The organism is Rubinisphaera margarita (assembly GCF_022267515.1).
GTDB lineage: Bacteria > Planctomycetota > Planctomycetia > Planctomycetales > Planctomycetaceae > Rubinisphaera > Rubinisphaera margarita.
In genome coordinates, this window is record NZ_JAKFGB010000014.1 from 57,672 (window position 1) to 115,342 (window position 57,671).

The 57,671-nt window shown below is 58.3% G+C and carries 49 protein-coding genes and 3 tRNA genes (2 of these 52 cut by a window edge); 26 read left to right on the forward strand and 26 right to left on the reverse strand.

Annotation, left to right across the window (positions count from 1 at the left end):
* The 4 genes from L1A08_RS13065 to L1A08_RS13080 form a co-directional block, all read right to left on the reverse strand.
* Window positions 1-47 (reverse strand) — tRNA-Thr (locus tag L1A08_RS13065); it reaches 25 nt to the left of the window's first position.
* 324 nt (window positions 48-371) lie between these two features.
* Window positions 372-1,400, reverse strand: coding sequence for a tetratricopeptide repeat protein (locus L1A08_RS13070; protein ID WP_238756864.1), 1,029 nt, complete (start codon window positions 1,398-1,400; stop codon window positions 372-374).
* A gap of 192 nt (window positions 1,401-1,592) precedes the next feature.
* Window positions 1,593-2,633, reverse strand: a complete 1,041-nt coding sequence (locus L1A08_RS13075) for a hypothetical protein (protein ID WP_238756865.1) — start codon at window positions 2,631-2,633, stop codon at window positions 1,593-1,595.
* A gap of 13 nt (window positions 2,634-2,646) precedes the next feature.
* Complete coding sequence (locus tag L1A08_RS13080; protein WP_238756866.1) at window positions 2,647-4,077, reverse strand: MBOAT family O-acyltransferase; 1,431 nt, start codon at window positions 4,075-4,077, stop codon at window positions 2,647-2,649.
* A gap of 343 nt (window positions 4,078-4,420) precedes the next feature.
* Between L1A08_RS13080 and L1A08_RS13085 the strand changes: the two genes are divergently transcribed.
* Entirely contained in the window at window positions 4,421-4,768 is a 348-nt protein-coding gene (locus tag L1A08_RS13085) for a hypothetical protein (protein ID WP_238756867.1), read from the forward strand.
* A gap of 37 nt (window positions 4,769-4,805) precedes the next feature.
* On the opposite strand, the gene L1A08_RS13090 is transcribed toward L1A08_RS13085, so the two are convergent.
* The gene (locus tag L1A08_RS13090) at window positions 4,806-5,072 is read right to left on the reverse strand and encodes a hypothetical protein (protein ID WP_238756868.1); all 267 of its coding nucleotides are present in this window, start codon (window positions 5,070-5,072) and stop codon (window positions 4,806-4,808) included.
* 123 nt (window positions 5,073-5,195) lie between these two features.
* On the opposite strand from L1A08_RS13090, the gene L1A08_RS13095 reads away from it, so the two are divergent.
* Complete coding sequence (locus L1A08_RS13095) at window positions 5,196-5,969, forward strand: metal ABC transporter ATP-binding protein (protein ID WP_238756870.1); 774 nt, start codon at window positions 5,196-5,198, stop codon at window positions 5,967-5,969.
* Here L1A08_RS13095 and L1A08_RS13100 read toward each other — a convergent pair.
* From L1A08_RS13100 to L1A08_RS13140, 10 genes are all read right to left on the reverse strand, one after another.
* Window positions 5,951-6,739: a tetratricopeptide repeat protein gene (locus L1A08_RS13100; protein WP_238756871.1), complete on the reverse strand. Its 789-nt coding sequence runs from the start codon at window positions 6,737-6,739 to the stop codon at window positions 5,951-5,953. The two genes, L1A08_RS13095 and L1A08_RS13100, sit on opposite strands and share 19 nt — an antisense overlap.
* A gap of 104 nt (window positions 6,740-6,843) precedes the next feature.
* On the reverse strand, window positions 6,844-7,866 hold the full coding sequence (locus tag L1A08_RS13105; RefSeq protein ID WP_238756872.1) for a prolyl oligopeptidase family serine peptidase: 1,023 nt from the start codon (window positions 7,864-7,866) through the stop codon (window positions 6,844-6,846).
* Window positions 7,863-9,701: a C45 family autoproteolytic acyltransferase/hydolase gene (locus L1A08_RS13110; protein WP_238756873.1), complete on the reverse strand. Its 1,839-nt coding sequence runs from the start codon at window positions 9,699-9,701 to the stop codon at window positions 7,863-7,865. Before L1A08_RS13110 ends, L1A08_RS13105 begins: the two co-directional genes overlap by 4 nt.
* 67 nt (window positions 9,702-9,768) lie before the next feature.
* Window positions 9,769-10,509, reverse strand: a complete 741-nt coding sequence (locus tag L1A08_RS13115) for a hypothetical protein (protein ID WP_238756875.1) — start codon at window positions 10,507-10,509, stop codon at window positions 9,769-9,771.
* 376 nt (window positions 10,510-10,885) lie between these two features.
* Window positions 10,886-11,293: a hypothetical protein gene (locus L1A08_RS13120; protein WP_238756876.1), complete on the reverse strand. Its 408-nt coding sequence runs from the start codon at window positions 11,291-11,293 to the stop codon at window positions 10,886-10,888.
* 96 nt (window positions 11,294-11,389) lie between these two features.
* Window positions 11,390-11,824, reverse strand: coding sequence for a hypothetical protein (locus L1A08_RS13125; RefSeq protein ID WP_238756877.1), 435 nt, complete (start codon window positions 11,822-11,824; stop codon window positions 11,390-11,392).
* A 288-nt stretch (window positions 11,825-12,112) separates the two neighbouring features.
* Window positions 12,113-13,414 carry a hypothetical protein gene (locus L1A08_RS13130; protein WP_238756879.1) on the reverse strand — a complete coding sequence of 434 codons (1,302 nt, stop codon included), beginning with the start codon at window positions 13,412-13,414 and terminating at the stop codon, window positions 12,113-12,115.
* Window positions 13,415-13,618: 204 nt separating this feature from the next.
* On the reverse strand, window positions 13,619-14,011 hold the full coding sequence (locus L1A08_RS22990; protein ID WP_390896880.1) for a helix-turn-helix domain-containing protein: 393 nt from the start codon (window positions 14,009-14,011) through the stop codon (window positions 13,619-13,621).
* On the reverse strand, window positions 14,008-14,442 hold the full coding sequence (locus tag L1A08_RS13135) for a type II toxin-antitoxin system RelE/ParE family toxin (protein ID WP_238756880.1): 435 nt from the start codon (window positions 14,440-14,442) through the stop codon (window positions 14,008-14,010). The genes L1A08_RS22990 and L1A08_RS13135 overlap by 4 nt, the downstream gene beginning before the upstream one ends.
* Window positions 14,443-14,510: 68 nt before the next feature.
* Entirely contained in the window at window positions 14,511-15,065 is a 555-nt protein-coding gene (locus tag L1A08_RS13140) for an RNA polymerase sigma factor (protein WP_238756881.1), read from the reverse strand.
* 483 nt (window positions 15,066-15,548) lie between these two features.
* Here L1A08_RS13140 and L1A08_RS13145 point away from each other — a divergent pair, with 483 nt between their 5' ends.
* The 3 genes from L1A08_RS13145 to L1A08_RS13155 all read left to right on the forward strand — a co-directional run bounded on the left by L1A08_RS13145 (window position 15,549) and on the right by L1A08_RS13155 (window position 19,774).
* A complete protein-coding gene (locus L1A08_RS13145) occupies window positions 15,549-16,127 on the forward strand; it encodes a hypothetical protein (protein WP_238756882.1) in 579 nt (192 codons plus the stop codon).
* A gap of 77 nt (window positions 16,128-16,204) precedes the next feature.
* A complete protein-coding gene (locus L1A08_RS13150) occupies window positions 16,205-19,123 on the forward strand; it encodes an efflux RND transporter permease subunit (RefSeq protein WP_238756884.1) in 2,919 nt (972 codons plus the stop codon).
* A gap of 288 nt (window positions 19,124-19,411) precedes the next feature.
* A complete protein-coding gene (locus L1A08_RS13155) occupies window positions 19,412-19,774 on the forward strand; it encodes a co-chaperone GroES (RefSeq protein ID WP_238756885.1) in 363 nt (120 codons plus the stop codon).
* A gap of 15 nt (window positions 19,775-19,789) precedes the next feature.
* Here the strand turns inward: L1A08_RS13155 and L1A08_RS13160 are convergent, their stop codons facing one another.
* Entirely contained in the window at window positions 19,790-20,077 is a 288-nt protein-coding gene (locus tag L1A08_RS13160; protein ID WP_238756887.1) for a hypothetical protein, read from the reverse strand.
* 405 nt (window positions 20,078-20,482) lie between these two features.
* On the opposite strand from L1A08_RS13160, the gene L1A08_RS13165 reads away from it, so the two are divergent.
* Both L1A08_RS13165 and L1A08_RS13170 read left to right on the forward strand, forming a co-directional pair.
* Window positions 20,483-20,716: a hypothetical protein gene (locus tag L1A08_RS13165; protein WP_238756889.1), complete on the forward strand. Its 234-nt coding sequence runs from the start codon at window positions 20,483-20,485 to the stop codon at window positions 20,714-20,716.
* 79 nt (window positions 20,717-20,795) lie between these two features.
* A tRNA-Ser gene (locus L1A08_RS13170) sits at window positions 20,796-20,882 on the forward strand.
* Between the two features lie 163 nt (window positions 20,883-21,045).
* Here the strand turns inward: L1A08_RS13170 and L1A08_RS13175 are convergent.
* The 3 genes from L1A08_RS13175 to L1A08_RS13185 form a co-directional block, all read right to left on the reverse strand.
* Window positions 21,046-23,613 (reverse strand): CARDB domain-containing protein, encoded by a 2,568-nt coding sequence (locus L1A08_RS13175; protein ID WP_238756890.1) that lies wholly within the window; start codon window positions 23,611-23,613, stop codon window positions 21,046-21,048.
* 104 nt (window positions 23,614-23,717) lie between these two features.
* Window positions 23,718-24,425 carry a family 16 glycoside hydrolase gene (locus L1A08_RS13180; RefSeq protein ID WP_238756891.1) on the reverse strand — a complete coding sequence of 236 codons (708 nt, stop codon included), beginning with the start codon at window positions 24,423-24,425 and terminating at the stop codon, window positions 23,718-23,720.
* 33 nt (window positions 24,426-24,458) lie between these two features.
* The gene (locus tag L1A08_RS13185; RefSeq protein ID WP_238756892.1) at window positions 24,459-26,177 is read right to left on the reverse strand and encodes an ATP-binding protein; all 1,719 of its coding nucleotides are present in this window, start codon (window positions 26,175-26,177) and stop codon (window positions 24,459-24,461) included.
* 280 nt (window positions 26,178-26,457) lie between these two features.
* On the opposite strand from L1A08_RS13185, the gene L1A08_RS13190 reads away from it, so the two are divergent.
* The 12 genes from L1A08_RS13190 to L1A08_RS13245 all read left to right on the forward strand — a co-directional run bounded on the left by L1A08_RS13190 (window position 26,458) and on the right by L1A08_RS13245 (window position 38,822).
* Entirely contained in the window at window positions 26,458-27,102 is a 645-nt protein-coding gene (locus L1A08_RS13190) for a bifunctional 4-hydroxy-2-oxoglutarate aldolase/2-dehydro-3-deoxy-phosphogluconate aldolase (RefSeq protein ID WP_238756893.1), read from the forward strand.
* A gap of 32 nt (window positions 27,103-27,134) precedes the next feature.
* Complete coding sequence (locus tag L1A08_RS13195; RefSeq protein WP_238756895.1) at window positions 27,135-27,986, forward strand: purine-nucleoside phosphorylase; 852 nt, start codon at window positions 27,135-27,137, stop codon at window positions 27,984-27,986.
* A 233-nt stretch (window positions 27,987-28,219) separates the two neighbouring features.
* A complete protein-coding gene (locus L1A08_RS13200; protein WP_261362875.1) occupies window positions 28,220-28,645 on the forward strand; it encodes a thiol-disulfide oxidoreductase DCC family protein in 426 nt (141 codons plus the stop codon).
* Window positions 28,646-28,706: 61 nt separating this feature from the next.
* A complete protein-coding gene (locus L1A08_RS13205) occupies window positions 28,707-30,095 on the forward strand; it encodes a sulfatase family protein (protein ID WP_238756898.1) in 1,389 nt (462 codons plus the stop codon).
* A gap of 456 nt (window positions 30,096-30,551) precedes the next feature.
* On the forward strand, window positions 30,552-31,058 hold the full coding sequence (gene rplM / locus L1A08_RS13210) for a 50S ribosomal protein L13 (RefSeq protein ID WP_238756900.1): 507 nt from the start codon (window positions 30,552-30,554) through the stop codon (window positions 31,056-31,058).
* Window positions 31,059-31,149: 91 nt separating this feature from the next.
* Window positions 31,150-31,854, forward strand: coding sequence for a 30S ribosomal protein S9 (gene rpsI / locus L1A08_RS22995; protein ID WP_390896883.1), 705 nt, complete (start codon window positions 31,150-31,152; stop codon window positions 31,852-31,854).
* Window positions 31,855-32,063: 209 nt separating this feature from the next.
* Entirely contained in the window at window positions 32,064-33,422 is a 1,359-nt protein-coding gene (mgtE, locus tag L1A08_RS13220) for a magnesium transporter (protein WP_238756902.1), read from the forward strand.
* A 148-nt stretch (window positions 33,423-33,570) separates the two neighbouring features.
* Entirely contained in the window at window positions 33,571-35,418 is a 1,848-nt protein-coding gene (locus L1A08_RS13225; protein ID WP_238756903.1) for a HAMP domain-containing sensor histidine kinase, read from the forward strand.
* Window positions 35,419-35,422: 4 nt separating this feature from the next.
* The gene (locus tag L1A08_RS13230) at window positions 35,423-36,544 is read left to right on the forward strand and encodes a glycosyltransferase family 4 protein (protein WP_238756905.1); all 1,122 of its coding nucleotides are present in this window, start codon (window positions 35,423-35,425) and stop codon (window positions 36,542-36,544) included.
* Between the two features lie 19 nt (window positions 36,545-36,563).
* Window positions 36,564-37,616 (forward strand): ABC transporter substrate-binding protein, encoded by a 1,053-nt coding sequence (locus L1A08_RS13235; protein ID WP_238756906.1) that lies wholly within the window; start codon window positions 36,564-36,566, stop codon window positions 37,614-37,616.
* 305 nt (window positions 37,617-37,921) lie between these two features.
* Window positions 37,922-38,689 (forward strand): SDR family NAD(P)-dependent oxidoreductase, encoded by a 768-nt coding sequence (locus L1A08_RS13240; protein ID WP_238756908.1) that lies wholly within the window; start codon window positions 37,922-37,924, stop codon window positions 38,687-38,689.
* Between the two features lie 59 nt (window positions 38,690-38,748).
* Window positions 38,749-38,822, forward strand: a tRNA-Val gene (locus L1A08_RS13245).
* Between the two features lie 49 nt (window positions 38,823-38,871).
* Here L1A08_RS13245 and L1A08_RS13250 read toward each other — a convergent pair.
* Entirely contained in the window at window positions 38,872-39,627 is a 756-nt protein-coding gene (locus tag L1A08_RS13250) for a hypothetical protein (RefSeq protein WP_238756910.1), read from the reverse strand.
* Between the two features lie 283 nt (window positions 39,628-39,910).
* On the opposite strand from L1A08_RS13250, the gene L1A08_RS13255 reads away from it, so the two are divergent.
* A complete protein-coding gene (locus L1A08_RS13255) occupies window positions 39,911-41,059 on the forward strand; it encodes a 1-deoxy-D-xylulose-5-phosphate reductoisomerase (protein WP_238756911.1) in 1,149 nt (382 codons plus the stop codon).
* Window positions 41,047-43,053 (forward strand): M50 family metallopeptidase, encoded by a 2,007-nt coding sequence (locus tag L1A08_RS13260; protein ID WP_238756913.1) that lies wholly within the window; start codon window positions 41,047-41,049, stop codon window positions 43,051-43,053. The genes L1A08_RS13255 and L1A08_RS13260 overlap by 13 nt, the downstream gene beginning before the upstream one ends.
* Window positions 43,054-43,305: 252 nt before the next feature.
* Here L1A08_RS13260 and L1A08_RS13265 read toward each other — a convergent pair whose 3' ends face one another.
* The gene (locus L1A08_RS13265) at window positions 43,306-44,190 is read right to left on the reverse strand and encodes an ATP-grasp domain-containing protein (protein ID WP_238756914.1); all 885 of its coding nucleotides are present in this window, start codon (window positions 44,188-44,190) and stop codon (window positions 43,306-43,308) included.
* Between the two features lie 3 nt (window positions 44,191-44,193).
* Window positions 44,194-46,011 carry a vWA domain-containing protein gene (locus tag L1A08_RS13270; RefSeq protein ID WP_238756916.1) on the reverse strand — a complete coding sequence of 606 codons (1,818 nt, stop codon included), beginning with the start codon at window positions 46,009-46,011 and terminating at the stop codon, window positions 44,194-44,196.
* A gap of 177 nt (window positions 46,012-46,188) precedes the next feature.
* Between L1A08_RS13270 and L1A08_RS13275 the strand changes: the two genes are divergently transcribed.
* The gene (locus L1A08_RS13275; RefSeq protein WP_238756918.1) at window positions 46,189-47,157 is read left to right on the forward strand and encodes a GNAT family N-acetyltransferase; all 969 of its coding nucleotides are present in this window, start codon (window positions 46,189-46,191) and stop codon (window positions 47,155-47,157) included.
* Window positions 47,158-47,744: 587 nt separating this feature from the next.
* A complete protein-coding gene (gene dnaA, locus L1A08_RS13280) occupies window positions 47,745-49,250 on the forward strand; it encodes a chromosomal replication initiator protein DnaA (protein ID WP_238756919.1) in 1,506 nt (501 codons plus the stop codon).
* Between the two features lie 17 nt (window positions 49,251-49,267).
* Here the strand turns inward: dnaA and L1A08_RS13285 are convergent, their stop codons facing one another.
* Window positions 49,268-50,614, reverse strand: a complete 1,347-nt coding sequence (locus L1A08_RS13285; protein WP_238756921.1) for an MFS transporter — start codon at window positions 50,612-50,614, stop codon at window positions 49,268-49,270.
* Window positions 50,615-50,821: 207 nt separating this feature from the next.
* Here L1A08_RS13285 and L1A08_RS13290 point away from each other — a divergent pair, with 207 nt between their 5' ends.
* Both L1A08_RS13290 and L1A08_RS22740 read left to right on the forward strand, forming a co-directional pair.
* Window positions 50,822-52,216 (forward strand): MBL fold metallo-hydrolase, encoded by a 1,395-nt coding sequence (locus tag L1A08_RS13290; protein WP_238756923.1) that lies wholly within the window; start codon window positions 50,822-50,824, stop codon window positions 52,214-52,216.
* Window positions 52,217-52,386: 170 nt separating this feature from the next.
* On the forward strand, window positions 52,387-52,509 hold the full coding sequence (locus L1A08_RS22740; RefSeq protein WP_261362876.1) for a hypothetical protein: 123 nt from the start codon (window positions 52,387-52,389) through the stop codon (window positions 52,507-52,509).
* Between the two features lie 20 nt (window positions 52,510-52,529).
* On the opposite strand, the gene L1A08_RS13295 is transcribed toward L1A08_RS22740, so the two are convergent.
* Window positions 52,530-54,146: a hypothetical protein gene (locus L1A08_RS13295; RefSeq protein WP_238756925.1), complete on the reverse strand. Its 1,617-nt coding sequence runs from the start codon at window positions 54,144-54,146 to the stop codon at window positions 52,530-52,532.
* Window positions 54,147-54,227: 81 nt separating this feature from the next.
* On the opposite strand from L1A08_RS13295, the gene L1A08_RS13300 reads away from it, so the two are divergent.
* A complete protein-coding gene (locus tag L1A08_RS13300; RefSeq protein ID WP_238756927.1) occupies window positions 54,228-55,049 on the forward strand; it encodes a sugar phosphate isomerase/epimerase family protein in 822 nt (273 codons plus the stop codon).
* 138 nt (window positions 55,050-55,187) lie between these two features.
* Here the strand turns inward: L1A08_RS13300 and L1A08_RS13305 are convergent, their stop codons facing one another.
* Window positions 55,188-56,699: a sugar ABC transporter ATP-binding protein gene (locus L1A08_RS13305; protein ID WP_238756929.1), complete on the reverse strand. Its 1,512-nt coding sequence runs from the start codon at window positions 56,697-56,699 to the stop codon at window positions 55,188-55,190.
* Window positions 56,696-57,671 carry the 3' portion of a substrate-binding domain-containing protein gene (locus L1A08_RS13310; protein ID WP_238756930.1) on the reverse strand. 131 nt of this gene lie beyond the right edge of the window, so only the last 976 of its 1,107 coding nucleotides appear in the window; its start codon lies beyond the right edge, outside the window — the gene reads right to left on this strand; the stop codon is at window positions 56,696-56,698. The genes L1A08_RS13305 and L1A08_RS13310 overlap by 4 nt, the downstream gene beginning before the upstream one ends.

Genomic DNA, 57,671 nt, shown 5'->3' on the forward strand with positions numbered 1-57,671 from the left:
AACCACCGGTTTACAAAACCGGAGCTCTGCCGTTGAGCTACGCTAGCGAGTTTCTGTGCCGGAAGTTTCGATCCCGTTCAGGCGGTCATCGAAACAGCACCAGATCCGACGCGTGCACGAACAGTCTCCTTCCGCAAGCCGCGAACTATAACGTACTGGCCGGGGCTTGCAAGTCAAAAAACAGAACCACGCGGAAGGAGGCGATCGGAACCCCTCGCCGAGTCGGGGCGCTGGACCTGAGGAAGTCGAACGCCGGCGTTTTGTTTTTCTTCTGAACCTGCAACGTTCAGTTGTGTGAAGTTTTGACACGACTGTCAAGATGAGGTTCCGCCGGACCTGATAATTCTCGACCGGTTTGTCTCACATCTTGATCAGAAATCGCCGGGTGCCGAACTCCATTCCGGAGGAACGATGTCGACTTCGGTCTGTTCAATGGCCTGGAGCAACCGATCGGCCGCGAAGACCGGGTTCATTTCCACGTCATCAATGAAGCTCCGCACTGATCCGTGCTGCCCTTTTTCATGCGAGACGGACACGACCGGATCGACATACGCGGTTTGCGGAATGGTCCCTGTAATCGTGGCGTAAAGGCGCTCGGCCCGGTCGTCCCACTGATGAGCGTCGGCCAGATTCAGCAGAATTTCCAGAGACTGCTGCGACGTGCCCGCTTTGTAGTAAGCGTAGGCGAGCCGGTAACGGTCCCGCGGAGACGAGGTTTCCATCAATGACTCGGCCAGTTCGAGATGTTCGACCGCATCATCCCAGCGGCCGGCCTGACCATAGGCAATTCCGAGATTCACCTGCGTTCGGGCTTCGTCTTCGAGGGAGAGATTCGACCTGGCGAGTGACCGCAGAATCGTGGCGGCCCGCGTCGGCTCCGATCGAGCCAGCATCATCTCAGCCAGTTCCAGCGTCGCTTCGGGATGGTTCGGCTGCACCTGCAAAACGTGGTAGTAGTCGGCCATGGCCTGCTGATGATCGGCCTGCTTCCGTGCCAGTCGAGCCGACAGAATGATCGCCTCGATGTTGTTCGGAATTCGGCGCGTCGTCTCCTTCAGAGTCTCCTGGGCCTCGTCGTAATCGCCTTGCAAATAATACAACTGAGCCAGTCGCAGATAGCCATGCGGATCGTGAGGCTGCAGTTCGACATACTTTTTCTGTTCGTCAATCGCCTGCGGGAAGTTGTCCTGGTGAATCGATAACTCAGCCAGGTTCCACCAGGTCTCAGCATGTTTCGGCTCGAGTTGAACGGCATCATTCAGGAGGTTTCGAGCTTCGTCGAGTTCTCCCGACTGCTGCGCGGAGAACGACTGCTCGATGAATGTCCGGCAGATTTCCTCGTTTTTCCCCTGATTTCGCTGCACCCAGCAGCAGCCTGGCAGCAAGAGCAGGGCGCACAACGATCTCCACAGTGCGGCTCGGAGGCTGAGCGCAGCGGAAGTGTCTGCAGGGGATGATGGGCCCGGTCGTGGCATGACCAGAGTGGAATCTCGGAAGGAAGGGAGAGGGGAATACTCAGGAGATGAGCCGTAATATACCACCCAGCCGCTTTGCAGGTCGAGATGGCTCCCGCCTGCAAGTCCCTTCGGCAGTCAGGGCAAAGTGGCGATGCCAGGAAATTTGGCGCCAGGCTTTACCGGCAGCTGACAGAGATACGGCTCCGATTTGCCTACCAGGGCAGTCGTGTAGAGTCGGGCGGCGTCTTCGTCCATGTGCAGTCCGTCGAAGAACATGGTGACTTTGAGGCCGGGAACTTCGCGGCAATCGACCAGTTCCGCCGAGGTGCTGTGGACCACGTCGAGCATTGCCTGATCGAATTCGTAATACTCCGGCACCGGCATCGCAGCGAGGATCACCTGCACCTGATTTCGTTCCGCCATGGCGACGAACTTCAACAGTCGCTCATAAGAGGGCTCCTGTTCGACGACTTTCCCGGCATCCGCGGCCATTCGAAGATTCAGTTCATCCATCCCCGATCGATACGAAGGAATGACCATGTCGAGCACCCGGCGTTGAATCCGATCTCGATTCGCGAACGCAGCGGACATGCTGCAAAGCGTGAAATACGCTCGCTCTTCAAACGTCTTCAGATCGAACTGGCCCAGCTCGGCTGGCTGTCTTCCGCGGCAGTAGTAATACGCGAGGCGATCGGGATGATGCGACGGAGCGTCCCGCAGATGCCCGCCCTCAAAGCCGATCACAACGACATCGGGAACACGCTCGGGTTTGTCGAAATAGCTCTGATAGGCGTAGTACCAGTCGGCCAGAGCCGTGTTGTCGGGGTTCACCTTGACGGCCCGGAGGGGCTTTTCGGTGTTTTCGCCAGTCAGTTCAACGAACAACTTCTGATCCACGCCATAGCGAGTGAGCGAGTTCCCCAGGAAAAGGACGCGCAGCTCGTCTTCAGGGCCTGCAGCCAGTTCGCGGGAAAGACGGTCGAACGACTGCAGATGCGAGATGTCTTTCGAGAGGACATCGCCGCGAATGCGAAAGCCGAACTCGAGCATCAGGAAGCAGAGAATCACGACGCCAAGCACACGCCACTCGGTCCGCAGCGGCCGCTTCCGGCCCGGAAGTGCTTCGGAGGGCGGTTTCTGTAACTCAGGTTCAGGGGATGTCAGAACGGCGGTCATGGCTTTGCCTGAATCAGAACTGGAAGTAGATGAACGTCGCGGCGGCCGGCGGCGGGAAACAGAGGCACATCATCAGGGCATACGTGCAGGCCAGTCCGCGCCAACTCCAGTGGACGGCTGGAACGTCATCGACTCGCGACTGCCACTCTTCCCAACACTCGAACAGCATCAGCGGTCCAGCACAGAAAACGAGCATGCCGAAGGTCATCGATGCCAGCGGCGACCAGTCGAGATTCGTGGCCAGAACGGACAACATCCCGGCAGCCTGCCCGATCGACTCAGCTCGGAACAACAGCCAGGTGAGACAGACGAAGTGGAACATGAGCACAATCTGAGCTGTACGGGTCAACAACCCGAGTGGAGTCCACTGCGCTGGTGTCACCGCTTTCGCATTCTCTCCGGCGAAGTAGCGGTATCCGCAGAGCATGGCGCCATGCACGGCTCCCCAGGCGATGAAGGTCCAGTTCGCTCCGTGCCACAATCCGCCGAGAAGCATGGTCAGCATCAGGTTGCGGTAGGTCATCAGCGAACCACCGCGATTGCCGCCCAGCGGAATATACAGGTAGTCCCGCAGCCACTGGGACAGACTGATGTGCCAGCGTCGCCAGAAGTCACTCGGGTCGACGGCGAAATACGGTCTACGGAAGTTGACCATCAGATCGAAGCCGAGCCATCGCGAGATTCCCCGGGCAATTGCCGAGTACCCGGAAAAGTCGCCGTAGATCTGGAAGGCAAAGGCATACACGCCGACGAGAACTTCCATTCCGGTCAGTTCGGAAGTCGGCGTCTGGAAAATGGCGTTGACCAGCACGGCCATGTTGTCGGCCACGACGATCTTCTTGAACAGACCGAGGACGACCAGATACAGCCCTTCTCCAAACGCGTTCCGATCCCACTGGCGAGGTTGAATCACCTGCGGCAGGAAATGCGAGGCCCGTTCGATCGGCCCGGCGACAAGTTGCGGGAAGAACGAAACATACACCGAAAAGTCGAGCAGACTCCGCGTCGGCTGGCAGTGGCCCCGGTAGACGTCGATGGAGTAGCTCATCGTCTGGAACGTATAGAACGAGATCCCGACGGGCAGAATGATATTCAAAGTCGGCAGCAACAGCGGCACGCCCACGGAATCCCCGAGGGTGGCGAGTTCCCCGGCGAAGAAGTTGAAGTACTTGAAAAACGCGAGGATGCCCAGGTTCGTCCCGAGCGAAATGGCGAGCAGCGTCTTCCGTTTCCACGAGACCTGGCAGTCGTGAATCCGCAGGGCCAGCGTATAATCAACGAGCGTTGAGATGGCGATCAGGCTGAGAAACCGCCAGTCCCAGCAGCCGTAGAAATAGTAACTGGCAAGCAGCAGAAGAACATTCTGTCCGCGATGTTTCAGCCGGTAATACAGCAGAAACACAACAGCGTAGAAGAGCCAGAATGCAAAACTGTTGAACAGCATGGGGATTTTCGACAACGCGGTGAATCGTGGCACGCAGTGATGTCGGAATTCGACAACACTTGCTGATGAAGCCTAGTTCAGCATTGCGGGAATGCGGGAAAAACCGTCAGACCGGCCCCTTGGGACGACTCGCCCGCTGTCGACTGGCATCGATTTTGCAGGTTAGTCTGAAACCGCGGATTGTTAGAAAATTTCCCTTTTCGCGGATTGCAGCAATAATTCCCCTCACGACCGATTTCCGGTTTGAAATCCAACCGCGGTCGTGCAGGCTGAATGTTGGGGAATCGAGCGGAAAGCGACCAGAATGAAACCAGGTCGCATAGACAGATTCAGGAGTCAGATCATGAAAGCCATATTTGCGATTCTCGCCAGCGGACTGCTCTGCTTCGCCGTTACCGATACGGCTGAAGCCGATCGCTACAGCTGGCGTCCGAGCTGGAGCCGCGACTACAACAGCGGCATTTACGACAGTGGCTACGGCAACAATTATCGCGTGCCGAGCTACAACTACTACAACCCGTACGGCGGCGGCTACAACTACAACTACAATTACAGCCCGTATTCGTCGTATTACGGCCCGCGGAACACCCCGTATTCCACCTTCTACGGACCGCGGAACTACCAGTACCAATACCAGTATCAGACGTTCCCTTACCCGAGCTATCAGTATCAGTACCACTACAACTACTGATGCTGATTGCGGAGCGACCACGCTGGGTCGGGCGATCTCAGCCCGGCCCGACAGTGTGGAACACGTCGACGACCCACCACTCAATGTACGGGCCCAGGACGTAGTCCATCAGGGGTTCCGGACACCACAGAAATAACGGGGCATACAGATAGAAGACGGAATAGAATTCGTCGTATCCCGTCGACTCGCGCAGCCAGAATGCGAGTCCGAACAGCGGCCCGCTCGCCAGTACGTAGACGAGCGGCAAGCAGGCAATGGCCAGCCAGATCCGGTGGCTTCCCGATCCTTTCTCCGCGTCGCTCATCGCCGCCACTTTCTCTGGAATGGCTTCAGATCCGGTTCCTCTCCCTGTAGGATGACGCAACAGCGGCAATAATGCTGCCCTGCTTTTTCGTTCCACAACGATTTCTCAAGAACCGGCACGCTCGTGAACACCACGCCCGCCATCCTCGACGTCCACGATCTCACGGTCGCTTACCGGCATCGTCCGGTGCTCTGGAACGTCGACTTCGAGATCCACGAGCCGCAACTGCTGGGCATCGTGGGGCCCAACGGAGCTGGCAAAAGCACGCTGCTCAAATCCATTCTCGAACTGGTTCCCTCCGTCTCGGGAAATGTCTCGCTCTTCGGCCAGTCGGTCTCCGACGTTCGAACCCGGATCGGCTACGTGCCGCAACGCGAAAGTGTCGATTGGGACTTCCCGATCACCGTCCGCGAGACCGTGCTCATGGGAACCTACGCCAAGCTCGGCTGGTTCCGTCGCCCGGGAGCCAAACAACGCGAGCTCGCCGAGCAATGCCTGGCCGATGTCGGCATGGAAGCGTTCGCAAACCGGCAGATCGGACGCCTCTCCGGCGGTCAGCAGCAGCGCGTCTTTCTGGCCCGGGCCCTCGCTCAGGATGCCGACGTTTATTTTCTCGACGAACCTTTTGCCGGCGTCGATGCTGCGACTGAAGACATTGTTCTTGGCGTTCTCCGCCGGCTCCGGGATCGCGGCAAACTGCTCATCGTTGTGCATCACGATCTGCTGACTGTCCAACGATCGTTCGATTCCGTGCTTCTGCTTAATGGCCGCCTCATTGCCTGGGGCCCGGTCGAAGAAACACTCACTTCAGAAAACCTGAAACGCACCTACGGCGGTCACCTGCCGATTCTCGACCACCTCGGCGTCGCCGTGGCCGATCAGTCCCGCTCGGGCTGAGCCTTCTCGTTCTGCCACTTCGCATGCACGCGAGCCACGTGCCACATGTACCGGCTGATCCGGTCGTTCTCCGTGTGATTCTTCCACGCGCGTTGAATGTGTTCTTTCGCCAGCGCTGGATTCCCATGAGCTTCATGGTAGAGCCCCAGATACAGGTCGGCGTAGAACATCCGGAAGGCCCGTTCTTCCGCGTCCGGCTCTCCAGCGTTCGCGACTTCGAGCACCTTCTCCGGCGTCGACTTTCCCTGGAACAGAGCATAGACCTCCATCAGCGGCACGCGGGGATCATTCCGAATCGGCAGCATCTCCTTCCGAGCCGCTTCGAGATCCTGATCGCGAGCCATGCAGATGTAACGCCAGACGGAATTCTCGACGTCGTTGTCGTGGTAAGTCTGATACAAGGCGAACTGCTCAGCCCCTTCCTTGAACATCCCGGCGTAGTAGTGAGAAATTCCCCGCTCCCACAACCGCCGCTCGCCTGCCGGGTTCAGTTCCACGTACTTGTCGAAATCACTGACCGACTCTTTGAAGTTTCCGAGCCGAAACTGGTACACACCTCGCAGATACCACGCCTGCGGATTCTCGGCATTCAGCTCGATCAATTCCGTCAATCCATCGACAACGGCCTGATTCTCCTCGGCCTTCATCGCAGCCGAAATCCGCTGCTGAATCTCCGCCGGATCGACGGCCTTCTCTTCGGCAGCGTAAATGCCGAATGCAGACACCAAAAGACCGAAAGCAACGGCCACGAAAAGCGATCGAGTCATCATCCAGCATTCCTGTCTCAAATGTAGGCGGGGATAGCCGCAGGCGGATCCCAGCAAATCCGCAGTCCGATTCATTCTCGTAGCGGCGGGTGAACCAAGTCTTCCTCTCAATCGGCTCTTTCCTCGTGAATTCGCTCGATCTCGTCATGAATATGCGTGAACACCAGCGGCAGATACACAACGCCGGAGTAGTGATTGGCCATCATGCGGATATGGTGCGAGCCCGGCAGCTGCATCGTCTCGGCAAGGAGAATCGAATTCCGCTGCGGCACCACTTTGTCATACACACCCGAGTAGAGCCACGTCCGCTTCGGGTCGACGCGATGAGCGATCCGTGTTGGCTCGACCAGCTGAATCACTTCCTTCAACTTGTCATCGACCAGCCCGTACTCGGCCAGTTTCTCTCGGACCTTCGCCGCGTCTTTCTTGCCATTCATAACAATGTCGTGCAGGTCGCCGCCGGCCAGCATCAGGAAGACGGCGTCATAACGCGTATCCAGACTGGCCGCACTGGCCGAAACGAATCCGCCGAGACTCGTTCCCTGGAGAGCGATTGTCCGCTCATCGACATAAGGCAGCACTGAAACCGCATCCCGGGCCCGCCGAACATCCGCAATCGCCTGCCGCATCGCCGTCACCTGATGGGCTCCCCGCTCCTGCTCCGGATAGCGACGATGCCCGTAATACGGCAGATGAATCAGAAAGGTGTGAAACCCCATCTTCCGCAGACTGACCGCGAACAGCCGCCCGACATGCATCCCGCTCCCCGATTCGTGCACGACCACAATCGCGGGAGCCTCAACGGGCTCACCGGCTTCATCGCGGGCCTGGTACCACTCGAGCGAAACGACATCGTTGATCCGGTCACTCGATGAAACAGGAGAAGGAAACTGAACGAGCCGATCGCCATGGTCGGACAGCGGATCCCGCTCGATCACCTCGAACGTCCCCGGCTGCCAGCAGAGTCCATTCAGGCAGTCGTTGGCATCATCCGACGCATCGGCTGCGATCTGAAGGCTGTCCGTCACCGTGCGCGCGACCGGTTCGCGATCGATCGTCGCGGGCTCGGCTGCTTCCCCAACCGAGAGCATTGCCAGCAACAGCGTGAGAGAACGGAGGGATCGGTTCATCGAACCTCCTCCGTCGCGGGAGTCGACTCCGGCTGCATCGATTCGAGGAGTTCGTTCAGATCGAGGCGCACATACGGACGCTTAGCCGCCGGGGCCTTGTGGCTCGCGTTGGCCACGAACACAATTCCCTTCGCCGGCACGAACAGAGCGTTGTGCAGATTCGATTCCATGGCTACCGGTCTGCTCATCAGCCAGATCGCCGTTTCTTCATCGATACGCCCGTGCCGCTCTTTCACCCGGCTTCGCAGCGTCTCCAGCCGACTCCCGGCGGAGAGCACCACGGCATCTTTAATGCCCGGCCCGAGTCGCTCGTGGGCCTGTCCGGGATGCACGAACTCGATCGCCTCCGGCGTCGCCGCCACGCCAACCGCTTTGTTCGTTTTGCCATCGGCGAACACGTAGTAATACTCACACGTTCGCGGACTCGTTTCCCACAGCGTCATCACTTCCTGCAGTGACGTACATTCTTCGAGAGCCCGCCGCATCAGCGTCGCCATCGGCACGCCATCCCACTCCCCTTCGCCGCGACCGCCCATCTCGCCGAGCGAAATCCCGGCTGCGTTCATGCCTGTCACGCTGCCGATGAACCCGGCGTAGCCAACATTCACGAACGGCTGCTTGCCATCGATCGCGACCACAAACGTCGTCGCTCCGTCCTGCAGGCCGATCGTGGTCATGTAATCGAGGACGCGCCCGTGATACAGCGTTCCGTCGGCCGTCGCACTGTCGAAGACCGCGAAGCCCGAGCAGTGAAACAACTCGGGGAAGACGTTCAACGCCTGGGCCAGTTCGATGTCGATTCCAAGCGTCTCAGCCATCGCGGCTGTTTCCCGTTTGTGATCGTCCGGAATATGCGGCGACAGCCGGGCATACGCATCGCTCAGATCATCTTTGAACCACCGCCCCGTGCGGATCGTGTTGACGGTCCCGAACGCATAAAGCACCGAATCGATCGTCTTCATCGCTTCGCGGCGGAGCAGCCGGGCATGAGCGACGCCGACTTCTTCCGGCGTGCCCGAAAGCAGCACGACGCGCTGACCGTTCATCCAGCGCAGTTCCCCGTTCTCAATCACCGCCGGCTTCTCACGCGGGCTCTTCAATCGCTCCGACGGAGCCAGAATCTCCAGCGTCCGTCGCATTCCCCGGCTCAGATGCCGCTCGAGTTCTTCGCGTTCGATCTCAACCACTTCAAACCCGTCCGGCACGGTCCACTCCGGTGCATTCGGCTCCTCACTGGAAACGCCGAACTCGACACGAACATCGCCGACGGCGACAACACCCGATCCACCCGGGTTGAATCCCAGCGTGACTTGATCATCGAAGTTCCAGGCGTTCTCCGCGGCGATATACTTTGGCTTGAGCTGGGCGGACAACACACTCAGCAGGTTGTCGGCTCCCAGCATCCACAACGGAAAGTACGTGCTGACAGACGTATCGGCCGTGAGCATCCGCGTCAAAATCTCGGACGCGGCCAGGTGATCTTTCGTGTGCGTTTCGCCCGAACCAAGATAGGCCACCTGATGATGCGGCAGAGCAAACGTCGTGGTCTCAGCCGTCCGGTTCAGCAGAAACGAATAGTCCGCATGTGTGGCCGCGAGATGATAATCGCCGTTGCCGTGAAGCCGCAGCAGCACATCAATCTTCTGGGGCTTGCCATCAATCGGGGCCTCGATCTCAGCGGTGAACGTAAAGGCTTTGCACTCGCCTGTCACGCACTGAAGCAGCGGACGGAGCCCATCGGCCAGCTTCACCGAGCCGGCTTCCTCAGCTCGACCAGCACCTGCCGTCGCGAGCAGCAGTAACGTCATCAATAACAGCGAACGAACACAAATCATCCCCGGAGTTCCCCTGTCCAAAACACAAATCGGTCGGGCATACTACTGCCCCGACAGTGTACTGGTTTCACCAATCCCGGGGGAACTCTGGAACGGATCTGGGCGACCGGTCGAAGCTCAGTCTGCAGTGCATTCGAACAAGATCCAGGAGCGGCTCCAGTTGACCATTCATCGATCGAGCCGTGAAGTGGCCGGTCAGGGCGACCGTTGTTTTCCGCCACTGGCCCACTCGAAAAGGCCCCTGCTCACCGACGACCATTCCGGGAAACAACTCGCAATAGTCCGGCCAGAACTGCTTCCCATACCCAACCACCAGTCGCGGTTCGTGTTGTTCCATCAACTCTCGCAGCAACTGAACCCGATCTGGTTTGACGGTGCGATAGTAGTCCTCCCGCGATGCGAACTGCGGCAGTAGTTCCTCATAGTCCCAGCGACCAATCCGTGGCTTCGGGATCGGCATTAGTTCCACGAGCAGCGAGTCGCCTTCGAACCGGCCGAGCTCCTGAGCCTGGTACGCACGAATCGCCTCGCGATCAGCCGGCCGATTTTGCAGCCGCAGCATGAGATACGACATCGCCCGCCATGTCCGCTGAATGACCGGCCGACCGGCATGAAACTTCGTCACCCCCAGCAACCGATGCGCTCTCTCCAGATCCTCCACCGGCTCAAACTGCAGACGCACCCGCAAATTCGCCTCACCTCCGCCCCCTTCCTCCATGCCAAGAAACCAGATCGAGGCGGAGAGGGAGCCGTAGCCGATGAAGTTGAGGAGATGGTTGAGGTGGGCCTCTGTGATGGGACGCGGCATCAGGGTTGCATTGACCTTCTTGATGAAGAGATACTCAATCGATTCTTTATTGAGACGTCAAATGGATTCTGCCAGTGCCAGTTAATTGCACGATCGATGACATCGTCACGGAAGTGGGTCGGTCAGAGTACCAAGTTCAGTTGACGATCGGGGATCGTCCTCGGCAACTTATGGTCAAAATCATTCCCGGCGTGATTCGGAGCTACGAATCACCCGATTCAATCTTCCGCGGTCCCGAAGCCAATCGCTGTATACTTCGTCGAGACATAATCAGAGCGATCGCAGCGTTGGAGAACAGCCAACAGATTCAGTTCCCAAGAGACGTGGAGCTGCAGGATGACATGGTACCGTGACGAACAAGAAATCGTGTCTGTTTCTACCAACGCTCCCATGCCCCAGTGCGACTTGTCGACGACCTCAGCACCCGAAATCGCGGCCACTTTCCGCTCGTGTCGATATCGCCTGTCACATGCAATTGTGCCGGAAGATTCCGTCGCCAGTTTTCCGCGAAGTGAGCCTGAATCGAAAAGCGATGCCGTTCCGGATTGAGGGTCCGTTGAAACCGCAGTCGCACATCGACATCCTCTTCGATGTCGAACTCGTCCCGTCCCGCGGACGTAATCGAGAACTTCGGAATCTCCTGCTGCCGCACCCAAACTGCGATTCTTGCCACGAACTGCTCTGACGTTTGCGCGAAGATCCGCTTCAATTCTGACTCAAGAATCTCCTCGACGAGACATTCCACAACCGACCAGTGGGGCTCGAATTGATCAACGGCGATCATTGGGAATCATCGCGTGAAAGGTCCGCAAGAAGTCTCGCGTCGAACGGTAATCGCCAAAAGGTTGAAGTTCTCTAACCCTACACCACTCCGGTCGAGCTACTCCCAATTCTCCACGTTCGGATTCGGCGTCTGCTGTTCAATCTTGCCGATCACGTCGTACGCGTGCAGAACTCGATACGTTCCGCCTCCTGCCATCTCGGTCTCAACCGCAATATAGTTTTCGTAGATCTTCATCGTCGAATTCCCGTCCCCCGGCACCAATCCTCCCAGAGAGCCGTCGGGATTAGGGGGATGACCGGGGCCTGTGAAGTGGACCCAAACCACATCCGTGAAAAGCAGATCGCCCAGGGCGGCGTCTCGAGGGGCAGGTGTCGAAGGCCGCCGCGAGGCGACCGTTTGCGGGACGAATTGCACCTCATCGGTCGAGTAGAACTGCGAAGGCTGTGTCTGCCCATCGCCGTGGAGCAATCGCGGTCCGGCGATCAGTGCTCCCAGAATCAAGACCGCGGCGAGCTTAACGGACGTCTGCATCAGAGGACTCCTTTCAGTCGGACACGAACACGAACAGACCGCACAACAGCAGTTCGGCATCGAGCTCTCAATTCCCGAAATCATACACAGAAACGTGTACACGGGAATCGCAAAGTGTCCTGACGAGCAGCAGCTCGATCTTCTCCCACTTCGCAAATCGGCAGGCAGCAGCCGATGCGGGGCCGGTGAATTGCAACCGGATGGAGTACAGCGACCAGGATCTCAGAAGACGCGTCCAACCGTTATTCCGATGGAGGAATTGGTGCCCCAGCCGCGTTCAGCACGGAGTCAATCTTGTTTTCGCAGCGTGAATGTGCCCTGGTTTTTGCTGCCTCGCCACGTAAAGTCGATTCGAGTTCCCCGGTCATCTGTGACAATCGTTCCTTCGTTATCGCCCCCCGCGCTGCCCTTAACCACTCGAACGTCTTTGACTTTCCAGCTCACTGCACTGCCGCTTGCGGCGCCCGACACTTCACGCACCCAGCCTTTACTCTCAAACCTCGCTTTGAACCGATCTCCGCTGCGCTCGAGCACTGTGAGTTCAAAGTCTGCGAACTTGGATTCTCCTTTCCAAACGGAGCCAGTACGGAATGGATCCTCGGCTGTCGCGTCTTCGACCATGGTCCGCGTAACCGCAGGCACTTCATACGGGCCGACCGACGGAATCTGCCGCCGAAACACATCCATCACGGCCTTGTAGATGTAGGGATTATTTTCGTCCGCTCGCTGATTCTTTTCGGACCAGCTTTCGTAATTCAATTCCTCAAAGGCAACATCATCCAGTTTGCCGAGTTCGATCACGATGTCGCGCATGATCTCGGCTCCCAGCAGCGACCGATCTCGGAGCACGGGGGTTCCATCGGAATATCGGAGCCGAGAAAGTTTCTGCCCCAACAGCTTGTCTGTCAGCACGAGACCACGGTCCGTTCGACGCGCGATCGGATTCCACAGGACGTGCTCCGCGTCGTACCTCATTGTCGACAAATGCTGTAGATTCTGGAGTTTTTGCGGCCAGGGGCCGCGCGGCGAGTATTTGACTTCCCCGAGACCTTCCTCCGCGAGCGCATGCTCAGCCCAGCGGGCCATCCCTTCCAGATACCACGAATTCTTGAAGTACGTCGTCCCATACTGCACCAGATGGAAGGTTTCGTGCGCAGGCGTAATGTTCTTGATTGGGTCGAGCTTGCAGTTGATCGCCATCACGATGGCCCGGTCCGTCGCGTTGCCTTCGGGAATCAGCCGCGCACGCTGCGATTCATCGAACGCCAATCCGTTTCCGCCCCCCAGATCCCGGAGGCTGACCTGAATGCAGGTCACGTTCTTGTAGCGTTCGCCTCCCAGCGGATTGGGAAAACCGAGCACCTCGCAAAACAGATGATGAGCGGCCCAAATCTGCTTCGCGATGTCTTCCACGCGATCCGGCACCCCCGAGCGATCGATGTCATCAAGTGGTACGGCATCCTTTCCTTCTTTGCAGTAAAAGACACGCACCGGGTCGAGGACATAGTGTTCGTCCAGGACCGTTTGTTCCTGGGCCGTTGCGGTGGCCCCGGAGACGAGGACAGCGAGGAGGACTGTGGCTGAAATCATGAACCGTCGCACCCGACGTTGAGTTCGTTGCATTGCAGTAACCCCGACTGAGAGTCCCATCGAACCAGTTCTGACAGCGGGGCACCCCGCTTGATTCAACCGGGATGGCGCAGCCACAAGAGGTTTCACATTAACATTGCCCTCACCCGAATGCGACCTCCTGCCGACTCCGTCGGCCGCGGTAGCGGAGCAACCGGAGGCGGCTCAATTACGAACCACGATTTGACGACTTCCCGACGGCTGCTTCCGAATTTCGACTCCTTTGAGTGTGATCTCGGGAATACCGACAGTTCGACAAAGGATCTCCGGATGCTGGCTGAAGACCTCAATGAGCCGAAGGCTTGATTCCGATGGTTTCCGACTTCCCTGCTCCCAACTTTGAATCGTCTTCGTCGATACGCTGAAGAGTTTGGCGAACATCGCCTGGGACATTCGAGTTTGCAGCCGAATAGCAGATAGTGTCTGTGGAGCAATTTCAGGAGGAGCTTCTGGCACCTCCGTTGTTCGAAGTTCTCGTTCCCCCTTCGCGTGCTCGATTCCCTCCTCCAGGCCTCGGGCGAGACGTTCAAATAACGGTGATCGCTTCTTCTTAGTCATTTCTTCGGTCCCTGATGTCTGCCTGAAGCAGCTCGAGCTTCGCGTTTGAGTTGATCCGCAAGATTTGAAAGCAGCTTTCGTTCCGCAGAGGAGAGATCATCCTGCTCGTCTTTGCCGTAACCATCGAGCATGTAGAACCATTTCGCCTCCGGAATGTAGAGGTAGATGATCCTGAACCCGCTTCGTTTTCCTTTACCTCGCCGAGAATCTCTGTAGCGAACTTTTCTCAGCCCCCCGCAACCCTTCATCACGTCGCCCGCTTGGGGATTGGCCATCAGCAGTTCCTGCAATTGCGAATAATCTTCATCTGACAACTCCTCGGTAATCCATTCTGTGAACTCGGTTGTCTCAACAAAGATTGCTTTCATGTGATGAATACTATCCCACTGAGTGGGACCCTGGCAACTGGATTTCCTGCGCTCATGGCGCACAAAAAACAGCTCCGGCGGGCACTTGCCCGCCGGAGCTTCTCACTCAGCGTAAAGGGTTACGAAATCATTCAGGCCGGCTGCATGTCGGCCAGTTGTTCCCGGAGTCGGTGCCGGGCGGTGTGGAGACGTCGCTTGATCGTTCCCACCGGGCTCGAGAAATGATCGCTCATTTCCTGCAGCGACTGACCCTGGAAGTAGAACGCCATCAGCGTTTCCCGGTCGAGCGGCCGCAGCTTGTCGATGCCTTCCCGCAGCTGGACGGCCTGTTCGCTGGCGATCAGACCTTCCCACGGTTCGCTGCCCCGGGTTTCCCCGACGCCGGCGAACATTTCCGGCGACTGAGCCGATTCCGGCGGTCGTCGCACGGCGTGGTTGATCGACAGGCGGACCGCGATCCGGTGCAACCAGCCGACGAACCGTTCCGGCTCCCGCAGCTGATCGATCTTCCGCATGGCTCGCAGGAAGATTTCCTGGGTCACTTCAGCGGCTTCGGCGCTGTTCCGCAGACGCTTCATGACGACGGCGAAGACCGATCCTTCGAATTCCCGGACCAGTTCTCCGAAAGCAGCCCGGCTGCCAGCCTGAGCTTCCTGAACAAGTTGAATCAAACGCAGTTCTTCCATGGCTCTTGCCTTTCCTGACAAGAAACGCCATTACCCGCGTGCAGAAAGTGCCCCGCCTTTCCGGGGACGTACGGCTCTGCAGTTCTTCCGGAAGACGCAACAGCTGCAGGGAAGCAGCGGAATTCCGGTGCGAGGAAATGGTGTTGTTGATGAAGCGCACCACCGCAAACTCAGGTCAGATCGCTTTCAGGCGATCCACTGGTCTGCGGGCCGAACAACGGCAGGCGCGGAAGGGTCTTTCCCGGTTAGGAAAGAGATCCGCTTAATGCCGGGACAAACTGTCCTGACATGCCGCTGCGGGGCAGACTCGACGGACGACATAGAACGGAACAACACAGTCGCATCATTGACATGCGTCCGGGCTGGGGCCGGCGATTTCTGCCGTTATCCCCCGAGCCGTTCCAATATCGATCGGAGTCCTCGCTAAAGAGCCATTGCTCCAGACAATGCCGATGGACGCCGACGATACCACGGACGCATACGATGGCCGTTGCTTTCACAGCGACTGCTGCGGTTGCTTTTACGGTTGCGTCAATTTTCGTGGTGATAGTCAGCATCGTCACACCCTCCTGCGGCCTGGCCGCAGTGTCTGGAAAGAAAGAAATGTTTGTTTCGCTAGAGTTCCTCTGGAATTCCCGGCCAGGCGATGGGAACGTCCACATCGTGAGCCCGGGAAAGAAAATCAGTGAAACCGCCCGCCTCCGTGGGGAGACCTTCCCCGTCGCGGAGCAAAGCAGCTTCACGTACCGTGTTGACAATAATAACGTCCCGACGGTTCGCGTCATTTCGGAATTTGTTCGACTTTCGAGAAAAAAGCCGGATAAAACCCCTGTTTCGTGTCGGAATACTGGTTTCTGGCCGGGCAAACGCCAATTCTCCCTCCGGATTACGGCGTGTCTGGTGAAGGTTTTGCGAAGCTTGCCTGAAGGACGAAAATGCAGCCGGAACGGCGGAATGATCAGAATTCCTGCTGGAAAAGAGTCTCCGGACATGCATAAAAGTTGTTTGATAAGGCGGGTCGGGAATGGACTCGCGATTTGCTTAACAGTTGGAATCGACTAAACTTGCGGGCAAATACCGGGGTCCGTCAGTTCATGGGAACCGGTTGGGGCTCCAGGCATGAGCTTCTGAGGAGCAACGTGGCTCTGCCTGAGTTGACACTCTTCAAGCACGATCTTGGTGAAAACCACATGCTGAACTTTTTCCGTAAAAAAGACCCATGGGGCAACGGATTGTCGGTCTGGGTCCTGGCGGCCCTGCTGTTCATTTCCCCGTTCATTGTGTCGACTCTTCAAAAAGTCGAGATGAAGAACGAAGTGGAGGCCTGGTTGCCCGAACGGGATCCTCAGGCCGTCCTGCTCGAGTGGTATGGTCAGAACTTCCCGATGAAGGACCATCTGTTCCTGTCGTGGGAAACGAGCACGCTTAACGACCCTCGCAATGAAGTGGTCGCCGCCAAGCTGGAAGGTTATGTCGACGCCAAAGGGGTCGAACGTCGCGGCAGCCCGTTTGTGGAAAGCGTGCTGACGCCTCGTGAATCGCTGAAACAGATCATCGATCAGAATGTCGATGATGAGCAGGCTCTGAAAACGCTGAATGGCCTGCTGATTGGCGATGGCCCGCTCAAGGTTCAATTGACCGATCTGGGACGCGAGAAGCTCGAGCAGGTTCAACGGGAAATCGTCGAACGAGCCGAAGCTGAACTTGGCCTGAAAGTATCAATGCTGCCGCCCGCTCAGAAATGGCAGCCTCCCGTCGCCTTCGAACAGTTTGCTGAAGTGAAGCAGCGGCCGCCGGAGGACGCTGGCGAAGTCTACGAAGAAGATATCGAGCGGCTCGACAACATCGTCGAGATTCCGCCCCACGATTTTCAGATCAGCTGGCATCTGATGAAGCCGGGCTCGGAGCGTTCTGATGCCATGCAGAAGCTGGTCGCTTCGATCACGTCTCACCCGAGCCAGGAGTATCCGGAAGGGGAGCCGCTGATCGATGACTCGTTCTTCTCGATCGGAGCCCCGGTGGCGCTGGTTGTCACGCTGACCGACGCCGGACAGGCTGACCGCTCGGCTGCACTGGCGGACATCCGAGCCGTGTGCGAAGAAAGCTTCGTTCCGACGGAGAACATTCATATGGGCGGTCGCCCGGTCGGTTCGGCTTCGTTGAACGAAGAAGTGGCGAAAGCGACCTACAATCCGGACGCACCGCTGCTGACCCGCTCGGTGATCGGGCTGTCGACAGCCGTCAGCTTTGTTCTGGCGTTTCTGATGCTCCGCAGTTTCCGTCTGGGCGTCCTCGTCCTCACGGTCTCGGTGTATGCGACGCTACTGACTGTCACGCTGGTTCCGTTGACCGGCTCGACGATGAACATGGTGCTCATCGTGATGCCGACGCTGCTCTCGGTGCTCACATTGTCCGGGGCGATTCACCTGGCGAGCTACTGGAAGCACGCGGCTCATGAGAATCCTAAAACGGCGATCGTGAACGCCGTGCGGATGGCTTCCCAGCCCTGTTTTCTGGCCTCTGCGACCACGGCCATTGGCCTGGCCTCGCTGATGACCAGTACGTTGAATCCGGTCCGCGATTTCGGGGTCTATTCGGCGATCGGCTGTGGGATCTCGCTGATCTTCGTTTTGTTCGTTTTGCCGGCTCTGATGCAGCTCTGGCCGGGCAAGCCCCCCGCGGAACACGAATCGGACGGCCGTGTCTGGCAGCGTCTGGCCGATATCATTTACAAGCATTCGACCGTCGTCAGTGTGGTCTGCCTGGGACTGTTCGCCCTTGGAATCTACGGACTGCAGTTCTTCAAGACGGAAACGAAGATCGTCCGCTACTTCCCGGAAGATCACTCCATTCTCCGTGACTACTGGTTCATGGAAGACAACGTGGTCGGCGTGAACACGGTTGATACCGTGGTCCGTTTCGATCAGAAAGCTCAGGAAGATCTGCAGTTCCTGGAACGTCTCGAAATCGTTCGCGAGATCACCGAAAAGATCCGCGACCACGACGAAATTACCGGGGCCATCTCACTGGCGGCGTTCCAGAAGCCAGTCGAAGCTCCCGCTGAAGACGCCAAGTTCTTCGAGAAGATCAAATACAACAAACGCAGTAATGAGTTCGAGGAACGCATCAAGAGCGGCGAGCTGCAGGGCGCCGAGTCGATGTTCACAGTCGCGGACGCCGATGCCGACTGGACGACTGAAGGCGACAAGCGGTTGAGCATTGCCGGAGATGAACTCTGGCGAATCTCTGCTCAGGCCTACGTCATGGCCGACAACGATTACGGGCAGCTGATGGATGAGCTAGACAGCATTTCTCAGTCGGTGCTCCGGTTCCACGCGGGAACCCATCATGTGGTGACGGGGATGGTGCCCGTCTTCCTGAGAACCCAGGAGGCGCTGCTGGAGAGCCTGATCTACAGCTTCGGAATGGCGTTCGGCATCATTGCAATCGTGATGATCGCCGTGCAGCGGAACGTTCTAGCCGGTCTTATCACCATGTTGCCGAACCTCATGCCCGTCGCTCTCTGCTTCGGCGTGATGTCGATGATGGGGGAGCGGGTCGATATCGGGACGATGATTACCGCATCGGTCGCACTGGGGATCGCCGTGGACGGCACACTCCACCTGCTGACCTGGTTCCGACAGGGAATCATCGACGGAAAATCGCGTCATGAGGCCGTCGAACTTGGTCTGTCTCACTGTGCTCCGGCCATGTGGCAGACGAGTGCGATTGTGGCGATCGGCCTGTTGATGCTGGCTCCCGCCTCACTGCTGATGATCAGCCGGTTCGGGATCCTGATGGCCGCTCTGGTAGCCGCGGCTCTTCTTGCCGACATTGTCTTCCTGCCGGCTCTGCTTGCGGGAACGCTGGGGCGGATTATGGAGCGGGACATTCTGAAGTCGGGAATCAGTTCCGAGGATTCGGCGATTCATATCGACTCTCACCATGACGAACATTCAGGCGATCCCGACGGAGAGCAGGGTGACGATCGCACGCCCGTTTCCGCTCCGCACCTGAACGTCTCCTCCCAAATCGCGGAAGGCGCCAATACGAAGTAGCCGTCGTCAAGGAGGATCGCTCAAACGCCTGTCGGCAGGTGAGTCAGTTTTTAGCGGAAACGCTGCGTCTTACGCGGAAGGAACAGTGACGCCGCCGGGAAAACTGATCTAGAATGGCGTTTGCGCCGCTTCCATCCGCCTCGAAACGAGGTGCGTTGCGGCGGTTGGCCTTTCCGATTACGCGTTGGCTGCAATAATTTCCGCAGAACGGCGGCATTCACAGCCGCGGGAATCGAATCACCTGAAGACGTTACCCCTCGAAGAGACTCCTGCTCACGGGAGCGAACTATGACTGAATTTGTTGAACCACTCGGACCACGACTCCTCATCCGCAAAGACGAGCCGCGCCAGAAAACGCGCGGTGGTATTGTTCTGCCAGACCAGGCGGAAATCCCGACAATCACTGGACGAGTCGTCGCGGTCAGCCTGGAAGTGGAGAACGACGACGAGTTTCCCGTCAACAAATACGACAAGGTCCTGTTCCACCCGAAGAACGCCATTCCGGTCGATTTCGAGTCGGATAACCTGCTGTTCGTCGTGCCGGTCGAAGATGTCGTGGCTGTCTTTCGACGGTCCGAAGCGACTCCGACCCGTTCGCAGACCGACACGGGTTCCGACGAAGCCGACGAATCGTCGGACGATTTCGAGTAGTTTCTCGTCCCGCTGTTATTCGATACCGAGATTCCGCTCAATGCTGCGGGCTTTCGGCGACATCAGCAGGTCGCGAAACGGATCGTTGTCTTTTTCCATGGGACGATCGCCCCGGGCTTCGACGCCGGCTTCCTCGATCCATTCTTCTTCCGCATCGTCGGTACCGTCATCGTAGTCGGCCTTGCCGTCGGGTTTGAGGCTGGCAAAGCTCTCTTTGAACATGTTCCGCATGCCGAGTTGCTGCGTGCAACCTGTGGACAGACAGAGAGTTACAATCAGCAGGCTGCTGACGATCGATTTCATCGAAATCTTCCTGGCATGAGGAGGGAGGGGGAGGATGCTGCTGACAGGAGAGCAGATCCGGAGGGGGAGCTCGGGAGAGCTTTCAGGAGGGACGGTACTGGTAACACAGACCGATCCGCGTTGTAAAGCGGCCTTAATCGTGTGCAATTCTTATAACAAACCTCCCCCAAGCCATTGATAGCAGACGACTTGGGAAGGTTTCCCGGCGATTGACTTGATTCTCCGGCTCCGGATCGCCAAAATGCCCACCCGGCTGGAGCCTCGGGTCTTGCCGGTAATCAATCGAATCAAGCCGGGAATGACATCCTCGCAGGTGCCATTCCCGCTCTGCAATGGCCCTGCTTGTCGGAAATTTTCCGCAGGGCGGCTCCTGAAACCATATTTTGTGACGATGGGAATATTGTCATGCCCCTGAAGCCGGATCGACTGGAACGTTCCTTGAAACTCGCTGAGAATTCGCGAGAACTGTGGCAAAAAGAACTTGCTTCTCAAGGTGTAGAAGAGAAGGATTTCCGAAAGAATCCTCGCTGGCGGGCTCTGAATGCCTCGTGCAGAAAGATCCAGACCCGGATCGAGGCGGCTCGCGACCTCGAAACTCGTGGTCAGGTCGTCGAAAGCGAAGAATCCAGCGACGAATAAAACCGTTGCTGAGAGAGAGCCCGTTTCCGACTGAGAAACGGTGAACGCCGATCGCTCAGGCGTGTCCGCGTTCTCACACGGAGAGATGGCAGAGCGGCCGATTGTGCAGCACTGGAAATGCTGTGTCCTGGAAACGGGACCGGGGGTTCGAATCCCCCTCTCTCCGCTCGAAAGAAAGCCCGCGCGTCCCTTGCGACTCGCGGGCTTTCTGGTTTTCCGGCCCGGCAATGAGGGCACGGTTCAAAAAGAAAAACCGCGGCTCGACCTGCGCGTCGCCGCGGATTTTCTGATCGGGGGTTATCGTTCCCGATCGACGACGCCTGGATGATTTACGGCGTAATCGCCAGTCCGGCAAGCAGATCTGCCAGCATGTCCTCGGCGAATTCGTTCAGCAGACTGCCTCGTGGATCGCCTGTTATTGAATACGCCGGACGCTCTTCGTTCGCCTGGGTCGCGAAGTCAGCCGGCTCGTCACTGCCGCCATTCCACCGAGATGTGTTCACGCTCGCCGTATTCGTGGAGTTGTCGGAAGGCTTCGAAGTCGCCGTTCCCCCCGATCGAGGATCCGCCGGAGCTGGAGGTGTATTCGTGAAGTACCCAGTTTGAACCTGGCTCCACGTCACCCCGGTTCCCCAGTAGCTCAGTTGTCGATCAGTTACGCCGGTGCTGCTTGTCTCCAGAGACCGCCAGTATCCGCTGGCCAGGCGACCGAACACGTCGGCTCGGCCATCGCCATTGGTGTCTCCCGCAGCCAGATGGCTGATGCCTCCAGCGGCTGCCGACCAGTCGGTCAGATATTGGAGGGCAAACTTCTGCCCGTTTGAATCGCCGAACCAGACCTTTGTCCCGTTGAGCAGAATTCCGACATCGTCCCGGCCATCGGCATCGAAGTCGCCGACGACAACTCCGTCCAGCGACTGAGAGACCGTGACGTTCGACCAGTTGCCTGAGGCAAAGCCGTTGGCCGGCCCGATCGATTTGGCGACCTGAATCCTTCTGGTTGCTCCACTGCCGAGAATGCCGACGACATCGAGGCGATTGTCGCCATTGAAGTCGCCGGTCTGAGCATGACTCAAGCCTCCGGACATCGACCAGCGTCCCGCGTTGAGGTACTGAAAGCGGGAGTTGCTCGTCTTGTACATCCAGAGCACGCCCGAAGTCGCGATAATGGTCAGGTCGTCCCCTTTCACGCCGTCGAAGTTGCCAACCTGCACACTGGCGATGCCGGAGTAGTTCCCGTAGTCGCCCCACGATCGATTCAGAAACTTCGAACCGGTCGACAGCCCGGCCCACCAGCGGCCGCGGTTTCGGCTTCCCTGTTTGAACAGGCCGATCAAATCGTCCCGCCCGTCATCATTGAAGTCGCCGACGTGAATCTCTTTGACGTTGGTGGTCCGCCACGTTGTCCAATGACTGACACTGACCGTCCCATTTGCAGCGACACTGGCGACATGCCATTCCCCGTTCGGCAACCAGATCGCGAGATCATCCCGCCCGTTGCCGTTGAAGTCGCCCGTGAGCGTCAACCGCGGCTCGACAGCCGGCAGCCCGGTGATCTCGAAGTTCTGATAGCTGCCACTCCCATCGTCCCCACTGCCCCACCAGCGCCCGTTGGCGAAGCCAAGAATCTGAGTACGCGGCCCGCTTTGGGGCGAGACCGAGGGGATCGAAACTGTAGAGCGGTCGGTACTGTTTCCGACGTTGGCATTGTTTAACTCGTTCGATTCGTCGATCAGGACGTAAGGGTCTAAGACCATTCCAATGTAGTAGACCGTATTGTCGTTGTAGATCGCGTTACTGGCCGGTGGCAGCGTGACACGTAGCGTTCGCGTTCCGGCAGTGGTCCCGGACGCGATTCCTGGATGTGTGACTTCGCCAAGGTTGAACTCGAAGAAGTCGTTCGGGTTAATCAGTGCATCTCGTGAGAGATAAAATCGAACGGCGAAACTGCCTACTGAAGCAGAGCCTGCGTTCCGAACGCGATAGGTAATATCAAAGGAATCGCCAGGCCCATAGCTTCCTGTTGGTATGGACAGATAACTCCCGACGAGATCGGGCTGTCCGGGCGGCGTTGACTCGATGAGTTCGACGGTCAAATTGTAATCGGTCGAAACCTCTCCCACTCTTTCCACGCGAATGTATAGCGCGTCGCCATTTTCGACACCATCCAGGTTCACTTGTTTACTCGAAGTGTCGGCTGGCGACGACGAAGCCAGTACTGTGCCGAAGGCGTTCTCAATGAAAACATTGGCATTAGCGGTCAGATCCGTCAGATCAACCTGAAGGCGACCGTTTGCTCGCGACCGAAACTGAAAGTAGTCAATCGGATCCACGCCGCAGACAGAATCACTCAACGAGTAGGGATCGTCTGCATCAAGGTATCGAGGAGCCCCAGCTGATCCGATGCTGTCGTGACTATCGTCGACGCATTCAGGATCTGGATCATCAACAACCGCCCCGAGCGTGATTCCGAAATCGTACGTCGCCGATCGCCCCTGGTTGTAATTGCCTCCTGTGATCGAGGCAGAATACTGGCCGGCTGGCAAGATGAACGTCATCGACTCATTCCCTGCAGAGACGGGAATACTGAATCCTCCATTTTCCGCGCCGATCGCCTGATGCTGGTAGCGAAAGCTCAGGGATGTGAGCGACGAAGAATGGGAAGTGATCGAGACATCGAACGTGATGTAGCGATCTTCATTGAGCGTGAACGAGTAGTTGTCGGACGTCTGATTGAATCGTGTGCCAATCGATCCGCTCCGTTCAACGTCGGCAGTCAACGCGCCAAGCGAGTAATTCGTCAGCAAACAACGTGCTTCGCAGATCTCCGCTGTCGCCAGAACAGAGGTGCGACCTGCAAGTCGGTGAAAGCGGCGTGGCGAACGTGAGAATTTCATAGCGGCCCCTCGGAAGTTCGTTTTCAGGTTGGGTATGTCCTGAAAACGATTCCGAAACCCGGAATCTCACAAGGTTTTTGCCGATTTTTTGGACGACCCGACCGTTACCGAGCCGGCTTCGCTTCCCAGATTTGCACGTCGTCGAAGCGGACTTCCCTGCCGTTGACTGTGAAGTGGACGCTTTCTTTGGTCGGGTGGGCCAGGCCGGAGGACTGGAGGTGGCCGATGGCTTTGCCGTTGAGGCTGACCCGCATTTCGTCGCCCAGGAGTTCGATCGTCATTTCGTGCCACTCTCCTTTGGCGACGTCGATCTTGACGTTGGAGCCGCGGCCTTCGAGCAGTTTGTCTGCGGCCGCTTTCTGCTTCGGATCGCGTCGCATCGCGAAGATGTCGTTTCGCATGATGCCTTCTTTGTCGTCGCCGAGGCGAATTTGTTTCGGCGTGATGGCGACTCGGGCGATGTGACCGGCGTGAGAACCCTTGTAGTTCTTGTCATCGAAAACGACATTGAAGCCCCACGAGTCGACCAGGTTGAATCGGAACGACATGACGACGTTCGTCATCGGCAGGTAAACCCGACCCACAGATCCGTGATCGGCTCGGTCCTGGCTGGCGACGAGTTCGCCGTCTTCAATCCGAAAGCTGGGGAGGATGACTTTCCACTGTCCCAGTTCCTGCCGTTCAAAATCATCGGCGAGCAGAGACTGCCCCTTCTCGGCCAGTGGGGTCTCAATCCGCTCTTCGCCGCAGAGATGCGTCGCCAGGAAGCCGAAGGCACAGAACGCCGCTGCCGTGAAAACTCGTGGGTTCATGAGATCGGTCCATTCGGAATGAGAGCGTGGTTTTTAATCGATATCCGCGATTGTTCGAGACCCGGCCGGTTCGGATGTGACTTCGCTGGAAAATGGCCAGTGTAGAACGAACTGGGCTCCACCATCTGGCACATTGTCGACGAGAATGTCGCCGCCATGCTCCCGCATGATCTTGCGACTCACCGCCAGACCGATCCCGGTGCCGCGAGTTCCCTTGGTCGATTCGAACACGTTAAACAACGTGCTCTGAACTTCCGGCGAAATTCCGGGGCCGTTATCAGTGACACGAACGAGCAACTGGTCCTGTTCGGCATCGAAGATTGTCTCGACGTGGACTTCGCCGGTGTTTTCCGAGCTCTCCGCGGCATCGATGGCGTTCGTCACGATGTTCAGCACGGCTCGATGAATGGCTTCCGGGTCGAATGAGGAACTTGGCATCTGTTCGTCAGGTGCATAGATAATCTTGACGCCGTATTCGCTGGCGTGCTGCTCCATCAGTTCGCAGACATCACTGACCACTTCATTGGCGTCCGCAAACTCGATCGTTGGAGTCCGCTCTTTGCTGAAGGTGAGCATGTCCATCACGAGGTGATAGATCTTGTCCTGGTTCTTTTCGACGAGCCCCCATCCTTTCAGGATCAGCTCGCTGTCGTTTTGCTTCAGCCCGAGATCAATGAGGTAACTTCCACCGCGGACGCCCTGCAGAATGTTCTTGATATGATGGCTGAGTGTGGCGATCGTCTGTCCGATGGCGGCAAGTCGTTCGGCGTCGACCAGAGACTGCTGGTAGCGAAAATTTTCGATGGCGAGTGCACACTGCCGGGCCACGGCCGTGAGCAGCCGCAGTTTTTCGTCCGTCAGATGCTGCGATTCTTTCTCCTGCGAGCGGGAACGCCGCTCCACCTCGGTGACATCGAGATAGATCGCCCCGAGCAATGCGATCCGTCCCTGCATCGGCACGCAGAGAGCTTCCTTCACGCCGGCCTGAAGAATGCTTTGCCCGGGATCAAACCGGACGTCGTGTTGCGGATCGGTCGAACGGACGGATTTTCCGGACTTGATGACGTAATCGACAATCGTCTTCGAGACCGGCATTCGGGCCTGGACCGCGGCCTGTTTTGAATCCGGAACGATGGAGCTGACCGAAGCCTGCGGGACGATCATGCCGGTTTCACTGTCGATCAGCAGGATGCAGCCGCGATCGGCATGGATCGTTTTGAGGATCATCCGCAGCACACGTTCGAGCAGTTCCGACAGCGTTATGGAAGGTCGCACGGCTTGTTCGGCGATCTCTCCCATCACGTGCAGGACGTCGTTGGGAAGCAGTTGATCGGACGATGAGGCGGCACGGCCCGGAGCTGGCTGCGTGGGGGAGAAGGTCCGGATGATTTGGGAGTGTTCTTCGTGAGAGCTGCCGCCCACCAGATCGACATAAGCCACAGACGACCGGTCCGACACACCGGTGGCAAACAGCAGGGTGCTGCGGCCGAGACGAATCTGATCACCCGATTCCAGAAAGGCCGACTTCACCTTGCGGCCGTTCAGATAGGTGCCGTTCGAGCTGTTGAGGTCTTCGAGCAGCCAGCCATCATCCTGCGGTTTGACGCAGGCGTGCACGCGCGAGGCTTCGGTGTCGAGAATCCGAATCGGATTCTGGCTGCCCCGGCCAAGATTCATCGATCCGTTCAGGAGAAAGCGGGTTCCCTGATCGGCTCCTTCGATGACAAGCAGTGATGCTTCCCGTTCCGCCATAGACTGCAACCAGTTCCCGTCGTCCTTCGATGATTATCGCAGCCTGCGAGGACTCGGGCCGCGTTGTCTTCATGGTAGTCAATCAATTCCGGGAAATCACCATACCAGTCAGGAGTCGCGCGAGTTTCTGATTGATCTCAGCAGTTCGCGTAATGGTCATTTGCATCGCAAGGCATCGAAACGCGCAGACGATTCCGAAACGCTTCTGCAGCCTGTATGCTGCGGGAGTTCACCGCTGGCCCACTCGAACTCGTCTACGGAACCTCGAGGAATCCCTCTTATGAATCACGCCGAAATCCTGCATAAGCTGCTGACGGAACGCATCGTCGCCATTCTGAGAGTCGAGTCCTCGGAACTGCTCGTCGATCTCTGCCAGGCCATCGCAGCCGTCGGGATCCGCTCCCTTGAGATTACGATGACCGTTCCCAACGCGCTGGAAATTCTCGCCGAAGCGCGGAAGCAGTTGCCGAAAGATGTGGCGCTGGGCGCGGGGACGGTCCTGGATGCCGAGACCGCCCGCATGGTCATTCTGGCGGGAGCCGACTTCATCGTCTCGCCACACACCGACGTTTCAATCATTCAGACGGCAAAGCGATACGGTAAGCCGGTGGCCCCCGGTGCATTCACTCCGACCGAGATCATTCACGCCTGGCAGTCGGGAGCCGATATCGTCAAGGTGTTCCCGTCCGATCCGATCGGCCCGAAGTATCTGAAGAATCTGCGCGGTCCGCTGCCTCAGATTCGTCTGATGCCGACTGGTGGCGTTGAACTCGACACGATCGCCGACTTCTTCGAAGCGGGAGCCTGTGCGGTGGGCATTGGCAGCGCCCTGCTCAACAAGCAGTGGCTCAAAGATCGCGACTTCGGCGCGATCGAGGCTCAGGCGAGAAAGTTCGTCGATGCAGCCGCCCCTTATCGGACATAGTCAGTCAACCTCAGTGGAGATCCGAGAGCAGCATGCACGGATTGTGTGAACGAATCGATGAAACAGTGGGCTACATTCGTAGCCGCTGGAGCCGTGAACCGAGAATCGGCATCATCTGCGGAACCGGACTCGGTAAGCTCATCGAACGCATGGAGCCAGCCGAGACGTTCACGTTCGAAGAGCTTCCGCACTTCGTTCCGTCCACCGCCCTGGGGCATGCCGGCAAGCTGATCTGCGGCAAGTGGCATCAGACCGATGTCGTGGCTCTGCAGGGACGGCTGCATTTCTATGAAGGTTACACGCTTCAGGAGATCACCTTTCCCGTGCGTGTGCTGCATGCGCTGGGCATCGATCTGCTGATTATTACCAGTGCCAGTGGCGGGATGCATCCGCAGCATCATCCCGGGCAGATTATTGTTCTCGATGATCACATCAACCTGATGGGCGATAATCCGCTCGCCGGCTGGAACGACGATCAACTCGGGCCGCGTTATCCAGACATGAGCAGCCCGTACGATCCCCCGCTCATTGAGAAAGCCCTCGACCTGGCGCGGCAGCAGAATATCTCCGCCGATCGCGGGGTGTATGTTGGAGTGAAGGGGCCCAACTACGAAACTCGAGCCGAGTATCGCTTCTTCCGGGCCATTGGCGGCGACGTTGTCGGAATGTCGACCGTGCCCGAGACGCTCGTGGCGATACACGCCGGCATGCGTGTTGTGGGACTTTCGACAGTCACAAACGTCTGCCTCCCAGATGCGCTCACGCCGACCTCCGGGCAGGAGGTGATCAACGTTGCCGATAGTGCTTCCCGCAACGTCGGGGTGCTCATCGACGGACTCATTCGCCACGAAAGCAAAACGATGCGTGGCGAGCTCTTCCCGTAAAGCCGACAGCGTGGCTGCGGAGTCGGCAAGAGATTCGCTTTTGATCTCCAGAGTCCGCTGCACCGAAAAAATCTTTCGGGACCACCCCGGCTTTGCAAAGGCGCTGACTTTGAGGGCGGCGTCACCCGGCCGCCGAAATGGCCGGGCCACCCAACGGGTCGTGCGGGTTTCACACACTTCGCCGAGGTTCGAGCTATAATCGAGGAAAGCCGCCTCTTCGAACGGAAACCGATATGACTCAGGCTACAGCCGAGATAGACACCACGACGCACCCCCTGCTCCTCTTTGACGGAGTTTGCGGGATGTGCAATTCGTTTGTCGATTTCATTGTCGCCCGCGACCGGCGGCACGTCTTTCGTTTCGCTCCGCTGCAGGGAGAGACCGCCGCTCAGATTGCGACGCCGGATGATGTCGAGCATCTGCGGAGTGTCGTTTTTGTGAAAAATGGTCAGACCTTCCGGAAATCCTCAGCCGTCGTGCGCGTGCTCTGGGAACTGGGCGGTGTGTGGAGTATGCTGGGAACTCTGCTGTGGCTGATTCCGAAGCCGCTGCGAGATGTGGGTTATCGGTTCGTGGCTCGAATCCGATATCGAATCTTCGGCAAGAAGTCTGCCTGCCGGCTGCCCACGCCGGAAGAACGATCGTGGTTCTATCCCTGATCTGCGTGACTTTCCGCTTTCACTATCTCCGATTCGCGAACTCTCCCAGAAGGATCTGCCGATGCTGTTGCGATTCCTGGCTCTGATTGTCCTGGCACTTTTCGCCATTCCCGCATCTGCCGATGAGGCTCAACGTCCCAACATCGTGCTGATCATTGCCGATGACATGGCATGGAACGACTGCAGTGTCTACGGCCATCCGAACATCAAAACGCCGCACCTGAGTCTGCTCGCCAGCCAGGGCATGCGGTTCGACAATGCTTACCTCACCTGCAGTTCATGCAGCCCGAGCCGGTCGAGCATCATCACTGGCCGTTATCCGCATTCGACCGGCGGAGCACATCAGCTGCACAACGAACTGCCGGCCGATCAGCTCACCTTTGTCGAACTGCTTCGCGAATCCGGCTATCACACCGCGCTGGCCGGGAAGCTGCATCCTCGAAAGACGACGGAAACCCGTTTTGATCTGATCTACGGAACAGGGCCGAAAGAATCCGGCGGAGCCGGGGAATGGGTGAAGGCGATCGAGGAGGCTCCGAAGGATAAACCGTTCTTCCTCTGGCTGGCTTCGTTCGATCCGCATCGCGGCTACCAACCGAACACAATTCCCGAACCCCACACGTCTTCGGATGTGATCGTTCCGCCCTATCTGCCAGACGTTCCTGAAGTTCGGGAAGATCTGGCCCTGTATTACGACGAAATTTCCCGGCTCGATCACTACGTCGGCAAGGTGATGACGGCGCTCGAAAAACTGAAGCAGGCCGACAACACGCTGATCATCTTCATTAGCGACAACGGCCGCCCGTTCCCCCGCTGCAAAACGACGATCTACAACAGCGGCGTCAAGACGCCGTTCATCGCCCGCTGGCCGGGACAGATCAAGCCGGGCAGCACCTGCGAACAGCTCGTAAGTACCGTCGATCTGGCTCCGAGCTTCTGTAAGGCAGCCGGTGTCGAAGTCAGCGAGACTTTTCAGGGCGTTTCGATCCTGCCCCTGTTCAAGGATCCGACGGTTCCGGTCCGCGAGTACATTTTCGCCGAGCACAACTGGCACGACTACGACGACCATCAGCGGTCCTGCCACTCACTTTACTTCAATTACATCAGGACCGAGTACACCGATATTCCCCAAATGCCGCCGGCTGATGCCGTGAAGAGCGTTACGTTCCAGAAAATGCGCGAACTGCACGCGAAGCACGAGCTGAATGAGCACCAGGACTTCGCGTTCGAGACACCCCGTCCGGGTGAAGAACTGTACGATGTGCTCAACGATCCGCACGAGCTGAATAATCTGGCCGATGACCCGAAGTATCAGGGCCAGCTCGAAAAGCATCGGGAGCGACTGAATCAGTGGGTGGAGGAAACTGCCGACGAAGTTCCGACGGAACGCCGCCCGGACGAGTTTGACCGGGAAACCGGGGATCGGCTGCCGCGAAATAAACAGGGATAACGTCATCCTGAGATCGGATGACACTGACTTCGCCGGTGTGGGGGCCCCAATGGCCTCTATTTTCTGAAAGCACTGGCAAAGCCGGTGGCATCCGGCGGAAGAAACAGCGATAACACTTCTGTGCACGGAAGCGTGCGCCCTGCGTGGCTTCTGAAGCGAAAGATCCGGTCGTCGACTCTGAGGTTCTTTCGCTCAGGTCAGGATTCGTGAATAGTCCGCCCCAGCCGAACGCCGATCAGTAATCAGCCCGGATTTGCTCGAAAAATCCGCGGATGGCTGCATTGATCATTGATTGGGCAGTCGTTATCCTGTGTCGTTCCAATGCAGAATCAGTGAATTTCCCCTGCCGGTTGCTTGTTCGGGCAGGTGGGCCGTATATTTTTCCACCATCAGGTGGCGGTAATATCTTGCCACCATGAGGTGGCGGTGTAGATCTCCCATAGCGAAGTGGTCAAAATGGCAGTAGAGATTGTTCAGCGGACATCGGTCGCGAAGAACGAAACCTTCGAACCGCAGTGGTATTACATCGATGGCGAAGGCCAGGTGGTCGGTCGTTTTGCGTCTGCGATCGCAATGGTGCTGATGGGTAAGCATAAGGCTACGTACACGCCGCACGTGAATACGGGCGATTTCGTGATCGTGACCAATGCCGACAAGGTCCGGTTCACCGGTCCGGAAGCCGCTCACGAATCGCACCCGAACTTCACCACCAAGATGGCGGAGAAGGAATACCAGCACTACACGGGTTACCCGAGCGGTCGCAAAGTGACCACGGGCGAGCAAATGCTGGAGAAGCATCCCGAGAAGATCCTCGAAGAAGCCGTTCGCCGGATGCTGCCGAAGAACAAGCTGGCCCGCAAGATGCTTGATCGTCTCAAGTTGTACACGACCAGCGAGCATCCGCATCAGGCTCAGCAGCCGCAGGCTCTTCCCGAGCACCTGCTGACCCGCTGCAAGAAGTAGTTGAGATCACGATCGACCGGGCTCGCCGCCCGGTTCCGCCTCAGAATATATCGTCTCCATATAAGCAGTCAGAGATTCGGAAGAGATCCGTATGAGTACCGATCAACCTCAAGATGACAACGAACAGCTGTCCGCTGCCAACGACGAGCAGGCGACTGCCGGCGAAGAACAGTCGGCTGCCAGCGAAGAACAGTCGACCGCCAGCGAGCCGTCCGCCGCCAGCGAACTGCACAACTCCGCGGAAGGCAAGGAACCGGAAACGGTTGCACAGACCGGAGAAGCCGGTGAGCAGGGAACCGAAGACGTTCCTCAGCTGACTCTCGGCGGCGCTGCGGAAGCCGGTTCGGAAGAAGTTGGCGAAGAGCCCAAAGAATACGTTGCTCCGACCATTCGTGGTCGTATCGACAAGTTCGGGACCGCGATCGGCACCGGTCGCCGCAAGACAGCCGTCGCTCGCGTTCGCCTGAAAGAAGGCAGTGGCAAGTTCACCGTTAACGGTCGCGAAATGGAAGAGTTCTTCTGTCTCGAACGGGACCGCAAGATGGTGCTCGCCCCGCTGAAGGCTGTCGATGAAGATAAGAAGGTCGACATCTGGGTCAAAGTTCATGGTGGTGGACTGACCGGTCAGACCGGAGCCGTTGTTCTCGGCATCGCTCGTGCTCTGCAGGCCAAGAACGAAAGCTATCATCCGACACTGGCCGAAGGCGGCTTCCTGACCCGCGACGACCGAATGGTCGAACGTAAGAAGTACGGTCTGGCCAAAGCCCGCCGCAGCTTCCAGTTCTCCAAGCGTTAATCGACTCTGGCATTACGCCAGGCGATCCCGCTGGACAACTCAATTCACGACCGACAAATCCCCGACCAATCCGTCGGGGATTTGTTGTATCTGGACTGCATTCCGGACATTCTCGCAGTCACCAGGGGAACCGCACCGGCTCGGTCGGTCCTCCCCGTCTGATCGAACGCTCCTCCGATGGGACCAGTTGAGTAGGGAAGGACTTCAGCATGTACAACACGCTTCTCCTGCCGGATTTGCGCTTGATGCTGATCGAGAACGACGAGCAGGCGATGAAAGAGTTCTGCGAAGTTCTCATTCCCGCTGTCTCCGCCGAGTTACTGGCCGAACTCACGCCCGCCGAAGCTCTGCTCGTTCTGTCCAAGGTCAATCTCGAGCGTCGAGCCGAGATTTTCGGCTATCTGCCGCTCCCCTTCCAGGTACTGCTGGTCGGACAGATGGACCGATCGTCGCTGAGTCGCCTGATTGAAGAGATGGCCGCGGATGACCGCGTCGACCTGCTGGAGTGTCTTGATCCTGGACAGGTTGAAACGCTACTTCCGTTGATCGCCCAGGCGGAGCGGGCCGACATCCGGAAACTGCTCTCGTATCCGGAAGGCTCGGCCGGTTCGATCATGACAACCGAGTACGCCTCGCTGCCGAAGGACATCACCGTCCGCGACGCATTCGAGCGACTGCGCGTTCAGGCTCCCGATCGAGAGACGATTTACTACATCTACATCATCGACGATAAGCGGCGACTGCTTGGCTTCCTCTCGATGCGCAAACTGATTCTGGCCAAGCCGAATCAGTTGCTTGTCGACATCATGCAGCAGGACGTCATCTCGGTCCGCGTCGACGATGATGACGAGTTCGTCGCCAATGAACTCAACCGCTATGGCTTCATCGCGATTCCGGTTGTCGATAGCGAACAGCGGCTGGTCGGGATCGTCACACACGACGATGCCGCCGACGTCCTTCGCGAAGAAGCCGAGGAAGACCAGCATCGTCTGGCAGCCGTCGAACCACTCGAAGACTCGTACCTCTCGACCTCGGTGTTGATCCTCGCTCAGAAGCGGGGCGTCTGGCTGTTCTTTCTCCTCGGAGCGGCTGTTCTCACCGCGTGGGTGCTGCAGTTCTTTGAAGGGTCCGGCGAACAGAGCTGGATCATCATGTTCCTGCCGCTGGTTCTGGCCAGTGGCGGCAACGCGGGTTCGCAGTCGGCTGCTCTGGTGATCTCCGCACTGGCCCGGGAACACTCGCGCACCAAGCGAGCCGATGCCGTGCGGATTCTTTCGCGCGAGCTGGCTCTGAGTGGAATTCTCGGAGGTTCCGTCGCCTTTATCTCGTTCTTCTGTGCCTGGCTGCTGACCGGGAGTCTGTACCCCGCGACGGTCGTCTCACTCACCGTGCTTTTAGTCGTGGTTATGGCTGCCGTCACCGGCGCGGCACTGCCGATCATCGTGCAGTCGTTCGATGCCGACCCGGCTTATATGTCGACCCCGCTGATCGCCGCCATGGTCGATGTGATTGGCGTGATCATTTACTTCAACGTCGCCTACCTTGTATTCGGGCACTATCCGCATTGAATGCGGTCGCGACGCAGCCGGTCGATGAATTTTTGATCAAGACTGCAACTCTGCGACCGTCTGCTCTGCAGAACAGATCAACATCACGGTATAAGAGAATCAACGGACGTTCGTCCGGCTCTCTGCAGGAACGAACAACCGCGTAGTCATGCAGCAATCGACTCTGGCGATGTGTAGTTCCCGTTTCTTCTGGCGTATCTTTTCCACGCACGTGGCTGTCATCGTGCTGTGTACGCTCGGGTTGTCGTTCACGGTGTTCCGGGGCTACCGGCAGATCATTGAAGATCGCTTTCAGGCCGAGACCGAAGACCTTTCGGAAATCCTCGCCGAATCGGGCCGGGAACGCATTCTTGGCGACCGGGAACTGCGGCCGACCGATCCGTTCTATCACATCGCGACCTCGCGGGGGAATCGCCATCATCTGTTCGATGCCGATCAGGAACTTGTCGCAACCACCGTCGACGAGGAATCGCGCGGCGAGATTCGCCTCAGCTCTCTCCACGATCAGCTGAACGCCGATCTCGATGTGACCTCACGGATGGTCGGCAACGGAGAGCGGGGTCCGTATCAGTTGACCGTCCGCCGTCTCGTCGAAAATGGCGAGACCATCGGCTACCTGCAGATGGAAGCCTCTCGGGCAGAGCTTCAGTCTCAACTGCAAACGCTGTCCCATCTGGTCTGGGCCATCGCGACAGCCGTCTGCCTGATCGGTGTCGCTCTTTCGCTGATCGTCGTGTCGCGGATCATCAAGCCGGTTGAAGAACTGACGCAGGCCGCCCAGGCGATTGCCGACGGACGCTGGTCGCAGTCGGTTTCGATCGACAGCAAGGACGAACTGGCGACATTGGCAGAAGCCTTCAATGAAATGAGTCGCGAACTGGCAGCTCATATCGCGGAGCTTCAACAACAGGGCCACCAGCTTCGGGAGAACAGCGAACGACTGGCGACCGTTCTCGGCGGAATGATCGAGGGCGTGATCGCTGTCGATTCCGCCGATCGCATTCTGTTCGCCAACGATGCCGCGTTCAAGATGATCGACTTCGTCGGCCGCCGTGTTGTCGGACGCCCGTACTGGGAAGTGCTGCGGAACACCGACGTTCAGAATGTCGTTCGCGATGTGCTCGCCGATCAGTATCAACTCAAACGGGAAATCGAACTCCCGCGTTCCCAGAGTCGCGTTGCCTTCATCGCCTCCCGGCTGCCGGGCGAACCGTGTCCCGGCGTCGTGCTCGTGCTGCACGATGTCACCGAACTTCGCCGCCTCGAACGGATCCGCTCCGAGTTCGTCTCCAACGTCGGACACGAACTCAAGACGCCGCTTGCCGCCATTCAGGCCTGCACCGAAACACTGGCCGATGGAGCCATTGAAGATCCGAAGCACGCGGTGCACTTCCTCAGCCAGATCACCGATCACGCCGACCGGCTGCATAAGCTGATTATCGACCTGATGGAGCTGGCCAAGATCGAATCGGAAGAAGACGCCTTCCGGCTCGAAGAGATCGACATCGGCGTGCCGATTCAGGAAGCGATCGACGAACACCAGTCAGTCGCCCGGGCTCGCCAGATCACCATCGTGGCCAAACCGACCATCGAGGAACTGCTCGTCAAAGCCGATCTCGATGGCGTCCGCACGATCGTCAATAACCTGCTCGATAACGCCCTCAATTACACCCCGGCTGGGGGACAGGCTCAGGTGGCGTGGTGGGCGGATGGCGATGAGGTCGCGATTACGGTTTCCGATACCGGAGTCGGCATCGAACCGAATCATCTGAAACGGGTCTTCGAGCGGTTCTATCGTGTCGACTCGGCTCGATCGCGCGACGCGGGCGGCACCGGTCTCGGTCTGGCGATTGTGAAGCACCTCTGCCAGTTCTTCTCGGGAACCATCACCGTCGACAGCGAACTCGGCAAGGGGACGACCTTCACCATTCGCTTCCCGCTCGTCTCGACCAACGACTCGGCCTCTCTGCCGGTGCCGAGCCGGTCCAGTTCCTAGCACTATGGAACCCCAACGACTCCGCGTGCTGACGATGATGGAGTTTCCCACCGCTCTCGGCGGGGAACGCTCGCTCCTGTCGGTCGCCGGGCAATTACGGGAGCAGATCGAGTTTTCCATTCTCGCCCCACCCGGCGGCGAACTGCAGACGTTGCTTGAAACACGAGACCTGCAGCACCTCCCCTTCTCTGTGCGAACGGAAGCGGGTGTCCGCCGCAGCGATGAAGAACTGCTCCGCGAACTCCAGCCGCTCATCGAGGGGAAACGTTTCGATCTCCTCCACGCGAACAGTGTAACGCTCGGTCGCTTCCTCGGACGACATCGCGATCAGTTCGATCTCCCCGTCACGGCTCATCTCCGCGATGTGATGAAGCTGTCGAAGACCGCAATCCGGGATCTCAGTTCTCTCGATCGTCTGATCGCCGTTTCCGGTTTCGTTTGCGATTACTATCTGAAACTCGGCGTGGAACCCTCGCAGATCGTCCGCATCTACAACGGCATCGATCCGGTGAGCGAAGAAACACCCTGCGATATTCGCAAGGAGATCGGCTGTGGTCCCGAAACGAAACTCGCGGCGACGATCGGTCAGATCGGGCTTCGCAAAGGACATGATACGCTCATCGCTGCGTTGCCGAAGATCGCGGTCGCTCATCCTGACTGGCAGTTTCTGATCATCGGCGAACGCTTTTCGGGTAAACAGGAGAGTCGCGACTACTTCGAGTCCCTGCAGGCCGCCGTTCATCAACACGAGTTGACCGCTCGGGTTCACTGGCTGGGAACCCGCAGCGATGTCCTCGGCATTCTGCCTCAGACCGATCTGCTGATCCACCCGGCTCGTCAGGAGCCGTTCGGGCGCGTCCTCCTGGAAGCCGCGATCACGCGAACGGCGATCGTCGCCACCGATGTCGGCGGGTCGCGGGAAATGCTCGACGACACCGCTCTGCTCGTCCCGCCCGATGATCCGGCTGCCCTCGCCACGGCCTGTCAACAGGTGATGGCCGACGCCAACCTGCGAAGTCAACTGGCCGAGCGAGCCGCGGCACGAATCCGCGAGCAGTTCTCGCTGCAACGAGCCGCGTCGGAGCACCGTGCTCTCTGGGAATCCGTTCTCTCCAGTGGAACGTAACTGGAATGCGAATTCACTTATGAGTATCGTGAAGGCTCACCAGATCACATCATGTTACACATCCAAAGAGGGACGTTCCGTGCTCACTCGCATTCTTGCTCTCTGCGCACTGGCCATGCTGATGGCCGGCTGCAATAACAATCCGACTCCCCAGGGCGAAGCCGGTTCCGGCGGCGACAAACTTCAGATCGCCGTCATTCCCAAGGGAACCACCCACGAATTCTGGAAGTCGGTCCACGCCGGCGCCCGTCAGGCCGCCGAGGAAGCGGGCAATGCGGAAATCATCTGGAAAGGCCCGCTGCTCGAAAACGACCGCGACGGACAGATCAGCGTCGTTGAAGATTTCATCGTCAAAGATGTCGACGGCATCGTGCTGGCTCCGCTCGATTCCTCCGCCCTCATCGACAGCGTGCTGCACGCCTCGGAAGAAGACATTCCGGTCGTGATCTTCGATTCCGGCCTGGCCGATGAATCGTCGATCGTCAGCTATGTCGCCACCGACAACTACCGCGGCGGCCAGCTTGCCGCCGAACGCCTGGCCGAGTCGCTCGACGGTAAAGGCGAAGTCGTCATGTTCCGCTACAACCCCGGCAGCGAAAGCACCGAACAGCGGGAAGAAGGTTTCCTCGACAAGCTCAAAGCCGACTATCCGGACATCAAGGTCATCTCGTCCGACCAGTACGCCGGCACCACGCCCGAGTCGTCGCTGGAGAAAGCGACCGAAGTCCTCGACAAGTACCGCGATGAAGTCGACGGCGTCTTCGCCGTCTGCGAACCGAACGCGACCGGCACCCTCGGCGCTCTGCGGGAACTCAACCTGCTCGGCGAAGTGAAGTTCGTCGCCTTCGACCCGAACCCGGATCTGATCAACGCCCTCGAACAGGGGAACGTCACCGGAATCGTCCTGCAGGATCCGGTCACGATGGGCTATCAGGCCGTGAAAACCCTGCTCGCCAGCATCAACGGCGAAGAAGTCGACAAGCGAATCAAAACCGGAGAGTACGTCGCCACGCCGGAGAACCACGAAGAAGAACAGATGCACAAGCTATTGCACCCCGTCCAGGTCGACTAAGTACGACGGGTGCCATGCCCACGCTCGCGTGGGCATGCTGTCCGAAAGGGTCACTCCGAAAGATTCGACGCAGCCGCTGAATCAGCGATGTTCCATGGAAGTTGAAATCAACGGCCCGCGAAGCATGGACCCCGCATTCCCCCTCACCCTAACCCTCTCCCCCGGCGGGGGCGAGGGGACTGCTGTGTGGTAACGACTTAAGGCCCCACCTGCGTCAAACGGCAGCCTCCCACGGCTGCGCCGCCCCGATAGCGGAGCTATCGCGGCCACCCCTGAAACCTTACCCATTGTTGAACGAGTCACTCATGAGCAATCGAGTCGCCATTGTCACCGGAGCAGCCAGTGGGATCGGACTGGCGACCGCGCAGCTGCTGGCTGAAGAGGGCTGGCAGGTCGTCACCTGCGATCTGCATCCGCGGCCCTCTGGGACGAAGGAGATCCCCAACTGGAAAGAACATCTGCTGCTCGATGTGACCGATGTGTCCCATCTGCAGGGACTCATCGACACGGCGGCCCGGCACGGCGAGATTCATGCACTCGTGAACAACGCCGGCGTCAATCATGTGGGGGACATCAGCGAGATCGCCGAGAAAGACTGGGACCGCACGCTGAACACAAACGTGAAGGCGGCCTTCTTCGCGATTCAGGCCGTGCTGCCGCACTTCCGGAAGCGGGGCGGCGGCGACATCGTCAATATCGCCAGCAATGCCGGGCTGCTGCCGCGAGCTCACGATCCGGTCTATTCGATCAGCAAGATGAGCCTGGTCAGCCTGACGAAATCGGTCGCACTCTGTCTGTCGAAAGACAATATTCGCGCGAACTGCATCTGCCCGGGGCCTGTCAAAGATACTGGAATCATCAACGCCGACCTGGCAGCAGCCGAGGATTCCGAGGCGACGGCTCAGTCGTTCATCGCCGCCAGTCCGCTGGCAGCCGCCCAGGGACGCATGGTGACGCCGGAGGAAGTCGCGGCCTCGGTGTTGTACCTGCTGTCGGACGCCGCCCGGATGATCACCGGCACCGCAATCGCCATCGACGGCGGCAAATCGCTCGGCGTTCCCCCGAAGCGGTAAGTTCCTGCCGGAGAGACGATTGACGCGACGGCGAATTCGCCGTAAATTGGGACCCACACGGGCAATTGGCACAGCTGGCTAGCGCGCTACCTTCACACGGTAGAGGTCACAGGTTCGAGTCCTGTATTGCCCACTTTTGAAGCTCCAAACCGCAAGGGTTTGGAGCTTTTTTCGTTGAACCGTCATGACCGTTTATCAAGTTGTTCAATCACGTCGATGATCTGCGAGACATATCCTCTTGTCTTGTCGAGATCAAGCTGTGATCCATTTGCATGGGCGAACTCATTGCGCTCGTCGAGCGCAAGGACAATGCGACGATGGATTGGGTCGCCGATGAACGGTCTAATTTTGTCAATTACTAGTCGTTCGTTCGGGTAATTGCCCGTCCAGAAATCCGCTTTCTCCGTGACGGGAGAATAGAACTTGCCTTTTCGATCTTTAACTTTGGTTAAGTCTGCATTGAACTCTTGGAGGCGCCGATTGACGATCCAACCCTGCAAATAGTCCATGCAAAGTGCCCACGCATTTACGATTGTCGCCCTAAACGCCTCCACCCGAAGGCACTGAAGCATTTCGAGGTAAAACGCGTTGTGGCCGATGATCTGAGTCAGATTTTTCACACGCGCCGATATCGCATCGTCGTTGAGCACCGCCACATTCAATCTTTCTGTCTCATGCATCAGTGAGTTTCTTGCAGATTTAATATGCAAGAGGATCCCTTCAAAGTGCTCGTCACCGACAACACCATTCCCGAGTCGCTGCCTTGCTGACTGCAAGTGTGCATGAGTTATTGAAAGCTGCAATCGCTCAGTGTAACGCATGCAATTTTCAACGGTTCCCCGAAGGTAATCTCCCCAACCGAGCTTTCTTTGGATCTGAATTGCGCCGTCGAGTACTTGAAACAAATAATAATAGTCGTGTACACGATACTCCCGCATTGGTGCTCCTATTGAACGGGTGACGAATCGCTCGAAATTCCGGGTTCGCCCTGCGTTTTTCAGTCCCCAAGTTTAAGGTTGGACAATTGTAAACGTACGAGATAATTCCTGCACCACACACCGACGCAACGAGGACGGCGAGCTCATAAAGGTCAGTTCAACGCTCCATCTCTTCACCTCTCTTGTCCCAAACCCCGCTCACACACTACAGTCCGCAGATTGAGCCGGTCTGTTGGGGATCGGGGCTGTTTGTGAGGTTTTCTGTCGTCGCCAAGTCGTTTTCATGAATCAGATTGCGCTATTGGGGGCGACCGGCTCGATTGGCACCAGCTGTCTGGATGTCGCTCGCGTGCATGGCGATGCCGTCCAGGTGTTCGCGGTTTCGGCGAACGGCAGCTGGCAGAAGCTCGCGAAGATCTGCCACGAATTCCAGCCGAAAATCGCGATTCTGGCCGATGAATCGTGCCGCCCGAACGTGAAGTTCGACGAGTTCCCCGCTGGCACTGAGGTCCGCTTTGGAGCCGAGGCTCTCTGCGAAGTTGCCGCCGATGACCGGGTCGATACCGTGGTCGCGGCCATTGTCGGAGCAGCCGGGCTGGGCAGCTCGCATGCGGCTGTGAAAGCCGGCAAGCGGGTCGCGATCGCCAATAAGGAAACCCTGGTGGTCGCCGGGCCGATCATCATGCAGGCGGCTGCCGAATCGGGGAGCGAACTGATCCCCGTCGACAGTGAACACTCGGCGATTTTTCAGGCGTTGCTGGCCGGTCGGAAAGAGGATGTCGCTCAGATCGTGCTCACCTCCAGCGGCGGGCCGTTTCGGGAGAAATCACGGGACGAAATCGCCTCTGCGGGCCCGAAAGCGGCTCTCAAGCACCCGACCTGGGACATGGGGCCGAAGATTACCATCGACTCGGCGACGCTGATGAACAAGGCTCTCGAAGTGATCGAAGCCCGGTGGTTGTTCAATTTACAAGCCGAGCAGATCGATGTCGTCGTGCATCCACAGTCGATCGTCCATTCGTTCGTCGAATACCGCGATGGCTCGGTGATTGCTCAACTCTCGCCGCCCGACATGCGACTGCCGATTCAATATGCGTTGTCGTATCCCGAACGCTGGGAAGCAGTTGCGCCGCGATTTGACTTCAAATCGGCGCAGAGTCTTGATTTCGTGCCCCCGGATCTCGAAAGATTTCCCGCACTTCAGCTCGGTTTCGACGTAGCCAGACAGGGCGGAACCTCCGGAGCGGTCCTCAACGCCGCCAACGAGATTGCCGTTTCACGGTATCTTCAGGAGGAACTTTCCTTCTATGATATCGCCAACGTCTGCCGGGAAGTTCTGTCCCGACACACATTCCACGCTTCTCCCTCACTGGAAGAATTAGTCGCGCTCGATGACTGGGCGCGTAAGGAGACAACTCAGTGGCAACCCTAATCGCTGCCAGCGTCCTCGCGGTCAGTCTGAGCAGCATTCAGAATATTCTCATCGTCGCGCTTGGACTCGGGCTCGTCATCTTCTTTCACGAACTCGGCCACTTCGCCGTCGCCAAATGGTGCAACGTCAATGTCGAACGCTTCAGCATTGGCTTCGGCCCGATTCTCCTTTCCTGGAAATGGGGCGAAACCGAGTACGCACTCTCGCTGATTCCCTTCGGCGGCTATGTGAAGATGCTCGGCCAGGACGACGCCGATCCTTCGCAGCTGACCAGTGAAGAAGTCGCGGAAGACCCGCGTTCCTACATCGCCAAAAACGTGCCGCAACGGATGGCGATCATCTCCGCCGGCGTGATCATGAACATCATCACCGGCATGCTGTTCTTCGCCTACGCCTTCCAGGTCGGCATTCAGGTTCCGCCTTCGGAGCTTGGCACCGTGATTACCGGCAAACCCGCGTGGAAAGCCGGGATGCAGGAAGGCGATCGCATCACAAGCATTAACGGCCGCGATGCCAGCACCTTCGGCGACATCATCCGGGCGACGGCTCTCAGCTCCTCGGATTACCTCGATGTCGAAGCGGTTCGCTACACCGGCGAAACCTTCACCGCCCGCATCTATCCGGAAATGAATGGCACCCGCCGTGAAATTGGCGTCGAACCGATTCGTGGACTTCAGCTGATTCCGGCTGAACTGGCCCCCAAGGGGAACGCCACGCTGGCCGGCTCGGCTGCCCGTGGAGCAAAGCCGCCGTTTGAACCGGGCGACCGCATCGTGGCCGTCGACGGGGAAGAACTGAAAGGCTTTGCCGAACTGCAGGACACGCTTGCCAAAAAGCGGGACCAGACCGTCACGTTCCGTGTGACTCGCGGTCAGAAATCCAGGGATGAGCTCGATATTACGGTAGAGCCGCAGGGATTCCGTACGCTCGGATTGTGGATGGACATCGGCCAGACCGAAGCGATTCAGGTTGGTTCCCCGGCTGAAAAAGCGGGCTTCAAGCTCGAAGACAAGATTGTCCGGATCGAAGACCTCGATGTCGGCAAGGATATCAACCCGCTGACCCTGCCGGATTTCTTCGCCGAGCGAGCCGGTCAGGAAGTGAAAGTCGTTGTCGTCCGCGAAGAAAAGGGATCGGGCGCGAAGAATCATGAACTGACCATCGTCCCGAGCGAGACGCCGGGCTGGATTGAACGTCCGAGCTCCCCGAATGCCCCGCTCTCCGTCCCCTCGATCGGCGTGGCGTTTCATATCATTCCGACCGTGTTGAAGGTCGAAGAAGGCAGCCCGGCGGAAGGCAAAATTCAGGCCGGCGATCAGATCGCTCAGGTCGAACTGGTCCTGCCGGAAGGAACCAAGGAAGCCGACATCCTCGGCACCCTCGACCCGGTCACGCTGCAGCTCGATGACTCGAATCGCAACTGGGCTTACGCCTACTGGAAGATGCAGGAAGCCAACAGCCGCAATGTTCGTCTGAAGCTGAGCCGCACCGGCGAACAGGCGACGACCGTCACGCTGCAGCCGGTTCGTTCGGAAGAATGGTATCTGCCGACTCGCGGCATCATGGTGAACCTGCTGGCTGTCGATCAGAAAGCCGACTCTTTCGGCGAAGCCCTGCAGATGGGCGTGACGCATTCGAAGAACTCGGCTCTCGACATCTTCCTCACGCTGCGAAATCTGGTGACGCAGAATCTGAGCGTGAAAGAACTGCACGGCCCGATCGGCATCGCCCGCGTGGCCTATCAGGTGTCTCAGCAGGGGCTGGCGGAACTCTCGATGTTCCTCGGCTTCCTGAGCATCAACCTCGCCGTGCTGAACTTCCTGCCGATTCCCGTCCTCGACGGCGGCCACATGGTGTTCCTGTTCTACGAGGGAGTCACCGGGAAGAAGCCGAGCGAACGCGTCCTCATCGCCGCCACCTACATCGGCATGGCCTTCGTGCTGAGCCTGATGGTGCTAGTGATCTTCCTCGACGTCTTCGTACACGGGTTCTAATCCACAACAGTAGATCCCCGTAGCAGCGGCGTCCCAACGCCGATTAGACGTGACAAATTTCAGGGCGTCGAACAGTCATGAACTCATGGCTGCTTCGACGTTTTTTTATGCGCGACGCCGTTCGACATGACAACACGCAATCGGTGGCAAGATGCCTCCGTTACCGATAGGCGGATTCGCTGTTGAGATGATTCCCTTCTAACCCGAATCGTAGCGGCGGCAACTTGCGCAGGATGCCGCCGATTGCGTGTGTCATGTTTCAAGCCAGGTGAAGAGATTCTGTGGGACCGAGATGCCAGTCGTCTTTTCGAAGCTCTTCCAGCCCGGGCAGGCGTTGACTTCCAGAATGCGGAGGATGCCGTCCGCGTCGTACATCAGGTCGACGCCGCCAAAGACCACGCCGGTGGCCTCGCAGGCCGCCCGGGCCAGTTCGGCTTCATGGCTTTCCAGGTCATGAGGGTGGGCGATCCCCTCCTGAGCGGCGTTGGTGCGGAAGTCGTTTACGGCGCTGCGGCGAATCGCGCCGAGCGGCTGCCCGCCGATCATCATGACGCGCAGATCTTCCCGAGCTTCCGAGAGAAATTTCTGAACGAAGAGTACTGCTCCGATCTGCTCCCACGCCTGAAACACCCGACGTGCGGTTTCGAGATCCGTGACACGAATCATCCCCCGCCCTTCGGCTCCGAACAACGGCTTGGCGACGACATCTCGTCCCAGTTCTTCGAAGGCGACGAGAGCCTCCTCTGCGGTTTCGCAGCTGATGCTTTCCGGCACCGACAACCCTGCGGCGGCACATCGCGACAGCGTGAGAAACTTGTCGATGGCACACTCAATCGCTTTGGGGGGATTGATCACTCGAACGCCCTGCTGCTCCAGTGTCCAGAGAAGATCCATTCGCCAGATCACCTGTTCGAGCGAACCGGGCGGCATGGCCCGCACGAGGCAGACGTCATAGTCTGTCAACTGCCGTGGAGGATCGTTTTCGGAGAGCGTGCAAACGGAAATTGATCCGGTCGACAGGCGGCATCGCAGTTGATCGAGCGTGAAAACATCGCAGTCATGCCCGCGGCCGTGTGACGCCGCGAACAGTTGTCGATTGAAGTAGCTCTCAGGCTGGCCAAGGACGAGGACACGCATTGCTCAACGAGCCTTCGTCATGCGACCACGCAGCGTGATCCAATCGTAAATCAACGCGAACACCACGAGCAGGATGCCAATGACGATCAGCCATGAAAACGGATTATCGAGGTGAATTCCGAGCGGCGGCGCGGCGGCGCGGGGCTGTCGTTGACCGGGCAACAGCTGCGTCAGGTTCGACTCTTCTCGGTCGAAAAAGTTCACGGCAAAGGTGCCGATCTCGGTCTCGCCGTCCTGGACGGTGTAAAGTCCGACTTCGCGGCGGGGTGGGATCTCGATCGATTCCATGCGAATCAGAGACTTCTCCGTTCCCTCGTGCACCAGCAGCAGATCATTCTCGGCATCGAGCGAAGCCGGTTCGAGCGTGAGCGGAATCGATTCTTCCAGATGAAAGTTCCAGCGGCGAAAGCCCGGCTGACTGTTGCGACATTGTTCGATCAGATTCGTCCAGAAAATCGGCCAGTCCGGGCTCTCGGTGAGATTCGAAGCGGCCAGATCGATATTCATGATGTAGGCATTGGCGGCCGTTCCCGTCTTCTGTCCAAGCAGAAATGTCGATCCCGCGCTGACCAGCGGAACCAGACCATCAGGGGGAGGCTGAACCCCGCCCCAGACGACCCCCCCCAGAACGATTTCGTTCATCAGCGGATGCTGCTTTTCAACCAGATACGGACCGACGAGCATCTTTCCGGTTTCGTCTACGGTCCCCGGATTCAACGGCCCCATTCCCAACCACCACAGGGAACGTTCGGCTGGTGGGGAATCGACGGCCGGCGCCACAATCAGATCCGCGTCGCCCGGGTTTCCGAGCTGGGCTTGGGGCAGCACGCCGAGAATCCGTTGAATCGGCTCGAAGGCCGAGTGATCGGAAGGCAGCGTCAACGCCACTGTCACGAGGCGGACTTCCGGCTCCATAAGAATCAGTTGGTGATCGATTTCAAGCGGATCATTCTCCGCCTCGGCGGTGAGTCGCAGCTGTCCAAGCCCCCCGGGAACAGTCCACTGAAGAGCCGTGTCACGCCCCGGCGTCAGGTCCACGGTCTCTTCGATGACTTTGTGGTCGCCCGCTACGCCCGCCAGCTGAACCTCCTGCTCGTCTTCTCCGAAGTTGACGAGCCGAACGTAAACGGTTCCTTCTCCGGTGTCCGCATCAAACATCCAGCGAGCTGTGGTGATGGCGACGTTGCCGAGTTTCCGGCCGAAGGAGACCGTTTCCATCCGCTCCGGAACCGGCACGGCCTCGCCGGGAAGATGATCGGTCAGAAAGACGAACCTCCCCTCCTCGCCGGCCAGCTGAGCTCCCAGGTCCCAGGTGGAGGCGAAGTCGTGTGCGGGAGCCTGAGGCTGCCATTCTTTCAATGCGTTCAGCATCTCCGGCCACTCGGCTCGGGGGCCGGCCAGCAGCGTTGGTCGCAGTCCGCTTTGCAGAACAGACACCACGCCGCCTCGACCGATGCTCTCTTCCTGTTCGCGAATCCATTCCAGAGCGCGTTCCCGGCTTGATTGTCCGGAACTGACAGCCGCCATGGACGCGGAATCGTCGAGGACAAGAACGAGGTGGTTCCGTGTGAGATTTTCATTGCTGCGGGGATCGGCCAGCAGCAGGGAGATCAGCAGCGCAGCCAGCAGTTCCAGAATGAGGGATCGCGTAATCGGCAATCGTTCGCGGCGGCGACCGGGGGAGTCTTTCTTGGTTTCCTGTGTCCAGAGATGCAGCCCGGCCACCTGCAGCGGCGGAAAGCGACGATGATAAAGATGGATGATCGCGATGACGGGTAAGGACAGCAGGCCGAGCAATCCCCAGGGATTGGCAAAATACATTCTTCATCCCCTGTGTTACCCGGATGCAAACTCTGCGAAATGGATCGACTTGAACGTTTACCCGATGACTGGAAAGCACCCGCGACGGTTTGTCCGGAATGCGTTATCATTTCCGACAAACCTTTGAGTCCGTTGATGACAAACCGCCACCCCGCGGCTGCGACCAGGTGATCATTCATGATGTCGTACACCATCCGTCCGGCGGAAACAACTAACGAACGTCGGCAGGCGTTAATGCTGCTGATGCACGAAGCGGATCGGCCGTCGCCCGACGAGGACATCGCTGAGGCACTGAAACAGGCCGATCGCGGCGAGATCGATTTGTCGCATCTTCTTATCGCTGCGGCCGACGAACAGGAGACGGAACGGAAGTTCGTTATTTTCGGCTCGATCCTGATGATTGTCCAGCCTGACGCCACCGGCCTGACCTGGGCTCCGATGCTTTGTGACGAGATCGCGACACGAAAAGACTCTGCGGCGATCCACAACGCGCTCATTGAAGCGGAAGTGCAAAGAGCCCTGGAAGCCGGTTGCACGTATCTGCAGGCCAGTGTCGGCTTGAAACAGGACGACCGGGCGGCGAGTCTGCTGAGGAATGGGTTCGTGGAACTGGGCAACATGGCTTTCATGCAGCGGCCATGCCCACGCGGCCTACAGAGCCTATGGCGATCCAGCGACAGCGGATCCGACGTCGAGCTCATCCCCTACTATCTGGCGATCAACGACGAGCAGCTGGCCACACTCATCGAGCAGACCTACGAAGAATCGGATGACTTCCCGGAGTTGCAGGGATATCGGACCGGCCTGCAGGCCGTTTTGTCACATCGAGAACAGGGAGAGTACCAGCCGAATCAGTGGTACGTCATTCGCACGAACAGGGAACCCGTCGGCGTGCTGTTCTTTTCCGGTCACGAAGAGGTGGGACAGGTCGAGTTAATCTATGTGGGAATCATTCCCCGATTCAGGAAACAGGGGATCGGAAAAAAAGCGATTGCACTGGCGTTGAGTCGGCTGGACGGCGAAAAGAAAACCGTCTTTCTCGGCGTCGACATCAGAAACCGGCCTGCAGTAAAGGTTTACAATTCGCTGGGCTTCATCTCCATCACGACTCAGCGCGTCTTTTATCGAATGGTGCAAAAACAGTAGCGGGAAACCCACCATGTTTTGGACATCGACCGAGAGTCCACTTCAGCGACTGCAGATGCTGCAATCTCATACCGTGGAAGACCTTTCGCACTGCCGCCGCTGGTCTCCAAAATCTGACCTTCTTAATCTCATTTTTACATTTGACAGACCGCCGCAGATCGATAGGATCAGTCCCGCTGAGTGAGAACTCCTGAGACCTCGCAACGAAGCTTTCCCCGTTCCCGTCGATCGACAAAGAATGGGAATTTTCCGAAAGTTTGCACAGTTTCAGGACCCTCCGGCCGGTCGGCCGGATCAAGCCTTTCCGTCATTATTTTACTTGCCGACGTAATCATCTAACGATCATCAGAATCCAGTCCTGCAGAGCGGTTTTTCTGTTCCTGCCCGCTGGCGTTCTGTTTGCTCGGAACTGAATCCCGGGAAATAGACTTAGCGAACGAGTCTATCAGGGTCACCCGCTGTACAAGGATGTGATTTCAATCACAGTGCTCCCTTGATCTCTGTCTCCGCCTGCGGACAGATTCTCTGAACGGACCTGCCAGGGTCCTGATCGTGGTCGTTGATCATGTCGTACATGGGGACGCACGATGCCACCCGAATGGAGTCATTCGAGCCATGAAGTTTCCACAACTGATAATGAGCCCTGCAGTCGACTGGCCGAACAGTTCCAGCGACGACTGCGAAGTGTCATCGGGGAACTGCGCTACGAAAAATGGTTTCACAATCGCACGACCGCGTCCATTGCAGGAGATGTGCTGACAATCGGGGTGGCCAGTCCATTCCTGATGCAATGGATGCGAAAAGAGTTCCAGCAGCCCGCCATGCTGGCCGCCCGGGAGTCTCTCGGTCTTTCCGCACAGGTTCGGTTCGATGTCGATCCGGCAGCAGCCGCACAACTTGCGGAGATGCAGGCCCGTCTCGACACTGATTCCACAGCAGTAGAGTCGCCGGCCAGTGCGACAGTTCCGCCAGCGACAGTTCCGCTGAACGGAGCGACTCCCGCTAGTGATGCGCGACGGGATCGACCAGCCGCCAATCGCCTCGCGCCGCGTCGACGCCGCTTCGCCAGCCTGGATGACTTCGTCACCGGGTCGACCACGCACGTCGCGCACTCGATCGCCAAAATCGTCGCCGAGCACCCCGGCGAGCAGTACAACCCGCTTTACTATTATGGTGGAGTCGGGATTGGCAAAACGCATTTGCTCGAAGGGATTCACCGCGAGGTTCGGAAGCACTATCCGGACTGGAACGTGTTGTCACTCACGGCTGAAGCGTTCGGCAACTACTACACGAAGGCGCTGCAGGAGCGATCGCTTCCCGCCTTCCGAAAGCGGTTCCGGTCGGTCGATGTGCTCATCGTTGATGACATCGATTTTCTGGATTCCAAGAAGGGATTCCAGGAAGAGTTCTGCCATACGTTGCAGGAGCTGATTTCGTACGGGCGTCAGGTTGTGCTCGCAGCCGACCGGCATCCGCGGATGCTGACGCATGTTCGTCCGGAACTGAGCACCCGGTTTCTTTCCGGACTGGTCACGCGGCTCGAAGCGCCCGATCTGGAAACTCGCAAACAGATCGCATCCCGCCAGTGTATGAAAATGTCTCTGCCGGCCACCGAAGATGCGATCGAGTTCGTGGCGACCAAGTTCTCTCGAAACGTGCGGGAACTTATCGGAGCGCTGAACTGCCTGCAGACTTATCATCATCTGACGAAACGGACCGTCGGCATCACTGCGGCCCGGGAGGTGTTGAAAGATCTCGAACGTGACTGCATGCGAATCGTGCGGGCGACCGATATTCAGCACGCTGTCTGCAATTTGTTTGGTGTGCAACAGGAAGACCTGATCTCACCGCGCCGTTCCCGAAACCTGTCGCAGCCCCGAGCCGTGGCCATGTATCTGACCCGCCAGTGGACACAGGCTGCCTATCACGAAATCGGCAAGCAGTTTGGCGGTCGAAATCACAGCACGGTGATGTCCGCCGAGAAGCGGATGAAAGAAATGCTGGCTCGGAACGAATCGATCCAGATCTCGACCCGTCAGTGGTCGACTCAGGAAATCGTCTCCACACTCGAGGAACAACTGCAGGTCGGCTGACCGCCCGCTCAAGGCGGTCAGGCTTCGGACCGAGAGTTGTCGAGTTCGAGCCGGGGTTCATCCATCCGGAAGGTGAGTACGCCGGAGAGCAGGACGACGCCGGAGATCACAACGAAAATGACATGGTGATTCCAGTCGATGAGATACCCGACCACCGGCGCGAGGAACAACGGTGCCGCCATGCAGACGTTGAGCGTGCTCAGATAATGCGGATGATGTTCTTCGTGGACCAGTTCCAGCACATAGTTGAACATGGTTTTAATCGTCACCGGCGTTAATCCGAGCATCAGGAAGGTGATGGCATACCAGATTCGCTGATCGGGTTCGAGAACTTCCGAGAGTGTGAGCGCGACAAGCGGAACCAGAGCCATGGCGAACGTTTCACAGCGGATCACAATCCGGTAGCCGTAGCGATCGCCGATGTATCCGGTGATCCAGCTGAAGACCCCGACCGAAAGGTTCTGGAGAATGACCCAGATCATCAGGTCTCGCGGCCCCGCATTCAGCACGGAACGTCCCAGCCATTGATAATGCGGGAACAGCAGCATCGTCGACATGAAAAGCATGGCCACGACCGCGACCCGCTGCATCGAACGCTGTTCCCGGAGGGTCCGCCAGACGTTGCGAAACAGTCGTCCCGGATGCGATTCGGCCTGTCCTCTCTCCCCGCGAGGTTCGTGCACGAACCAGAGCAGGAATGACGAGAGGAGAAAGCAGAGCGATGTGACGCCAAAGATGCGGGCGAAGCCGCGGCCATCCGGGAGGGCCAGCCAGTCGGCGAGAAAGAACCAGGCTCCGGCCATCGCGACCAGTGACCCCGCCATTCCGGCCAGCGACATCAGTCGCCCCCGGCGATGCGGTCGGATCAGTTTGCCCTGAAGGGTATTGAACGACAGCTGGTTCACTCCCGTGGTGGCGAAGAACATGGCGTATAGAATCAGAAAGACCACTGGCAGCCACGGCATCGGTTCCCGACCGAGGTTCAGGCAGAGAAACGCCAGGACGCCGAACAGAAACGCCATCAGCATCGAGGTGTTCATCAGCATCCGGGATTTCAGCGGAGCGTTTCGCAGGCTGGCCGACGCCAGCACCGGGGCGACACTCTGGCTGATGCGATTGAGGACCGGCAGACAGCCACGAATCCAGCCGGCTCCGGCGATGGTATCGAGAAAAGCCGGGATGATGACCGTTTCGGTTTTGAAGATCCACGCGAGACGCAGCAGAACGTGGTGAGCGGCCAGAACGAGCAGGTTTCTCAGCTCCCACTTTGCCTTTTCTTCATGCGCATCGACGACGGCATCGGTTTGGCGCAGTACAGCGGGAGGCGGCAACGGGAGGCCCGTCGCTGTTTCGTTCTGACTCATTCCATTACTCTTGGTCTATCGAAGCGATCGCTCGGGAGGCTCCTGATGCGATCGACTGAAGGCGGGAGAACAGCCGCGATCTGACGACTGAAGTGACCTCGAGTCTGAGGAGATCGTCGAACCCTGTCCAGAGTTCAGACTCTTCGGTTAACGATAACGTAACGCAGCCGCCGCAGAATTATAGACCGCTTCCGAGTCGAGACGTCCATGAAACTCACATTCCACGGAGCCGCCGGCGAAGTGACCGGCAGTCAGCATCTGCTCGAATCGCAGGGGCGCAAGATCCTGTTCGACTGCGGCCTGTTCCAGGGGCGGCGAGCCGAGTCGCGTCTCAAGAACGAGAAGTTCGGTTTTGATCCCCGTGATATCGACGTTGTCATTCTCTCCCACGCCCACATCGATCACAGCGGAAACCTGCCACGACTCTATCGCCTCGGCTTTCGCGGCCGGGTCTTCTGCACCCCCGCCACAGCCGACATCGCTGAGATCATGCTCCGCGATTCGGCCAAGATTCAGCAGGAAGATCAGCGATATCTCTCGCGGCACCTTAAACGAGGCCATCCGCCGATTGAACCGTTGTATGACCAGGACGACGTGAACGGCCTGATGGAACTGTTCGAGCCGCTGGAGTTCGATGTGCGTCATGAAATCAACTCCGAGTTTCGGATTCGCTTTCTCAACGCCGGTCACATTCTCGGCTCGGCCATCACGGAAGTCGACCTGGAAGAAGACGGCGACTGGAAACGGATTACGTTCAGCGGAGATCTGGGACGACGTGATCTTCCGCTGTTGCCCGATCCGAGTCCGATCGAACGCTGCGATGTGCTGATCTGCGAGTCGACCTACGGAAACCGGGTGCATCCTCCGAGCAGCGATATCAAGCAGGAACTGCTGCGGATCATGAAAGAAGCTCTCGCCGTTGGCGGCCGTGTGATCGTCCCGGCGTTCGCGCTGGGGCGGACGCAGCAACTCGTCTACTTTTTGAATGAGCTGTACAACTCGGGCCAGCTGCCGCCGATTCCGGTCTTTGTCGACAGCCCGCTTTCATCGCGACTGACTTCGACGTATCGGGACCATCTCGGCAGCATGGACGACGATGTCCAGCGAATGCTCGTCGATGACCTCGACCCCTTTGGCTTTCCCTGGCTGCGTTACATTCAGTCGCCTACCGAAAGCAAGGAGTTGAACGATCGCGAAGGGACGATGCTCATCATCGCATCGTCCGGCATGTGCGAGAACGGACGGGTCGTGCATCACCTCGTTCATTCCATTGCCGAGGAGCGGAACACCGTCGTCCTGATGGGCTTTCAGGCCGAGCATACCGCCGGACGCCGAATTGCGGAGCGACGAAAGACGGTTCGCTTCTTCGACCGCGACTTCCGGCTCAACGCCCACGTCGAGAAACTGGAAGGTCTCTCCGCTCACGCCGATGTGAACGACTTCCGCTGGTGGTTTGAGCAGGCCGTCAACGCCGGTGGAGTCGGACAGGCTTTCCTGGTTCACGGCGAACCCGAAGCCGCCACCGCACTGGCCGACGTCGTAAGAGACTACTGCGACGAAGATCCAATCATCCCTCAACGCGGGGAAAGCTTCGAAGTCTAGAGCGAATCGCTCGCCCGTATGTCCGCATAGACTCGAGTTTTCGCCTGAAACGCGGCAACTTATGCGGACGGAACGGCTACACCATTAAGTGAACTGCTCGAGCAGCAAGTTCAAGATTCGACTGCGGGCGTTTGCAGGAGCAAACTCAGCAGGGCAAGAAAATGGTGCACATGCGACTGCAGGAGAAGCATGAAAATGCTTTGAACTGCCAGGACGAGGCGTCAGCCAGCGATGACTTCACCCTCGACGGCCATTCCCTCGTTGAGGCTTCGGGTGAGAATGACGAGTGGTGATGTGCGTCGTTGGAGGCCGATCAGTTGAACTGGGGGATGACGACGCCGCTGCGGCGTTTCGGGCGGGCCTGAGGCGTGCCGGGTTCCGTCGCGGGGCCCTCGGCTTGAGGATCGTCGATACCGAGGGCGACTTTCAGTTCGATCACAGGCTCCGGATCGAGATAGCGATTAACCAGTGCCTGCGCTTCCTCAGCCTCTTTACGAACCTGGCTGGCGGCAACACGGTTGCCAAGTGCTTCCAGTCGGGTTTCCGCCGCCACGCGAATCAACGTCACCTGCCTGGTGAACAGTTCGGCATTCGGCAGTGTTTCCATCTCTTCGAACAACGCTTTCGGGTCGACCTCCTGCGGTTCGTCGATCAGCTTGCGGATGGCGGCCATCAGTGTGGCTCGTTTGGCCGTTACGCGGAGCAGTTCCGCCTTCAACTGCCCCAATCTTGTCTCGGCTTCGACGCGAGCGGAATCATCGGGCACGGTCAGGTCGATGCTCGCTTCGCTCCCGAGCAGATACGGCACCCGGGCCACGACAACGTCTTCGCTCATTACTTCCAGCTTCACGAGTTCGGTACCAAGTTCCTGAGAAATCTCACTCGACTTGAGTTGAAAGCGGCCGTTGCGATCCGCGAACCGAACCACTGAAGGAACAATCGGTTTCCGCGGCGCCTTCCCATCTTTGTTCTCCGTCTTCTCCGCCGACGGTGCGGCTCTCCACGGAGAAACCAGGACGCGAGCCAGTTGAAAGTCGCGGATGAACTCCCCTCGCGTGCTCACGTGAGTCGCGGACGTTCCGAACCGGCGGGACACCTGATAGGCCATCACTTCCACGCGCCGCCGGGATTGCGGAATCGCGTTGCGAAAGGCCGAATGGATCTGCATCTCGACAAAGGCTCGATTGCGATCGCTAACTTCGAGATACGTCCACGGCAACTCCTGACGCGTAATCAGGTTGCCGTCGCGATCGAAGTACAGCAGCAGGACCTTGAGCATGTCTCCGGGTTCGAGCAGAGCGAACGACTGATCGATCACGCCGAGTTCGCCTCCCATTAACGTCCCGGCGACCACTTTGAAATCAACGTCGCGAATATGCACAACCGCTCCGTAATTCTCCTGCATCACAGCCGCCAGCTCAATCGGCAGCAGCTGATCCGATCGGACGGTTCTGGCTTCCATCTCCAACCACTGGTTGGTCAGAGCAAGCCACCGGCGTGATTCCACGATCCAGTCCCCGGACTGCCTTGAGAGCCTCACCTCCACGGAAGTCGACCCCAGACGATGCAACTCGGGATCCTTCACCGACGTGGTTCTCTCTTCGGGGAATTCATCCCAGTCCTGCCGGGCGTGAACGTCCAGTTTCCATTCGACCGCTTTCCCCCAGCCATTGGCAAGATGACGCACGAGCAGTTCTCGCCAGGTCTCGATTTGGCCGGCGGAGATATCCCGAACGGGAACATACAACTGGATATTGAGCTCGGCAGCCGTCAGCTCAAGGGGGGCCGGCTTCGACCCTGCTGGTACGGTTCTCGGAGTCTGACCGACCACCAGTGCTGGTGTCAGTAGAATAGCGAGCAGAATGAACACGATGCGGACCACAGAAATCGCTCGACTTGAGTGACAGGCGATGTGCGAAGAGGACGGCATTCATGATACACTCCCCGAAGAGTGAGAACGACTCCGAAGTCGAAAGAGAATTCGCAGAGTACAGAACGGAGGAGCAACAGAATGAGACTGGGATTGATCAACTCCGCCTGGGCCCAGGCGGGTCGCGACACGGCCTGGGGCATTCAGAAGACGAAGGAAATTGGCTTCGACTGCATCGACATCTTCGCCGATCCGTTCGATATCGACATTCGCGAACGGCTGCTCATTAAACGGGAATGCGATCGCCTTGAACTGCCGATCGTTTCCGTCTGCTGCGTCGCTGTCGGCCTCATCGATTTCAATCCGAGTGTCCGTCGGTTCCATCTGGAGCGGTGCATTGCCTATCTCGACATGTGCTACGAGTACGAAGCCGAGAATTTACTGCTCGTCCTCGGGGAATACATCTGGAACAAGGAAGTCATTCCCCCCGACGAGCAATGGAATCTCGGGGTGGAAACCTGCCGTGAGCTGGCCGACTACGCCGATTCGCTCGGGCTGAAGATTGCCATGGAACTCGAACCGTTTCCGCTGTCGCTGCTCAACAGTGTCGAGACGATGGACCGGTTTATCCGCGACGTCGACCATCCGGCCTTGCGGGCGAATATCGACATTTCGCATCTGCAACTGGCCGATGTGCAGGCAGACGAACTATCGCGGCTCAAAGGGAAAGCGATCCACGTTCACATTTCTGATTGCGATGGCAAAGTGCACGGCGACCTGCCGCCCGGCCGCGGCGTGGTCGACTTCGGCCCGTATCTGGATGAACTTCAGAAACTGGAGATGGACGGAACGGTTTCGATCGAACTCGAATACTCTCCCGATCCCAACAACATCGAAGCCTGGGTGCGGGAGGCGTATGAGTCGACGGCCAAGCTGATGAAGCAGCATGGATTGAGAGACTAAGAGCCAGAAGTGAAGCAAAAGGATCGTGCGGGGCGGGCCCGACTTATGGGATGGTCGATCGTCCGCCCGTCGCACTTGGCGCGGCCTCTTGTGACTTCGTCATCCGGCCGTCGATGACCGGGCCGCCCGTTTCAGCAGTTATGCGGTGGCGAGGTCCATCACGGCGGTTTCGCTCAGTTTGTCCCGCGGAACTTCGCCCGTAATCCGGCCTTCCCGCATCACAAGCACGCGATCGGACAGGCCGATGATCTCTTCCATTTCGGAACTCGCGAACAGAATCGCCACGCCTTCGCTGGCGAGTTGATCGATCAGGCGATAGATCTCTTCCTTGGCTCCAATGTCGATGCCGCGAGTCGGCTCATCGAGCAGAAGAACGCCGGGTTTGAGCGCCAGCCATTTCGCGAGGACGACCTTCTGCTGATTCCCGCCGGAGAGCAGGCCGGCCAACTGTTCGCGGCCCGCCATGCGGATGCCGAGTGATTCGCGGAAGCTGTCGCAGAGCGAGCGTTCTCGACTGCGGTTGACCAGACAACCGGCTACCGCGTCACTGGTGAGGCTTGGCAAAGAAACGTTCTCGCGAATCGTCATCTCGAGAATCAGTCCCTGTTGTTTCCGGTCCTCCGGCACCAGCGCCAGTCCGGCACGAATCGACTCACGCACATCGCCCGCGGCAAGAGGATGGCCGTCGACTTGGATGGATCCAGACAGAACCGGATCGACGCCAAAGATCGCGTGCAGCAGTTCGCTGCGTCCCGCTCCCACGAGCCCGGCCAGGCCGACGATCTCGCCGCGTTTGATCGTCAGACTGTTGGACTCCCCCGGCCAGGTCGTCGTCATCACGCCCTTCACCTGCAGGGCCACCTCGCCCGGAGTGTGAGAGTGTCGCTGATAGAACCGCGAAACATCCCGGCCCACCATCCGGCTGACCATCGCGTCGTGAGTGATCTCGCCACGCTCCAACTCGCCGGCGTTCCGGCCATCACGAAGCACGGTCACGCGATCGGCCATTCGCTGAATCTCGCCGAGTCGGTGCGAGATATAGAGAATGCTGACCGACTCCTGCCGCAACTGATCGATCACCTGCATCAGCGATTCGGTTTCCCGCTGCGACAGCGAAGACGTCGGCTCATCCATGATGAGGACACGGGCGTTGATCGAGAGCGCCTTAGCAATCTCGACCAACTGCTGTTGACCGATCGGCAACTCGCGGACGAGGGTTCGCGGCGAAACATCGAGCCCCACGCGACGCAGATGTTCCCGGGACTGCTCCTCGAGCTCTTTGCGGCGGATCCACCCTCCGACATTCGGTTCGCGGCCGAGAAAGATATTCGCAGCGACGTCGAGGTTATCGGAGAGATTCAGCTCCTGATGAATGAGCGCAATCCCGACATCGAGAGCATCATCGACCGAACGAAACTCGACCGGCTGGCCGTCGACCAGTAACTGACCGACATCCGGACTCTGCACGCCGGCGAGAATCTTCATCAGCGTGCTTTTGCCCGCTCCGTTCTCGCCAACGACGGCCAGCACTTCGCCAGCTGCAACGTGCAGATCAACATGATCGAGAGCGGTGACGCCAGGGAATCGCTTGGTGATGTCTTTCGCCTGCAGCCGGGTCGCCGGAGGAGCGGCTGGGACAGCGGACGTCATTCCGTCAGTTCCTTCAGATTGGACCAGAACTCTTCGACCTGAATCTCGCGCTCGTTCTCGGGATCGACCTCTTTCTTGATGACGCGAGCCGGGAAGAGAATCGTATCCTCTTCTGCGACAAGCACCCCTTCGGTCTGTTCCATCAGCTTCGAGAGTTCTTCACCGCGAGCGAGTCCAGACAGAATGCGAATCGACTCGTAGCCGTACATGTAAGGATTCTGCACCACAGTCCCGTAGATTTCCCCATCCACGATTCCCTGCAGAGTCCCCTTCTCTTCATCGAAGCCGACGACTGCGATCTGATCCAGCTTGTCGGCTTCTTTCACCGCCTGCAGACAGAGCGGCGGGTTATACGCGAACAGTCCGACCATGCACTTCAGGTTCGGATGCTTCACGATCGAGTCGGCTGCGTCCGCTTTCGCCTTGGCGAAGTCGGCTCCGTCGGTGCGGGTGTCGAGAATGGTATACTTGTCGTTCTTGACCGGCTGCCCGGCTGGATCTTCCCGCGTCGGATCGGGCTCGCGTCCGAGGACGGCATCAATCACGCCCTGTCGCCGCTGACGGGCATTGAGCTGGTCGAGGTTACCCACAAACAGCATCACTTCGCCACCATCGGGAATCGCTTCCCGAACGAGCTCCCCGCAGGCCAGACCGGCGTCGTAGTTATCGATGCCGATGTAGCAGAGGCGGTTGGTCTTCGGGGCATCGGAATCGTTGGTGATCAGATTCGTCTGCTCGGCGGCATTGTTGAGCATGTCGAGCTGACCTTCCTGATCGATCACCGTGATGGCGATCCCGTCAATTCCGCGAATCAGCAGGTCCTCGACAATTCGCTTCTGGCCGGCGGCGTAATCGGTCGGCATGAAGAACTGCACGTCGGCATTGAATTCTTTTCCGGCCGCTGTGGCGCCTTTCTCGGCCACTTCCCAGAACGAAGCGACGACATTGGTAATGAATGCCAGGTCGACTGTT

Bases quoted from the DNA above. Each gene is read 5' to 3' on its own strand.
- L1A08_RS13075 (WP_238756865.1), bottom strand. From the start codon at position 2,633: ATGACCGCCGTTCTGACATCCCCTGAACCTGAGTTACAGAAACCGCCC.
- L1A08_RS13080 (WP_238756866.1), bottom strand. From the start codon at position 4,077: ATGCTGTTCAACAGTTTTGCATTCTGGCTCTTCTACGCTGTTGTGTTT.
- L1A08_RS13085 (WP_238756867.1), top strand. From the start codon at position 4,421: ATGAAAGCCATATTTGCGATTCTCGCCAGCGGACTGCTCTGCTTCGCC.
- L1A08_RS13090 (WP_238756868.1), bottom strand. From the start codon at position 5,072: ATGAGCGACGCGGAGAAAGGATCGGGAAGCCACCGGATCTGGCTGGCC.
- L1A08_RS13100 (WP_238756871.1), bottom strand. From the start codon at position 6,739: ATGATGACTCGATCGCTTTTCGTGGCCGTTGCTTTCGGTCTTTTGGTG.
- L1A08_RS13105 (WP_238756872.1), bottom strand. From the start codon at position 7,866: ATGAACCGATCCCTCCGTTCTCTCACGCTGTTGCTGGCAATGCTCTCG.
- L1A08_RS13110 (WP_238756873.1), bottom strand. From the start codon at position 9,701: ATGATTTGTGTTCGTTCGCTGTTATTGATGACGTTACTGCTGCTCGCG.
- L1A08_RS13115 (WP_238756875.1), bottom strand. From the start codon at position 10,509: ATGCCGCGTCCCATCACAGAGGCCCACCTCAACCATCTCCTCAACTTC.
- L1A08_RS13120 (WP_238756876.1), bottom strand. From the start codon at position 11,293: ATGATCGCCGTTGATCAATTCGAGCCCCACTGGTCGGTTGTGGAATGT.
- L1A08_RS13125 (WP_238756877.1), bottom strand. From the start codon at position 11,824: ATGCAGACGTCCGTTAAGCTCGCCGCGGTCTTGATTCTGGGAGCACTG.
- L1A08_RS13130 (WP_238756879.1), bottom strand. From the start codon at position 13,414: ATGATTTCAGCCACAGTCCTCCTCGCTGTCCTCGTCTCCGGGGCCACC.
- L1A08_RS22990 (WP_390896880.1), bottom strand. From the start codon at position 14,011: ATGACTAAGAAGAAGCGATCACCGTTATTTGAACGTCTCGCCCGAGGC.
- L1A08_RS13140 (WP_238756881.1), bottom strand. From the start codon at position 15,065: ATGGAAGAACTGCGTTTGATTCAACTTGTTCAGGAAGCTCAGGCTGGC.
- L1A08_RS13145 (WP_238756882.1), top strand. From the start codon at position 15,549: ATGGCCGTTGCTTTCACAGCGACTGCTGCGGTTGCTTTTACGGTTGCG.
- L1A08_RS13155 (WP_238756885.1), top strand. From the start codon at position 19,412: ATGACTGAATTTGTTGAACCACTCGGACCACGACTCCTCATCCGCAAA.
- L1A08_RS13160 (WP_238756887.1), bottom strand. From the start codon at position 20,077: ATGAAATCGATCGTCAGCAGCCTGCTGATTGTAACTCTCTGTCTGTCC.
- L1A08_RS13165 (WP_238756889.1), top strand. From the start codon at position 20,483: ATGCCCCTGAAGCCGGATCGACTGGAACGTTCCTTGAAACTCGCTGAG.
- L1A08_RS13175 (WP_238756890.1), bottom strand. From the start codon at position 23,613: ATGAAATTCTCACGTTCGCCACGCCGCTTTCACCGACTTGCAGGTCGC.
- L1A08_RS13180 (WP_238756891.1), bottom strand. From the start codon at position 24,425: ATGAACCCACGAGTTTTCACGGCAGCGGCGTTCTGTGCCTTCGGCTTC.
- L1A08_RS13185 (WP_238756892.1), bottom strand. From the start codon at position 26,177: ATGGCGGAACGGGAAGCATCACTGCTTGTCATCGAAGGAGCCGATCAG.
- L1A08_RS13190 (WP_238756893.1), top strand. From the start codon at position 26,458: ATGAATCACGCCGAAATCCTGCATAAGCTGCTGACGGAACGCATCGTC.
- L1A08_RS13195 (WP_238756895.1), top strand. From the start codon at position 27,135: ATGCACGGATTGTGTGAACGAATCGATGAAACAGTGGGCTACATTCGT.
- L1A08_RS13200 (WP_261362875.1), top strand. From the start codon at position 28,220: ATGACTCAGGCTACAGCCGAGATAGACACCACGACGCACCCCCTGCTC.
- L1A08_RS13205 (WP_238756898.1), top strand. From the start codon at position 28,707: ATGCTGTTGCGATTCCTGGCTCTGATTGTCCTGGCACTTTTCGCCATT.
- rplM (WP_238756900.1), top strand. From the start codon at position 30,552: ATGGCAGTAGAGATTGTTCAGCGGACATCGGTCGCGAAGAACGAAACC.
- rpsI (WP_390896883.1), top strand. From the start codon at position 31,150: ATGAGTACCGATCAACCTCAAGATGACAACGAACAGCTGTCCGCTGCC.
- mgtE (WP_238756902.1), top strand. From the start codon at position 32,064: ATGTACAACACGCTTCTCCTGCCGGATTTGCGCTTGATGCTGATCGAG.
- L1A08_RS13225 (WP_238756903.1), top strand. From the start codon at position 33,571: ATGCAGCAATCGACTCTGGCGATGTGTAGTTCCCGTTTCTTCTGGCGT.
- L1A08_RS13230 (WP_238756905.1), top strand. From the start codon at position 35,423: ATGGAACCCCAACGACTCCGCGTGCTGACGATGATGGAGTTTCCCACC.
- L1A08_RS13235 (WP_238756906.1), top strand. From the start codon at position 36,564: ATGAGTATCGTGAAGGCTCACCAGATCACATCATGTTACACATCCAAA.
- L1A08_RS13240 (WP_238756908.1), top strand. From the start codon at position 37,922: ATGAGCAATCGAGTCGCCATTGTCACCGGAGCAGCCAGTGGGATCGGA.
- L1A08_RS13250 (WP_238756910.1), bottom strand. From the start codon at position 39,627: ATGCGGGAGTATCGTGTACACGACTATTATTATTTGTTTCAAGTACTC.
- L1A08_RS13255 (WP_238756911.1), top strand. From the start codon at position 39,911: ATGAATCAGATTGCGCTATTGGGGGCGACCGGCTCGATTGGCACCAGC.
- L1A08_RS13265 (WP_238756914.1), bottom strand. From the start codon at position 44,190: ATGCGTGTCCTCGTCCTTGGCCAGCCTGAGAGCTACTTCAATCGACAA.
- L1A08_RS13270 (WP_238756916.1), bottom strand. From the start codon at position 46,011: ATGTATTTTGCCAATCCCTGGGGATTGCTCGGCCTGCTGTCCTTACCC.
- L1A08_RS13275 (WP_238756918.1), top strand. From the start codon at position 46,189: ATGATGTCGTACACCATCCGTCCGGCGGAAACAACTAACGAACGTCGG.
- dnaA (WP_238756919.1), top strand. From the start codon at position 47,745: ATGCCACCCGAATGGAGTCATTCGAGCCATGAAGTTTCCACAACTGAT.
- L1A08_RS13285 (WP_238756921.1), bottom strand. From the start codon at position 50,614: ATGAGTCAGAACGAAACAGCGACGGGCCTCCCGTTGCCGCCTCCCGCT.
- L1A08_RS13290 (WP_238756923.1), top strand. From the start codon at position 50,822: ATGAAACTCACATTCCACGGAGCCGCCGGCGAAGTGACCGGCAGTCAG.
- L1A08_RS22740 (WP_261362876.1), top strand. From the start codon at position 52,387: ATGCGACTGCAGGAGAAGCATGAAAATGCTTTGAACTGCCAGGACGAG.
- L1A08_RS13295 (WP_238756925.1), bottom strand. From the start codon at position 54,146: ATGCCGTCCTCTTCGCACATCGCCTGTCACTCAAGTCGAGCGATTTCT.
- L1A08_RS13300 (WP_238756927.1), top strand. From the start codon at position 54,228: ATGAGACTGGGATTGATCAACTCCGCCTGGGCCCAGGCGGGTCGCGAC.
- L1A08_RS13305 (WP_238756929.1), bottom strand. From the start codon at position 56,699: ATGACGTCCGCTGTCCCAGCCGCTCCTCCGGCGACCCGGCTGCAGGCG.